Below are 57671 nucleotides of genomic sequence, written 5' to 3' on the forward strand. Positions count from 1 at the left end.
GACGAGGTCACGCGGGTGGCGAACGAGGTGGGTGCCGAGGGCCGGCTGGGCGGTCAGGCGCAGGTGCCGGGCGCGGCGGGGACGTGGAAGGACCTCACCGATTCGGTGAACACGGTCTTCCGGAACCTCACGATCCAGGTGCGGGACATCGCGGCGGTGACCACGGCGGTCGCCGACGGTGATCTCTCGCAGAAGGTCACCGTGGACGTGGCCGGGGAGATGCTGGAGCTGAAGAACACCGTCAACGGGATGGTCGATCAGCTCTCCTCCTTCGGTGACGAGGTCACGCGGGTGGCGAACGAGGTGGGTGCCGAGGGCCGGCTGGGCGGTCAGGCGCAGGTGCCGGGCGCGGCGGGGACGTGGAAGGACCTCACGGACTCCGTCAACACGGCGTTCCGGAACCTCACCGGCCAGGTGAGGAACATCGCGGCGGTGACCACGGCCGTGGCCAACGGCGATCTCTCGCAGAAGGTCACCGTCGATGTCGCGGGCGAGATGCTCGAACTGAAGAACACCGTGAACACGATGGTGGACCAGCTGTCGTCGTTCGCCGACCAGGTGACGCGGATGGCCCGGGACGTGGGCACCGAGGGCCGGCTCGGCGGTCAGGCCCGCGTGGACGGTGTGTCCGGGACGTGGAAGGAACTCACGGACTCCGTCAACTCGATGGCCGGCAACCTCACCTCGCAGGTGCGCAACATCGCGCAGGTGACGACGGCGGTGGCGCGGGGCGACCTGTCCCAGAAGATCGACGTCGACGCGCGCGGCGAGATCCTGGAGCTGAAGAACACCATCAACACGATGGTCGACCAGCTCTCCTCCTTCGCCGACCAGGTGACCCGGGTGGCCCGGGACGTGGGTACGGAGGGCCGGCTCGGCGGTCAGGCGCAGGTGCCCGGGGTCGCCGGTGTGTGGCGGGACCTGACCGAGTCGGTGAACGGCATGGCCGGCAATCTGACCGGCCAGGTCCGCAACATCGCGCAGGTCGCCACTGCGGTGGCCCGCGGCGATCTGTCCCAGAAGATCACCGTGGACGCGCGCGGCGAGATCCTGGAGCTGAAGAACACGCTGAACACGATGGTGGACCAGCTGTCGTCGTTCGCGGAGGAGGTCACCCGGGTCGCCCGCGAGGTGGGTACGGAGGGCCAGCTCGGCGGTCAGGCCGAGGTGCAGGGCGTCTCCGGCACCTGGAAGGACCTCACGCAGTCGGTGAACTTCATGGCGAACAACCTGACGATCCAGGTGCGCCAGATCGCCGAGGTCACGACCGCCGTCGCCAAGGGCGACCTGTCGAAGAAGATCACCGTCGACGCCAAGGGCGAGATCCTCGAACTCGTCACCACCGTCAACACGATGGTGGACCAGCTGTCGTCCTTCGCCGAGCAGGTGACCCGGGTGGCCCGCGAGGTGGGCACCGAGGGGATCCTGGGCGGTCAGGCGCACGTGCCGGGCATCACCGGCATCTGGAAGGACCTCAGCGGCAACGTCAACCTGATGGCCAAGAACCTCACCATGCAGGTGCGGAACATCTCCCAGGTCGCTGCCGCCGTCGCCAACGGCGACCTGACCCGTACGGTGACGATCGAGGCGGCCGGCGAGGTCGCGGAGCTGGCCGACACCTTCAACAGCATGGTGAAGACGCTCAGTTCGTTCGCCGACCAGGTGACCAAGGTGGCCCGTGAGGTGGGCACGGACGGCATCCTGGGCGGCCAGGCGCACGTACCCGGTGTGGCGGGCACGTGGAAGGATCTCACCGAGTCCGTGAACTCGATGGCGTCCAACCTCACCGGCCAGGTCCGCAACATCGCGATGGTGACGACCGCCATCGCCAAGGGCGACCTGACCAAGAAGATCGACATCGATGCCCGCGGCGAGATCCTTGAACTGAAGACGACCATCAACACGATGGTGGACCAGCTGTCGTCCTTCGCCGAGGAGGTCACCCGGGTGGCCCGGGAGGTGGGCACCGAGGGGCAGCTCGGCGGCCTCGCGCGCGTGCGGGACGTCGACGGCACCTGGCGGGACCTCACCGAGTCGGTGAACGAGATGGCCGGGAACCTGACCCGGCAGGTGCGTGCCATCGCGCGCGTGGCCACGGCGGTGACCCGGGGCGACCTGAACCTCAAGATCGACGTCGACGCGTCCGGCGAGATCAAGGAGCTGCAGGACTACATCAACAAGATGATCGCCAACCTGCGCGACACCACGATCGCCAACCAGGAGCAGGACTGGCTCAAGGGCAACCTCGCCCGGATCTCCGCCCTGATGCAGGGCCGCCGGGATCTCGACGACGTGGCCTCGCTGATCATGAGCGAGCTGACGCCTGTGGTGTCCGCGCAGCACGGCGCGTTCTTCCTCGCGCTGCCGTTCCTCGACGGCAAGGACCTGGCCCCGGACAACGACGACCAGTACGAGCTGCGCATGCTGGGCTCGTACGGCTACTCCATGGGGTCCATGCCGGCGTCGTTCCGGCCGGGTGAGGCGCTGGTGGGGACGGCCGCGAAGGAGAAGCGCACGATTCTGGTGGAGAACGCCCCGAGTGGTTATCTGAAGATCTCCTCCGGGCTCGGCGAGGCGCCCCCGGCGCAGGTGATCGTGCTTCCGGTGCTCTTCGAGGGGACCGTGCTCGGCGTGATCGAGCTGGCGTCGTTCACGCCGTTCACGCAGATCCAGAAGGACTTCCTGAACCAGATCGCGGAGATGATCGCGACCAGCGTCAACACCATCTCCGTCAACACCAAGACCGAGGTGCTGCTGAAGCAGTCGCAGGAGCTGACCGAGCAACTGCGGGAGCGGTCCGACGAGTTGGAGAACCGGCAGGAGGCCCTTCAGGCGTCCAACGCAGAGCTGGAGGAGAAGGCCGAACTGCTGGCCCGGCAGAACCGCGACATCGAGGTCAAGAACACCGAGATCGAGGAGGCGCGGCAGGTCCTGGAGGAGCGCGCCGAGCAGCTCGCGGTCTCCATGCGCTACAAGAGCGAGTTCCTGGCGAACATGTCGCACGAGCTGCGCACCCCCCTCAACTCGCTGCTGATCCTCGCCAAGCTGCTCGCGGACAACGCCGAGTCGAACCTGACGCCCAAGCAGGTCGAGTTCGCCGAGACGATCCACGGGGCCGGCTCGGACCTGCTCCAGCTGATCAACGACATCCTGGACCTGTCGAAGGTCGAGGCGGGCAAGATGGACGTCTCGCCGACCCGTATCGCCCTCGTCCAGCTCGTCGACTACGTGGAGGCCACCTTCCGGCCGCTGACGGCGGAGAAGGGCCTCGACTTCTCCGTACGGGTCTCGCCGGAGCTGCCCGCCACGCTGCACACGGACGAACAGCGTCTGCTGCAGGTGCTGCGGAACCTGCTGTCCAACGCGGTGAAGTTCACCGACTCGGGGGCCGTGGAGCTGGTCATCCGGCCGGCCGGCGCGGATGTGCCGGTGGCCATCAAGGAACAGCTGCTGGAGGCGGGCTCGCTGCGGGACGCGGACGCCGACATGATCGCGTTCTCGGTGACGGACACCGGCATCGGCATCGCGGCCAGCAAGATGCGGGTCATCTTCGAGGCGTTCAAGCAGGCGGACGGCACCACGAGCCGCAAGTACGGCGGTACGGGCCTCGGCCTGTCCATCTCGCGGGAGATCGCCCGGCTGCTGGGCGGGGAGATCCATGCGCAGAGCGAGCCGGGACGCGGGTCCACCTTCACCCTGTACCTGCCGCTGCACCCGAGCGAACTGCCCCCGCAGGGCTACGCCCTCAACGCTCCCGCCACGTTGGAGGCGGGGGACCTGCTGGCCTCCGAGAACGAGCTGGCCGAGCGCACCGAGACACCGGCGGAGGTGAAGTCGTACCGCGAGACCCAGAACGGGGCCGCGGCGCTCTTCCGCCGGCGCCGCAGGTCCGTGCCGGCCGCGACCGGCTCCGACCTGCTCCAGCCGGGCAACGGGCAGCCGCAGGAGCACTGGGCGCAGCAGGCCGCGCAGGAGGCGGCGGCGCAAACGCGCCGGACGATCCGCTTCGACGGTGAGAAGGTTCTCATCGTCGACGACGACATCCGCAACGTCTTCGCGCTCACCAGCGTCCTGGAGCAGCACGGCCTGTCGGTGCTGTACGCCGAGAACGGCCGTGAGGGCATCGAGGTCCTGGAACAGCACGACGACGTGACGGTCGTCCTGATGGACATCATGATGCCGGAGATGGACGGATACGCGACGACCACGGCGATCCGCCGGATGCCGCAGTTCGCCGGACTGCCGATCATCGCGTTGACGGCGAAGGCGATGAAGGGCGACCGGGAGAAGGCGATCGACTCGGGGGCCTCGGACTATGTGACGAAGCCCGTCGATCCGGATCATCTGCTGGCGGTCATGGAGCAGTGGATGCGGAGTGAGTGACAGGAGGTGCGGCCCGTGGTCACAATCCGTCGAGAGGCGCGCGGAGTTGCTGACTGAGTGTGGCCGAGGCCGTGTAGGAGCGCGGGATTCGGGGAACCTTCTGGTCCCCGCTTGCGTTTCTGCTACGAGCACAGTGACATCACGGTGACAGGGTGTGGCGACGGGCGGGGTGCGGCTACGATGACCGGCACAAGGACGGGTGGCGCGAGGGAGTCGTCCCCTGGGGTGACACCGACCGGTGTCGCGCCGAGTCCTGCGGACAGGGGAGGCCCCAAGCCGGGGCGAGGAGGGCGGGCCATGGTGCAGAAGGCCAAGATCCTCCTGGTCGATGACCGGCCGGAGAATCTGTTGGCGCTGGAGGCCATCCTCTCCGCGCTCGATCAGACACTGGTGCGGGCATCGTCCGGGGAGGAAGCGCTCAAGGCGCTGTTGACGGATGACTTCGCGGTCATCCTGCTGGACGTCCAGATGCCGGGAATGGACGGCTTCGAGACGGCCGCGCACATCAAGCGGCGTGAACGGACCCGGGACATCCCGATCATCTTCCTCACCGCCATCAACCACGGACCGCACCACACGTTCCGTGGGTATGCGGCGGGTGCGGTCGACTACATCTCGAAGCCGTTCGATCCCTGGGTGCTGCGGGCCAAGGTCTCGGTGTTCGTCGAGCTTTATATGAAGAACTGTCAGCTCAGGGAGCAGGCGGCGCTGCTGCGGCTTCAGTTGGAGGGCGGCGGCAAGGGCGCCGCGGGCGGTTCGAAGGAGCCTTCCGGCGGCATTCTCGCCGAGCTGTCCGCGCGGCTCGCGGCCGTCGAGGAGCAGGCGGAGGCGCTGTCCAAACAGCTCGACGACGACTCGGCGGACGCCGCGGCGGTCGCCACCGCCGCCCATCTCGAACGCAAACTGACGGGCCTGCGCCGGGCGCTGGACGCGTTGGAGCCGGGCACGGGCGGTCCGTCGTCGTTGCCGTCGCCGAACTGAGCAGGTTCCCGGGCGAGTTCCGCGGCGGATTCCCGGGTGCGTTTCCGGGTGCTTGCCTGGGCGCGGGCGGGGTCGGGCAAGTGACCTCGGGCCGCGCCCGTTCGCGTCGGCCGCCGTGGAGTCTGAGGGCCTGTCTGAGGTCCTGTCACACCGCGTCAGCTTCGGGGTCCGGAGTTCGCGACACGAACGGGTGAAGCAGTAGGCACACGTGTCGGCTGTGGTCTCCACCGGTAACCTCACACTCATGGCCTCACGTCAGTCCGCAGCGAAGAAGCCGCCCGCGAAGAAGGCGGCCACTCCGACGAAGGCTCCGGCGAAGAAGGCCCCCGCGAAGAAAGCCGCCGCCAAGAAGGCACCCGCCAAGAGGGCGGCGGCGAGGAAGACGGCCCCTCCGAAGCCGGCGCCCAGTCCCACCGGAGGCGTGTACAGACTCGTACGCGCCGTCTGGCTCGGTGCCGCGCACGCCGTCGGCGCCGTCTTCCGTGGCATAGGGCAGGGCGCGAAGGGTCTCGACCCGGCGCACCGCAAGGACGGCGTCGCGCTCCTGCTGCTCGCTCTCAGCCTGATCGTCGCCGCCGGTACCTGGTCCAACCTGCGCGGCCCGGTCGGCGATCTCGTCGAGATGCTCGTGACCGGCGCCTTCGGCCGCCTCGACCTGCTCGTGCCGATACTGCTCGCGGTCATCGCCGTGCGGTTCATCCGGCATCCCGAGAAGCCCGAGGCCAACGGCCGCATCGTCATCGGCCTGTCCGCGCTCGTCATCGGCATCCTCGGCCAGGTCCACCTCGCGTGCGGCTCGCCCGCGCGCAGCGCAGGGATGCAGGCGATAAGGGACGCCGGGGGGCTCATCGGCTGGGGCACGGCCACCCCGCTGACCTACACCATGGGCGAGGCCCTGGCCGTGGCGATGCTCGTGCTGCTCACCGTCTTCGGACTGCTCGTCGTCACCGCGACACCGGTCAACGCGATCCCGCAGCGGCTGCGGCTGCTCGGGCAGAAGCTGGGCATCATCGCCGACGACGAGGACGACGTCGTCGAGTACGGCGAGGACGACGCCCGCTACGACGAGCAGTGGCGGGACTCGCTGCCCGCGCGCCCCCGCGGGAGGCGGGGCTCCGCCCCCGAGCCGTACGACCCCGACAGTGCCGAGCAGGAGGCCCTCACCCGGCGCCGCCCGAGGCGCTCCGCGGTACGGCAGCCGGACCCGAACCGGCCGATGGACGCCGTGGACGTCGCGGCGGCGGCCGCCGCCGCGCTCGACGGGGCGGTGCTGCACGGAATGCCGCCCTCGCCGGTCGTCGCCGACCTCACCCAGGGCGTGAGCGTGGGCGACCGGGAGGAGACCACTCCCGTCCCGGCCGCGCGCAGCAAGCCGCCCAAGGAGGCACCGCCCGCCGCCAGGCCGCCCAAGGGCGCCCGGCAGGACGCCCTGGTGCCGGATCTGACCAAGAAGGCCCCGGACGAGCCCCGCGAGCTGCCGGCGCGCGCCGAGCAGCTGCAGCTCTCCGGCGACATCACCTACTCCCTGCCCTCGCTCGACCTCCTGGAGCGGGGCGGCCCCGGCAAGACCCGCAGCGCCGCCAACGACGCCATAGTGGCCTCCCTGTCGAACGTGTTCTCGGAGTTCAAGGTCGACGCCGCCGTCACCGGCTTCACCCGAGGACCGACGGTCACCCGGTACGAGGTCGAGCTGGGCCCGGCGGTGAAGGTCGAGCGGATCACCGCGCTGACCAAGAACATCGCCTACGCCGTCGCCAGCCCGGACGTACGGATCATCAGTCCGATCCCCGGCAAGTCGGCCGTCGGCATCGAGATCCCCAACACCGACCGCGAGATGGTCAACCTGGGCGACGTCCTGCGTCTCGCGGACGCGGCCGAGGACGACCACCCGATGCTGGTCGCGCTCGGCAAGGACGTCGAGGGCGGCTATGTGATGGCCAACCTGGCGAAGATGCCGCATGTGCTCGTCGCGGGTGCGACCGGCTCCGGCAAATCTTCGTGCATCAACTGCCTGATCACCTCGGTCATGGTCCGCGCGACCCCCGAGGACGTCCGCATGGTCCTCGTCGACCCCAAGCGCGTGGAGCTGACGGCGTACGAGGGGATCCCGCACCTCATCACGCCGATCATCACCAACCCCAAGCGGGCCGCCGAGGCACTGCAGTGGGTCGTGCGCGAGATGGACCTGCGCTACGACGACCTGGCCGCGTTCGGCTACCGGCACATCGACGACTTCAACGAGGCCATCCGCAACGGCAAGGTCAAGCTGCCCGAGGGCAGCGAGCGCGAGCTGTCGCCGTACCCGTACCTGCTGGTGATCGTGGACGAGCTGGCCGACCTGATGATGGTCGCGCCGCGCGACGTCGAGGACGCGATCGTGCGGATCACCCAGCTGGCGCGCGCGGCCGGCATCCATCTGGTGCTCGCCACACAGCGGCCGTCCGTGGACGTCGTCACCGGTCTGATCAAGGCGAACGTGCCCTCCCGGCTCGCCTTCGCCACCTCCTCGCTCGCCGACTCCCGCGTCATCCTCGACCAGCCCGGTGCCGAGAAGCTGATCGGCAAGGGTGACGGGCTGTTCCTGCCGATGGGGGCGAACAAGCCGACCCGTATGCAGGGCGCGTTCGTGACCGAGGACGAGGTCGCGGCGATCGTGCAGCACTGCAAGGACCAGATGGCGCCGGTCTTCCGGGACGACGTCACCGTGGGCACCAAGCAGAAGAAGGAGATCGACGAGGAGATCGGCGACGACCTCGACCTGCTGTGCCAGGCGGCCGAGCTGGTCGTCTCCACCCAGTTCGGCTCGACCTCGATGCTCCAGCGCAAGCTGCGCGTCGGCTTCGCCAAGGCCGGGCGGCTCATGGACCTCATGGAGTCGCGGGGCATCGTGGGGCCGAGCGAGGGCTCCAAGGCACGTGACGTTCTTGTGAAACCCGACGAGCTGGACGGCGTGCTGGCCGTGATCCGGGGGGAGACTGAGGCGTAAGGGCCGCGGGCGGGATCGCGGAGGGGCGCGAGAAGGGCGCACGGCAGAGAGAACCGGTTGTCCGGCGGGCGGAACGGGGATGCGATTACGGCATCCGGGTATTCGAACGTGACTCACCCGTAAGGAAATGGTGAGCAACCGTTTCCCTTCGGCGTACGTCAAGTTGGACGAGGGGACAGCCCCGTGCCCCACCCTCACCACCAGCAGGATGACCGGCCATTCTGATGGCGTACAAAGTCCCACCGCCCGGTTGCCCCACCCTTTCGTACCCCCCCTAGACTGAACTTCCAGCACAGGTGGCTACACGCTCGAAAGGCGCCCCCGTGTCCATCGGCAACTCCCCTGACGGCAACTTCCCCGAAGACGAGCGTCCGTTCGAAGACGACCGTGACGAACGCTCGGCGGAACGCCCCTCGATCGGTCGTGCCCTCCAGCAGGCACGCATCGCGGCGGGGCTGACCGTCGACGACGTCAGCAACGCCACCCGGGTCCGCATCGCCATCTTGCACGCGATCGAGCAGGACGACTTCGCCCCCTGCGGTGGCGATGTCTACGCGCGCGGTCACATCCGCACCCTCGCGCGCGCGGTGCGCATCGACCCCGCCCCGCTGCTCGAACAGTTCGACGATGCCCACGGCGGACGGCCCGCGCCGACGCCCGCGGCCCCATTGTTCGAGGCGGAACGGATCCGGCCCGAGCGGCGCGGCCCCAACTGGACCGCCGCCATGGTCGCCGCGATCGTCGCGGTGATCGGCTTCGTCGGCTTCACCGCCTTCGACCGCGGGGACGACGACGGCTCCGGCACCCAGGCCGCGGAGGGCTCCACGCCCACGACCAGCAAGCCCGCCCCGTCCAAGCCCAAGACCGACAAGCCCGACGCCGACCCCAAGGCCGACCCGACCGACAGCGCCATCGCGGCAGCGCCCCGCGACAAGGTGACCGTGCGGGTCAGTGCCTCCGACGGGCGCAGCTGGATCTCCGCCAAGGACCACAACGGCCGGCTCCTGTGGGACGGCCTCCTCAAGCAGGGCGAGTCCAAGACCTTCCAGGACGGCTCCAAGATCGACCTCGTCCTCGGCGACGCCGGGGCCGTCCGGCTCTACGTCAACGGCAAGAAGATCGAGGACGATTTCCAGCCCGGCCAGGTCGAACGACTGACGTACACGAAGGGTGACCCCGAGGTCGGCTGAGCCGCCGGTATGTCCGGGCCACGGATGTACAGACGATTCAAAGGAAAACGCGTGCGACGGGGTTGGCCAGGATCGGCCAACCCCGTCGACGTGGGCTGTCACTGGGACGAAGTAGTCTTGAGCCCATGCCTGAACGCCGTACCGTCGCACTCGTCACTCTTGGCTGCGCCCGTAACGAGGTGGACTCGGAGGAGCTCGCAGGCCGCTTGGAGGCGGACGGCTGGGAGCTCGTCGAGGACGCCGAGGAAGCGGACGTCGCGGTCGTCAACACCTGTGGCTTCGTCGAGGCCGCCAAGAAGGACTCCGTCGACGCGCTCCTGGAAGCCAACGACCTCAAGGGTCACGGCAGAACCCAGGCCGTCGTGGCGGTCGGCTGCATGGCCGAGCGGTACGGCAAGGAGCTGGCCGAGGCGCTGCCCGAGGCCGACGGCGTGCTCGGCTTCGACGACTACGCGGACATCTCCGACCGCCTGCAGACCATTCTGAACGGCGGCATCCACGCCTCGCACACCCCGCGCGACCGCCGCAAGCTGCTGCCGATCAGCCCGGCCCAGCGCCAGGAGTCGGCGGCCGAGGTCGCACTTCCGGGGCACGCCCCGGTCGATCTTCCGGAAGGGCTCGCTCCGGCTTCCGGGCCGCGTTCGCCGCTGCGCCGCCGTCTGGACGGTTCACCCGTCGCCTCCGTGAAGCTCGCCTCCGGCTGCGACCGCCGCTGCTCCTTCTGCGCCATCCCCTCCTTCCGCGGCTCCTTCATCTCCCGCCGCCCCTCGGACGTCCTGAACGAGACCCGCTGGCTGGCCGAGCAGGGCGTCAAGGAGGTCATGCTGGTCTCCGAGAACAACACCTCGTACGGCAAGGACCTCGGCGACATCCGGCTGCTGGAGTCCCTGCTGCCCGAGCTGGCCGATGTCGACGGCATCGAGCGAGTGCGGGTGAGCTACCTCCAGCCCGCCGAGATGCGGCCCGGCCTCATCGACGTGCTCACCTCCACGCCCAAGGTCGTGCCCTACTTCGACCTCTCCTTCCAGCACTCCGCCCCGGCCGTGCTCCGCTCCATGCGCCGCTTCGGCGACACCGACCGCTTCCTGGAACTGCTCGACACCATCCGCGCCAAGGCACCCGAAGCCGGCGTGCGGTCCAACTTCATCGTCGGCTTCCCCGGCGAGAGCGAGGACGACCTCGCCGAGCTGGAGCGTTTCCTGAACGGCGCGAGACTGGACGCGATCGGTGTCTTCGGTTACTCCGACGAGGACGGCACCGAAGCGGCGACGTACGAGAACAAGCTGTCCGAGGATGTCGTCGCCGAGCGGCTCGCGCGGGTCTCCCGGCTGGCCGAGGAGCTGGTCTCGCAGCGTGCCGAGGAGCGCGTCGGGCAGACCGTGCGCGTGCTGGTCGAGTCGGTCGACGGCGAGGAGGGCGCGTACGGCCGGGCCGCCCACCAGGCGCCCGAGACCGATGGCCAGGTGCTCTTCACGAGCGGCGAGGAGCTGAGCGTCGGCCTTATGGTCGAGGCGAAGGTGGTCGGCACGGAAGGCGTCGATCTGGTGGCCGAGGTGCTTCCGGGCTCGCACGGCTCCCACGTGTGTACTGAGGAGGCGGCCAGATGACGGGAGTCCCGGCATCCGCGGCGGGCGGCACCTCCGGCGCCAAGGGCGCGACGAGCGCCCCGGGCGTTCCCGGCGCCCCGAGCGCCGCCGCCTCCAGCGCTGCCGGGGAGGCACGGTCCGTGCGTGGCGGGAAGCTGGGAGCCGCCGCCGTCGACCAGGCCAGCCTCTGGAACATCGCGAACATCCTGACCATGGTCCGCCTGGTCCTCGTACCGGGCTTCGTCGTGCTGATGCTCATGGACGGCGGGTACGACCCGGTCTGGCGGGCCTGGGCGTGGGCCGCCTTCGCCGTCGCCATGATCACCGACGTCTTCGACGGCCATCTCGCCCGGACCTACGACCTCGTCACGGACTTCGGCAAGATCGCCGACCCCATCGCCGACAAGGCGATCATGGGTGCCGCGCTGATCTGTCTGTCCTACCTCGGTGATCTGCCGTGGTGGGTGACCGGCGTCATCCTCGGCCGTGAGCTCGGGATCACACTTCTGCGCTTCGTCGTCATCCGGTACGGAGTCATCCCGGCGAGCCGCGGCGGCAAGCTGAAGACCCTGACCCAGGGCATCGCCGTCGGGATGTACGTCCTGGCACTGGAGGGACCGCTGGCCACCCTGCGGTGGTGGGTGATGGGCGCGGCGGTCATTCTGACAGTGGTCACGGGAATCGACTATGTGAGACAGGCCATTGTGCTGCGCCGACAGGGAACCGCCGAGCGCCAGGCCGCGGCGGAGGGAGCGGAACATTGACGTCCACGGCCGCCGAAGTGCTGCGACTACTGACGGTGAGGGGTGAGACGCTCGCCGTCGCCGAGTCGCTGACCGGTGGTCTGGTCGCGGCCGCGCTCACCGCGGCCCCCGGCTCCTCGCAGGCGTTCCGTGGCTCCGTCACCGCGTACGCCACGCAGCTCAAGCACCAGTTGCTCGATGTCGACGCCACCCTCCTGGAGCAGCGGGGGGCGGTGGATCCGCAGGTCGCGGCCCAGATGGCCGAGGGTGTCCGCAAGGCGCTCGGCGCCGACTGGGGAATTTCGACCACCGGGGTCGCGGGTCCCGAACCGCAGGACGGCCAAGCCGTCGGCACGGTCTACGTGGCCGTCACCGGGCCGTCCGCCTCCGATTCCGGCGTATCACGTGGCGGGAAAGTGTCGTCGTTGCGGTTGAACGGCGGCCGGGCGGAAATCCGTATGGAGAGTGTACGGAGCGTACTCGCACTGCTTCTTGAGGAGCTTGCGGGCGAACAGACCGGAAATGAGCGGGCACAGGATACGGAACAGAACGGGGGGACCTGATGTTTGCAGCCCTGAGTGAACACAACAGCGCTCCCCGCACGGCCGCAGCGCAAGGCGGTACGGTGGGGCGTGAAGGATGCGGCTACGCGGTCCGAGGAGGGAGCCACCGATGATTCTGCTCCGTCGCCTGCTGGGTGACGTGCTGCGTCGGCAGCGCCAGCGCCAGGGCCGTACTCTGCGCGAAGTCTCCTCGTCCGCCCGAGTCTCACTCGGCTATCTCTCCGAGGTGGAGCGGGGGCAGAAGGAGGCGTCCTCCGAGCTGCTCTCCGCCATTTGCGACGCGTTGGACGTACGGATGTCCGAGCTCATGCGGGAAGTGAGTGACGAGCTCGCCCTTGCCGAGCTGGCCCAGTCCGCAGCGGCCACCGAGCCGGTGCCAGCACCAGTGCGTCGACCGATGCTCAACTCCGTCTCGGTGGCCGGTGTGCCGCCGGAGCGGGTCACGATCAAGGCACCCGCCGAAGCGGTGGACGTCGTCGCGGCCTGACCTGCCGCGACGGTGTGCGTGAGGTTGGGCGCGTGCCGGTGCAATAGGAGAAGCGAAACGGGAGCCCCGGTCGGGGCCTCCAGGGAGACCTGGGGGCGCCGGCCGGGGCTTTCGCGTCGCGCCTGTCGCGGGTCGGGGGCGGAGTCGGGGCCCGGGCCGGGGAGCCGGGCCCCGCCCGTTTGCCGGGGTGGTGGTGTGCGGTCATGGTGGAGGGGCGGAACGGGGACCTGCGCGCGACGCGTTCATATGTGCGGGCGCACGGGGTCGTACGGTCGTCTCAAGAATCCGGAGCTGCGCTGATGTACGTGGTGAAGAGTCCGCTGTCCGAGGCCGATCTCAGGACCGTCTCCGAGGCGCTGCAGGGCGCCCTCGTCGATCTCGTCGACCTCTCCCTCGTGGCCAAGCAGATCCACTGGAACGTGGTCGGGCCGCGCTTCCGCTCGGTCCATCTCCAGCTCGACGAGGTCGTCGACACCGCACGGCTGCACTCCGACACGGTCGCCGAACGCGCCTCCACCCTGGGTGTCTCGCCGGACGGGCGGGCCCGGACGGTGGCCGGGAGCAGCGGGATCGGCACGGTCCCGGACGGCTGGGTCAAGGACGCGGACGCGGTAGGGACCCTGGTGGACGCGCTCGGCGCGGTGATCACCCGCATGCGGACGCGAGTGGAGAGCACCGCGGACGCGGATCCGGTGAGCCAGGACATCTTCATCCAGATCACGGCGGATCTGGAGAAGCACCACTGGATGTTCCAGGCGGAGAACGGTTAGCGCGACGTCGTCCGGCGCACGCGAGCCGGCGCCGCACTTCCGCGCGCCACCGGCTCGGTGGGCCGTGCGCCCCGGCGCCGGTGGGTGCGGCGGGGGCGTGCGGGCGGCGGTGCGTGTCCCCGGGGCGCATCATGTGTCCTGGGTGCGCGGTCCGCGTGAGAGGGGCGTGCGTCCCTGTGCCGGTGGTGCGCCCTCTCCGGCCGCGACGAGGCCGTCTAGCGTCGTGTCGGGGGCCCGGAGGCCTTGGAGGTGGCGGCCATGCGGATAGCTCGCTGGGGGGCGGCTCTGGGGCTCGGTGCGCTGTGGTGGTGGGGTGTGCTGCGGCTCGCGCTGGTGCCGGACGCCGGCGCGGTGGAGGGGGCCGTCGCGGCCGGGGGGTGGGGGCTGAGCCTCCTGCCTGTGCACTGCGTACCGAAAGGACGGGCACCGGGACGGCCGGGGGGCGCGTCAGGGGGCGCGAGGGGTGGCCCGGTTCTGGAGGGCGCGGTGGGGGCCGCGGTCACCAGGGCATGGCCACCCCGCCGTTCGGGCGGAGGATCTGACCCGTCGTGAACGCCGAGGCGTCGGAGGCGAGATGCAGTACGGCGTGCGCGATGTCGTCGGGCTCGCCGACCCGGCTCAGCGGTGACAGCCGGGCCATGAAGGACTCCGTGCGCGCCTGCGCCTCGTCGTCGTGGCGGTCGGTCATGGGTGTACGGATCCAGCCCGGGGCCACCGCGTTGACGCGGATGCCGTGGGTGCCGACCTCGGTCGCCAGGGTCTTCGTCAGCTGGACCACCGCCGCCTTGGTCACGCCGTAGCAGAGCAGTCCCGGACCGCCGGTGTCGACCGCGCCCGAGGCCATGGTGACGATGCTGCCGCGCGTCCCGTCGGCGATCATCCGGGCGGCCGCCGCCTGACAGGCGTGCAGGACACCCTTGAAGTTGACGCTCCACACCCGCTCCAGGTCCTCGTCCCGGGTCTCCAGAACCGGGCTGCTGTGCATGATCCCGGCGATCGCCGCCATCACGTGGAGCCGCTCGCAGGCGGCCACGGCTCGCGTGAGCCGGGCGCGGTCGGTGACGTCGAGATGGTGGGTGTGGGCGGTGGCGTTCCTGGCCTTGATGAGGGTCGCCGTCTCGTGCAGGCCGGCCGCGTCGCGGTCCGCGCAGTGCACCGTCGCACCCGCCTCGGCGAGCAGGACCGCCGACGCGCGGCCGATACCGCTGCCCGCGCCGGTGACGAACGCGGTGCGGCCGCTGAGGTCGTACGCCGGGAGGGACATGACTCGACGGTACGAGTGTTTCTGACGGTCCGTCAATTAGATGAGCGGCGCTGAACTCGCCCGCTCGGGCGGGGTGTTCGCCTGGAGCCCGGGAGGGGTGCCGGGCCCGGCTGGCAGGTGGGGCACCAGTAGGTGGGGCGTTCGCGGGAGCCGTCGCCCTGGTCGGCCGCGCGGACGGGGGTGTGGCAGCGCAGACAGGGCCGAGGGGCCCGGCCGTACACGAACAGGTCGTGCCGGCGGTGGCCGGTCGTGTTGCGGATCGGGCGGTCGCGGTTGGCTTCGAGCATCTGCTTGGCGAGGTCGGGCAGCCGGGCGGCGAACTCCTCCGGGAGGGCGCCGACGGGGAGCCATGGGGTGACCCGGAGCAGGAAGCACAGCTCGCTCTTGTACACGTTGCCGATACCGGCGAGATTGCGCTGGTCCAGGAGCGCCTCGCCGAGTGCCCGGCCGGGGTCGCTCAGGAGGTTGGCGAGGGCGAGACCGGGATCCCAGTCCGGGCCGAGCAGGTCGGGGCCGAGGTGGCCGACGGCACGGTGCTCGTCGGCGGTGCGGATCAGCTCCAGTACGGGCAGGCGGTAGCCGACGGCCGTGCGGTCGGTGGTGCCGAGGATGGCGCGGATCTGGTGCGCCGGGCCCCCGCGCCAGCGCTCGCCGTCGGCGTACACCTTCCATGCGCCGTCCATCCGCAGGTGCGAGTGCAGTGTCAGGCCGCCTTCGACGCGGGTGAGGAGGTGCTTGCCGCGGGGAGTGACGTCCAGGACGGTACGGCCGGTGAGGTCGGCCGTCGCGTACTTCGGCACGCGGAGGTCGGAGCGGGACAGCACCTGGCCGGCGAGGGCGGTGTGGAGTCGCCTCGCCGCCTGCCAGACGGTGTCACCTTCGGGCATGGGTCAAGGGTGGCACGGATTCGGGGGGCGGGTGCCGGACGGCTGGGGGCGGGAGGGGGCTGGTCCTGGTCCACGGACGTGGGTGTGCCGACGGCCGGTCGTGGCCACGCGGTGGCGGGGAGCGGCGTGCGACGCGGGCGTGAATGTCCGGCCGACGTGGCCGGGGCGGGTGCTGGGCCTGGGTGCGGGGTTCGGTGGTCATGCTCGGATGCGCAGGCCGCGCGGGGTCGCGATGAAGCCCGCCGCTTCCAGGAGGGGGCCGTGGGGGGAGGTGAGGGCGGAGGTGCCGTTCACGCGCTCCACCGTGACCGTGCCGAGGGAGCCCGCGCGGGCGGCTCCCGCCAGGGCCTCGGCGGCCGGGCGGAGGCGCGGGTCGTCCAGGGGCCTGACGTCCGGGTCGGCGGGCCAGGCCAGGAGTGTCTTGCCGCCGCGCTCCATGTAGAGGGTCAGCTCGCCGTCGACCAGGACGACCAGGGAGCCCGCCTTGCGGCCCGGCTTGTGTCCGGCCTCGGTGGGCGGATCGGGCCAGGGGAGGGCGGCGCCGTAGGCGTTCGCGGGGTCGGCCGCGGCCAGGACGACGGCGCGGGGAGCGGGTGCGGTGCGGGTGCGGTGCGGGTCCCGGCCGGTGCGGGCGTGGGGGCCGGCGTCGAAGCCTGCCGGGGCGGGGAAGCCGTCAGCGGCGTACGGCTCGTCCGGACCGGGGGTGCGCAGACCGGGTACGTCGGGGAAGTCGTCCCAGGGGGTGTGGGCCAGTGTGCCGGGGGCTTCGGCCGGACCGTTCGCAGGGGGGTTTCCCAGGGGCTCGCCGCGGTCGCGGGCGTTGGACACCGCGCGGAGGCGGTCCACGGCGCCGTCCATCGCGAACTGGGCGGCGCCCAGGCCCTCGACGACGTAGCCGCGGCGGGCCTGGCCGCTCTCCTCGAAGACGGACAGGACGCGGTAGACGGCGGAGAAGCCGCCCTCGACGCCCTCTGCGGCCACGGCACCCCGGGTCACGACACCGTGGCGGTCGAGCAGCGTGCGGGCCAGTGCGTGGGCACGGACGGTGGGGTCGAGCTCGGGGACGGGGAGGAGCGACCATCGGCCGGCCACCGTGGGCGGGCCCGTACGGGACTGGGGGCGGGCGGCGGCGGTCAGGGATCCGTACCGGCCGCGCGGGACGGTGCGTTTGGCCCGGTGGGCGGTGGAGCCCGCGGTACGGCCCGAGCCCAATAGGGAGCGCATGGGGGTGAGGGTGTCGTTGGTGAGCCGACCGGACCAGGCGAGATCCCATACGGCATCGGCCAGTTGGGGATCGGTGACGTCGGGGTGCGTGGTCGCGCGGATCTGGTCGGCGATCTGGCGGAAGAAGAGGCCGTAACCGCCCGAGAGGCTGGTCAGGATCGACTCGTGGAGCGCGGTCGGCTCCAAGGGGTGCGGCGGTGGGAGGAGCAGCGGGGCCGCGTCCGCCAGATACAGCGAGACCCAGCCGTCCTTGCCGGGGAGGGCTCCGGCGCCCGCCCAGACGACCTCGCCGGCCGCGGTGAGCTCGTCGAGCATCGCGGGGGCGTAGCCCGCGACCCGGGAGGGCAGGACCAGCTTCTCCAGCGCGGAGGCGGGCACGGAGGCCCCCTGCAACTGCTCGATCGCGCGCACCAGTCCGTCGAGGCCGCGCAGCCCGTGGCCGCCGCCCACGTGCTGCCACTGCGGCAGGAACTGGGCGAGCGCGGCGGGCGGCACCGGCTCCAGCTCGTGCCGCAGGGCCGCCAGCGAGCGGCGACGCAGGCGGCGCAGCACGGCCGCGTCGCACCACTCCTGACCGATGCCCGCCGGGTGGAACTCGCCCTGGACGACACGGCCGTTCGCCGCCAGGCGATGGAGCGCCCCGTCCGTGACGGCCACGCCCAGGCCGAAGCGCGCGGCTGCCGCGGCCGAGGTGAAGGGGCCGTGGGTGCGCGCGAACCGGGCGAGCAGGTCGCCGAGGGGATCCTTGACGGGCTCGGTGAAGGCTTCCGGGACACCGACCGGCAGAGCCGTGCCGAGCGCGTCGCGCAGGCGGCCCGCGTCCTCGATCGCCGCCCAGTGGTCGGTGCCGGCGATCCGGACGCGGATGGCGCGGCGGGCCCCGGCCAGCTCCCGCGCCCACTGCGGCTCGGCGCCCCGCTCGGCCAACTCGGCTTCCTTGAGCGGGCCGAGGAGCCGGAGCAGGTCCGCGACACCCTCGGCGTCCTTGACCCGCCGGTCCTCGGTGCGCCACTGCAGCTCCTGCTCCAGCTCCGTCAGGACCTCGGCGTCGAGCAGTTCGCGCAGCTCCGCCTGCCCCAGCAGCTCGGCCAGCAGCCGGGAATCCAGCGACAGGGCGGCGGCGCGGCGCTCGGCGAGCGGGGAGTCGCCCTCGTACAGGAACTGGGCGACGTATCCGAAGAGGAGGGAGCGGGCGAAGGGGGAGGGCTCCGGGGTGGTGACCTCGACGAGGCGGACCTTGCGGGACTCGATGTCGCCCATCAGCTCGGTGAGGCCCGGGACGTCGAAGACGTCCTGGAGGCATTCGCGGACCGCCTCCAGGACGATCGGGAACGAGCCGAACTCGCTGGCCACCTGCAGCAGTTGGGCGGCGCGCTGACGCTGTTGCCACAGGGGCGTGCGCCTGCCCGGGTTGCGGCGGGGCAGCAGCAGCGCGCGGGCGGCGCACTCGCGGAAGCGGGACGCGAACAGTGCCGAGCCGCCCACCTGGTCGGTGACGATCTGGTCGACCTCGCCCTTGTCGAAGGCGACGTCCGCCGCGCCGATCGGGGCCTGCTCCGCGTCGTATTCGGTGCCCGCCTTCATGGGCTCCATGTCGAGCAGGTCCAGGCCCATCAGATCGGCGTCGGGCAGGCGGAGCACGATGCCGTCGTCCGCGTGCATGACCTGGGCGTCCATGCCGTACCGCTCGGAGAGCTTCGCGCCCAGGGCGAGGGCCCAGGGGGCGTGGACCTGGGCGCCGAAGGGTGAGTGGACGACGACCCGCCAGTCGCCCAGCTCGTCGCGGAAGCGCTCGACGACGATCGTGCGGTCGTCGGGGACGTGGCCGCAGGCCTCGCGCTGTTCGGCCAGGTACGACAGGACGTTGTCGGCGGCCCAGGCGTCGAGTCCGGCGGCCAGCAGACGCAGCCGGGCGTCCTCCTGGGAAAGGGAGCCGACCTCGCGCAGGAACGCGCCCACCGCGCGGCCCAGTTCGAGCGGGCGGCCGAGCTGGTCGCCCTTCCAGAAGGGCAGGCGGCCCGGGACGCCCGGCGCGGGGGAGACCAGCACCCGGTCACGGGTGATGTCCTCGATGCGCCAGGAGCTGGTGCCGAGGGTGAAGACGTCCCCGACCCGGGACTCGTACACCATCTCCTCGTCGAGCTCTCCGACCCGGCCGCCGCCCTTCTTGGGGTCGGAGCCGGCGAGGAAGACCCCGAAGAGACCGCGGTCCGGGATCGTGCCCCCGGACGTCACCGCGAGCCGCTGGGCGCCGGGCCGTCCCGTGATCGTGCCCGCGACCCGGTCCCAGACCACGCGCGGGCGCAGCTCCGCGAACGCGTCGGACGGATAGCGGCCCGCGAGCATGTCGAGGACGGCCGTGAAAGCGGACTCGGGAAGAGCGGCGAAGGGCGCCGCGCGGCGGACGGTGGCCAGGAGGTCGTCGAACTGCCAGGTGTCCATCGAGGTCATGGCGACGACCTGCTGTGCCAGGACGTCCAGGGGATTGCCGGGGATCCTCATGGACTCGATGGCGCCGCTGCGCATCCGCTCGGTGACGACGGCCGACTGGACGAGATCGCCGCGGTACTTGGGGAAGACCACACCCGTCGAGACCGCGCCCACCTGGTGTCCCGCGCGGCCCACGCGCTGCAGCCCGGAGGCGACCGAGGGCGGTGACTCCACCTGGACGACGAGGTCCACCGCGCCCATGTCGATGCCCAGTTCGAGGCTGGAGGTGGCGACCACGGCCGGCAGCCGGCCCGCCTTCAGATCCTCCTCCACCAGGGCGCGCTGCTCCTTGGAGACCGAGCCGTGGTGGGCCCTGGCCAGGACCGGGGGCGCCCCCTGGGCCGCGCCGGAGCCGCCCATCAGCTCCGCCGGCCCGTGGTGTTCGTCCAGTGGCTCACCGGTGGCCCGCTCGTACGCGATCTCGTTGAGCCGGTTGCACAGCCGCTCGGCGAGGCGGCGGGAGTTGGCGAACACGATCGTCGAGCGGTGGGCCTGCACGAGGTCGGCGATCCGCTCCTCGACGTGCGGCCAGATCGACGGGCGCTCCGCGCCTTCGTTGCCGTCGGCGACCGGGGAGCCGCCCAGCTCTCCCAGGTCCTCCACGGGCACGACCACCGAGAGGTCGAACTCCTTGCCGGAGGGGGGCTGGACGATCTCCACCCTGCGGCGCGGGGAGAGATAGCGCGCGACCTCGTCGACGGGACGCACCGTGGCGGACAGGCCGATACGACGGGCAGGCCTGGGCAGCAATTCGTCGAGCCGCTCCAGGGTGAGCGCGAGGTGGGCGCCGCGCTTGGTGCCCGCGACCGCGTGCACCTCGTCGAGGATCACTGTCTCCACGCCCGTGAGCGCGTCGCGCGTGGCCGACGTCAGCATCAGGAAGAGGGACTCGGGCGTGGTGATCAGGATGTCCGGCGGTCGGGTGGCCAGGGCCCGGCGCTCGGCGGGCGGGGTGTCCCCGGAGCGGATGCCCACCTTCAGCTCGGGCTCGGGCAGTCCCAGCCGCACCGATTCCTGGCGGATGCCGGTCAGCGGACTGCGCAGGTTCCGCTCCACGTCCACCGCGAGCGCCTTCAGCGGTGACACGTACAGGACCCGGCAGCGCTTCTTCGGGTCGGCCGGGGGCGGGCTCGACGTCAGTTGGTCCAGCGCGGCGAGGAACGCGGCCAGCGTCTTGCCGGAGCCGGTCGGGGCGACCACCAGCACGTCCGAGCCCTCGCCGATCGCCCGCCACGCCCCGGCCTGGGCCGCGGTGGGCGCGGAGAAGGCCCCCGTGAACCAGCCGCGGGTCGCGGGGGAGAAGCCGTCGAGGGCTCGATCTGCGGAGCTGACCATGCCACCATCCTGCACCCGACCACTGACAATGGCCCGGACCTGCGGAAACGGGGGCGGCGGGGCGGATCCGTCGCCTCGGGCGGGGGCGGAGGAAGGGGACTGTCCGGTCGTGCGGTCGTGCGGTCGTCGGCGCGTCCGCCGGCGTGGTCCGGCGCTGCCGTCATGCCTCCGCACCGGTGTCCGCGTGCCTGCACCCCGTACTTCGCAGCCGGAACGGGCCACCCCGCACAATGGGGACATGGCGGGTTCGGCGGAGCGGGCGAGACACTGGCGGTACGCGGAGCTGCCCGGTGTCGATCTGCTGCGGGCGAGCTACGTCGAGAAGAAGTTCGTGCGGCACACCCACGAGCACTTCGTGATCGCGGCGATCGCCGACGGAGTCGAGGTGTTCCATCACGGGGGCGCCGATCAGTACGCGGGCCCGGGAACCCTGGCCCTGGTCAATCCCGATACCCCGCACACCGGCCGCGCGGGCGTACCCGAGGGCTGGCGGTACGGCGCTGTCTACCCGTCGCCGGACGTGGTGGCCGAGATCGCCGCCGAGACCACCACGATCCGTGGCACCCCCGGCTTCGTGGCCCCCGTGCTCGAGGACCCGTACGCCGCGGGCCTCGTCCACCAGGTGCTCCGGGCCGTCGACGAGGGCAACGCCCTGGCGGCGGACACCCTGTTGCGCGTGGCCGTGACCCGGCTGCTGCGCCTGAACGGCGGGCCTCTGCCCCAGCGCACCGTCCGCACGGCGGGAGCCCCCGTCGCGGCACGCGCGCGTGCCGTGCTCGAAGCGCGGATGGCCGACCCGCCGACCCTGGAGCGGCTCGCCGCCGACCTCGGCACCAGCCCCTTCGCCCTCCTGCGGGCCTTCCGCACCGCCTACGGCATGCCTCCGCACACCTGGCTGACCGACGCGCGCGTGCGCCGGGCGCGCGGCCTGCTCGACACGGGTACGTCTCCCGCCGAGGCCGCCGTCGCCGTCGGCTTCACGGACCAGCCGCACCTCAACCGCCACTTCAGTCGCATCGTGGGCGTGCCGCCGGGCGCGTACCAGCGCGGACGCGCGAGCGGCGGGAGCGACGACGCACCACGAGGCCGAGCACGCCGCGCGTGAGCGCGGGGACGGCGTGGGCGTGCGGGACGCCGCGGGCGTGCGCAAGAACGTACAAGACCCGTGGACGTGCCCCCTCGTACCGTCCGGGGTGTGGTGACTGAACAGACTAATCTCGTGGAGACGCAAGCAAATGCCGGCGCGAAACCCGACGGAGCCGTGGTCCGGGACGCCCTCGGCGTCGGGGTCGCCGTCGGTCTGTCCGGGTTCGCCTTCGGGGTGACCTCGGCCGGCAGCGGGCTCAGCCTGCCGCAGACCTGCGCGCTGAGCCTCCTGGTGTTCACCGGGGCCTCCCAGTTCGCTCTGGTGGGCGCGCTCGCGGCCGGCGGCAATCCGTTCACCGCGGCGGCCGGAGCCTTCTTCCTGGGCGTGCGCAACGCGTTCTACGGGCTGCGCCTCTCCCAGGTGCTGGCCCTCCCGCGCGCGGTGCGACCGTTCGCCGCCCAGTGGGTCATCGACGAGACCACCGCCGTCACCCTCGCCCAGCCCACCCGCCGAGCCGCCCGCATCGGCTTCACGGTCACCGGGTTCTGCCTCTACGTCCTGTGGAACCTCACCACGCTGCTCGGCGCGCTCGGCGCCGAGGCCATCGGCGACACCGACGCGTGGGGGCTCGACGCGGCCGGGCCCGCCGTCTTCCTGGCCCTCCTCGCGCCCATGCTGCGGACCACCGCGGAACGGGCCGTCGCCGGCATCGCCGTCGTCCTGGGGCTCGGCCTGCTGCCCGTCCTGCCCGCCGGGGTCCCGGTCCTCGTCGCCGCGGTGGCCGCCCCGGCCGTCCTCTGGGCGGAGGGGCGCCGCCGGGCCGGTGACCCGCCGGGCGACCGCCGCACGGATGTCGTCGGCCGGTCGGACGACCGCCGGGGCGACGACCTGGAAGGCGGAGACCTGGAAGGTGGCGACCGATGAACGTCTGGATCGCGATCGTCGGCACCGCCGTCGGCTGTTACGCCGTCAAGCTCATCGGTCTGCTCGTCCCCGAGGGTGTGCTCGAACGTCCGCTCGTCCAGCGGCTCGCCGCCCTGCTGCCCGTGGCGCTCCTCGCCGCCCTCACGGCCCAGCAGACCTTCGCCGACGGGCAGGCTCTGGTGCTGGACGCGAGGGCCGCCGGGCTCACCGCGGCCGCCGTGGCACTGCTCCTGCGGGCCCCGTTCCTGATCGTCGTGGCCGCGGCGGTGATCGTGACAGCCGGGGTGCGGGCCCTGGCGGGCTGACGCGGCTCGTCGTGGGCCCACGCGCGCGTGCCGGTGGACCGCCGGCACGCGCGTGGACCGCTCGTACACGCGCGTCGCGGCGACCGGTCTCAGCCGATCGGCCGGCCGTACGCCCGCAACGTACGCAGCGCCTCGATCGTCACGATCGGACGGCTCTCCATCGCGGTGCTCGGAGCCCACTGGCGCCAGCGGATCGGCCAGCCGCCGTCCTCCGTCTGTTCGCTCGCCAGGAAGTCGAGTGAGCGGGACATCTCCTCGTCGGTGAACCACGCGCGTGCGATCGATTCCGGGGTGGGCGCGAAATCGTGCGGGTAGTGGTGCTCTCCCGGCGCGTAACCGGCGGACACCGGGTAGACGTCCGGCCGTCCCGGATCGAGAGTGGCGAGCCGGTGTTCGCGCACCAGGCGGCCGAGCCGGTCGGCGGCGGCCCGGGCACGCGCGCGGTCGGGCACGGACTCCAGGAACGCCACGGCGGCGTGCACCTCGTAGGGGTGTGACTTCTGCAGGGACTCGACCGCCTGCCAGCAGAAGTCGGTGGCCCGGAACAGCCACGCGTGCCACACCTGGTTGCGGTGCAGCAGACCCACCACGGGCCCGGTGGCCAGCAGATCACTGGGCGGGTCGTCGACGATCGGCACGAACGGGGCCACCGGGTAGCCGCGCTGACCGGGGTGCACGGCGGGAAGGGCACCGTCCTGCGTGGACACCGACGTCAGATAGCGGCACACGCGATCCACGCGCTGCCCGCCGCAGCGGCCGATCGAGTCCAGCACACGCAGCGCGTGCGCGGTGTGCAGTGGCTGGCTCACGGGCCCGCGCAGATCGGGTTCGAGCGCGTGGCCGTACCCGTCGTCGGCGTTGCGGTAGGCGGACAGCGCGGTCTCCACCGCGTCGGCTCCCCCGTCCAGGAAGTGGTACGCGAAGCGCCGCTGCTCCAGTACGCGCGCGGTCAGCCAGACGAACTGTTCGGCGCGAGCCAGTGGGGTCTGCGCCGGGGACGACAGGGGGAGGGGGGATGCTCCGGTTTCGGACATGGCTCCGACCGTAGGGCGGAAAGCGGTATCGGCAAGCCTTCCCGGCCAGGCCCACCCCCTGGGGCGGGATACTGGACTCATGCGGTTGACGGTCTTCTGGCAGCGGATGGCGGATCACTTCGGTGAGGGGTACGCCGACACCTTCGCGCGCGATCATGTGATGTCCGGCCTGGGCGGGCGCACGGTGAGTGAGGCGCTGGACGCCGGCTGGGAGGCCAAGGACGTGTGGCGAGTGGTGTGCTCGACCATGGGCGTTCCTGCCGAAAACCGCTGAAAAGCAACGCACTTCACCGAACGGACGCCGTCCGTCGGCCCGGAAGGCCCGGGGGCGGCGACTGATTGTCGGTGTCGTGGGCGAGACTTGGTCCGTGGCACCCACTGACGAGACCGCGCAGTACCGGCACCAGACATCCCCGTCCGGCACGACACCGCCCCCCGGCCCGCCCGTCGACCCGGGACCCGGTGCCGCGTCGAACGGACGCATGCCCCGCTGGCTGCCGCGCGCGATGGTGCTGGCGCTCTCCCTCATCGCGGTCTTCCAGTTCGGCAGCTGGGCGTTCCACCAGCTCATCGGGTTGCTGGTCAACATCCTCATCGCGTTCTTCCTGGCGCTCGCGATCGAGCCCGCGGTGAGCTGGATGGCCTCGAAGGGGCTGCGTCGGGGCTTCGCCACGTTCCTGGTCTTCCTGATCACACTGATCGGGGTCGCCGGATTCGTCACCCTGCTCGGTTCGATGCTCGCCGGTCAGATCATCAAGATGGTCGAGGACTTCCCGGCGTACCTCGACTCCGTCATCAGGTGGATCAACACGAGCTTCCACACCGAACTCAGGCGCGTCGACATCCAGGAGGGACTGCTCCGCTCCGACTGGCTGCAGAAGTACGTGCAGAACAGCGCCACGGGCGTCCTCGACGTCTCCACACAGGTGCTGGGCGGCCTCTTCCAACTGCTGACGATCGCGCTGTTCTCGTTCTACTTCGCAGCCGACGGCCCCCGGCTGCGCCGCACGCTGTGCTCCGTCCTGCCGCCCTCCAAGCAGGCCGAGGTGCTGCGCGCGTGGGAGATCGCGGTCGACAAGACCGGCGGCTATCTGTACTCCCGCGGCCTGATGGCACTGATCTCCGGAGCGGCGCACTACGTCCTGCTGGAGTACCTCGACGTGCCCTACGCGCCCGCGCTCGCGGTCTGGGTCGGCCTGGTCTCGCAGTTCATCCCCACGATCGGCACCTACCTGGCGGGTGCCCTGCCGATGCTGATCGCCTTCACGGTCAACCCGTGGTACGCGCTGTGGGTCCTCGTCTTCGTGGTCATCTACCAGCAGTTCGAGAACTACGTGCTGCAGCCCAAACTGACCGCCAAGACCGTGGACATCCATCCAGCCGTCGCGTTCGGCTCGGTCGTCGCGGGCACCGCGCTCCTCGGCGCCGTGGGCGCGCTCATCGCCATCCCCGCCATCGCCACCCTGCAGGCCTTCCTGGGGGCGTATGTGAAGCGGTACGACGTCACGGACGACCCCCGCGTGCACGGGCACCGCAGACGCGGCACGGGAAACCTCGTCGCCCGGCTGCGCGGACGCCCGCTCCGGACGGAGGAGGAGGGAGCCGACGCCGACGTCCTCTCACGTGTGCGCAGGCGGCTGGAGGAGAGGCTCGACCACAGGCGCGACACGAGACCGTCGGCTGACGACTCCGCGAACGCGCGCGGGGACGGCGAAGACTCCGCGAACGCCCGCGCGGACGGCGACACCGCGCGCCGGGAGCCGGGCGCAGGCGGAGACTCCGGACCGGAGGGCGGCGCCCGGCCCGATGCCGGCGCGGGGCCCGATGCCGGCGCGAAGCCCGAGGACAATCCCGGACGCGAGGGTGGCACCACCCCGTAGGGGCTGTTGCCGCTGCCGCCACCCCCTGCAGCCACCCGGCGCCGAGCCCTCTTCTCGGCCGCAGCCCTCGTGCTTCTCGTCCGCCGCCCCCGTGCCACCCGCTCTCCCGGAAGTGCTCCGGGTGTCGCGTGGTGCGCTTGACACTAAATTCGAACATCCATTCTTATGGAGGCTCCGGCGGAGGATCTCGGCCGGAGTTCGGCAGGGTTTTCGTGGAGAAGTGCCCGAGTTATCCACAGGCCGGGCGGGCGTCGGGGCCCATTGTCAGTGGCAGGCGTTAGCGTCTTTCACGTGAAGCGAACGACTCAAGCAAACCGGGTGGAACCCATGGCAGGAACCGACCGCGAGAAGGCGCTCGACGCCGCGCTCGCACAAATTGAACGGCAGTTCGGCAAGGGCGCGGTGATGCGCCTCGGCGAGCGGCCGAACGAGCCCATCGAGGTCATCCCCACCGGGTCGACCGCACTCGACGTCGCCCTCGGTGTCGGCGGCCTGCCGCGCGGCCGGGTGATCGAGGTGTACGGCCCGGAGTCCTCCGGCAAGACGACCCTGACCCTGCACGCGGTGGCGAACGCGCAGCGGGCCGGCGGCCAGGTGGCCTTCGTGGACGCCGAGCACGCCCTCGACCCCGAGTACGCGAAGAAGCTCGGCGTCGACATCGACAACCTCATCCTGTCGCAGCCGGACAACGGCGAGCAGGCCCTGGAGATCGTGGACATGCTGGTCCGCTCCGGCGCCCTCGACCTCATCGTCATCGACTCCGTCGCCGCGCTCGTCCCGCGCGCGGAGATCGAGGGCGAGATGGGCGACAGTCACGTGGGTCTGCAGGCCCGTCTGATGAGCCAGGCACTGCGGAAGATCACCAGCGCGCTCAACCAGTCCAAGACCACCGCCATCTTCATCAACCAGCTCCGCGAGAAGATCGGCGTGATGTTCGGCTCCCCGGAGACCACGACCGGTGGCCGCGCGCTCAAGTTCTACGCCTCGGTGCGCCTCGACATCCGCCGCATCGAGACACTGAAGGACGGCACCGACGCCGTCGGCAACCGCACCCGCGTCAAGGTCGTCAAGAACAAGGTCGCGCCGCCCTTCAAGCAGGCCGAGTTCGACATCCTGTACGGACAGGGCATCAGCCGCGAGGGCGGCCTGATCGACATGGGCGTGGAGAACGGCTTCGTCCGCAAGGCGGGTGCCTGGTACACCTACGAGGGCGACCAGCTCGGCCAGGGCAAGGAGAACGCCCGCAACTTCCTGAAGGACAACCCCGACCTCGCCAACGAGATCGAGAAGAAGATCAAGGAGAAGCTGGGCGTCGGCGTCCGGCCCGAGGAGCCCACCGGACAGCCGGGCGCGGACGCGGCGGTCTCCGCCACGCCCGCGGACGACACCGCGAAGGCGGTTCCGGCGTCGGCTGCCAAGACCGCCAAGACCAAGGCCGCGGCGGCGAAGAGCTAGTCCGTGACACGCAGAACGGACTGGGGCGAGTACGCATACCCCCATGCCCCCGAGGGCCGAGGGCGCGGGGGTACCGGCGAGGGCACCGGGGCAGCCACCGCGGACGGGTACGGACGTGGACCGTACGGCGACCCACCGTCGTACGGCACGGACGGACCCCGGGACGGGGAGCCCCACGACGAGCGGCCTTACGGCGACCGTCCTTTCGACGGCGAAGGCCGAGGCGGCGGTGACGCCGGGCCGTGGGCGGACGACTCGCGCTCCGGCGCGGTTTCGGCGGCCGGCACCCGTCGGCGCGGCGGCGGAGACTCACGTGGCACGCGGGGCAGACGCGGCGGCCGGAGCGAGCGGCGGCGTGGCTCCGGGGAATCGGGCGAGGGCCCGGGCGACGGGGGGTCACAGGACGGGGGTTCGTCTTTCTCGTCGAGGGCCGAGAAAGGGGAGTCCTCAGGGGACCCGGCTGAGCGGGCGCGCGCCATCTGTCTGCGCCTGCTCACCGGGACCCCGCGCACCCGCAAGCAACTCGCGGACGCCCTGCGCAAACGAGAGATCCCCGAGGACGTGGCGGACGCGGTGCTGTCGCGGTTCGAGGAGGTCGGCCTGATCAACGACGGCGCCTTCGCGGAGGCATGGGTGGAGTCCCGGCACCACGGCCGGGGCCTGGCCAGGCGAGCACTCGCCCGGGAGCTGCGCACCAAGGGTGTCGACTCGACCCTGATCGACGAGGCCGTCTCCCAGCTCGACCCCGAGCAGGAGGAGACCACCGCGCGCGAGCTCGTCGCCCGCAAACTGCGCTCCACGCGCGGCCTCGACCGTGACAGACGCCTCCGCCGTCTCGCAGGCATGCTCGCCCGTAAGGGCTACTCCGAGGGCTTGGCCCTCCGTGTGGTCCGGCAGGCGCTGGAGGAAGAGGGGGAGGACACGGAGGGGCTGGAGGGCGAGGGGTTCTGAGCTGCGGCTGCGGCTGCGGCCAGGGGACGAGGGACGGCGAGGCGGAGTACCGGAGCGGGCGACGAGAGGCGATTCCCCCGTCGGCCCAGAGTGTTCGGGCCGTCCGGGCCCTTGCGGGGCCCTGCCGGGCCCCGGCCCGGGATCACTGCCAGTCGGCCGGACGCTCCACGTGCTCCAGACGCAGCATCTGACCCGTGCGGCTGTAGCGGCGGATGCGCGGGAGGGGCGGGTAGTAGGCGTGGACCGAGACCGCGTGCTCCTCGGTGGACTCGTTGAGCACCTCATGGACATGGTGGCGTCCGAAGGAGCGGCCCTTGCCGGCGGGCAGCTGCCGTTCACGGTCGACGCCCTCGGTGAGTTCGAGGGTCTTCCAGCCGTCGGTGGGCAGCCGGGCGGCGAGCGAGTACTCCTTGAGTTCGCCCACGGCGGTGACGAAGGCACCGACCGAGTCGGCGTGGTCGTGCCAACCGGTGCCCGTGCCGGGCGGCCAGCCGATGAGCCAGGCCTCGCTGCCGCCGGGGCCTTCGAGCCGTACCCAGGTACGGCCCTCGGGATCGAGCGGGAGCGAGGCGATCAGCTCCGCGTCGGCGGCCGTACGGCGTGCGAAGTCGAGCAGTTCGGCCTGCGTGGGGGTGGAGAGGGGCGGGGTGGGGGTGGGGGGAACAACGGGGGACACAGACACGGGTACCGTCCTGAAGTGCGTTCGCTCAAAGCGCGCGGTGGTGGCACACGGGCGGCGCGCGCGGAAGGCGAAGGGATGCCGAGGGATGCGAATTCAGCAGGACGGACGACACACGCAGCCCGCGTAGCGGACGAGGTCCATATGGACCCTCCGCCACAGGCGCGTCGAGGTGTCGGTCACGGTCCGGAGTAGACCATGACGGCGCGCAGCGGTCAACCGACCGTCACTATGTGGACACACAGTGACGGTGGGCCTCGTACGGCTCCGGGTGTGTCACCGCGTACTCGACGCCGCCCCGGTGGCCTCGGACCGCTGCTCCGCCCCGCCCAGCGTCGCCGCTGCCGCCGTGTACAGGTCGGCCGGGCGTACACCGCTCAGGGCCGTGACGAGATGTCCGTCGGGCCGGACGAGGAGGACGGTGTGGGCGCCGGCACCCGGGTAGGACTCGGCGACCAGCAGTTCGGCCGGGCGCGGCAGGGCGGAGACGGCGGCGGCCAGACGCGGCATGATTCCGGCGCTCATCCAGTGCTTGCGCGCCCACACACCGGTTCCCGGCGCGATCAGCACCACCAGCAGTGCCCCGCGCCCGAGCCGGTCCCGCAGCGGTACGAAGGAGCCGTCCTCCGCGGTCACCTCCACGTCCATGACCTGCGTGCCCGGCAGAGTGTCGATCGGGGTCTCCGCGTCGGTGTGCGGAGGCATGAGCGGGGAGTCGGAGTACGCCCCCGGCGCACCCAGCGCTCCGCGCCCCAGGTGACCGTCGGAGAGCAGCGCGTCATGACCCCGGGACGAGCCGGGGACGTACGAGCGCAGCCCTTTGGCGCCACGCAGCAGGGGCAGTACCTGGTCGGCGGCGCGCAGCCGGGTGGCGACGACCGCGCGCCGCTCCGCCTGGTAGCTGTCCAGCAGTGCCTCGTGCGGGCCGTGGTGCCAGGCCAGAGCGAGTTTCCAGGCGAGGTTGTCGGCGTCCCGCAGGCCCTCGTCGAGGCCCTGGGTGCCCAGTGCCCCGAGCAGGTGCGCGGCGTCCCCGGCCAGGAAGACCCGGCCGACCCGCCACCGCCGGGCGAGCCGGTGGTGCACGGTGTGGACGCCGGTGTCCAGCAGGTCGTACGGCGGTGTGGAGCCGCCCGTCCAGCCGGCCAGGGTCTCCCGGACGCGGGCCACGAGGAGTTCGGGCGTCACGAGGTCCTTGCCCGGTGGCAGGAGCCAGTCCAGACGCCAGACCCCTCCGTCGAGCGGCCGTGCGGTGATCTCCCCGCCGGACGGGCCCGATGTGCGCCACGGCGGCATGCGGTGCAGCAACGCCTCGCCGGGCCAGGGGAGTTCGGCGCGCAGTGCGGCGACCGCGTGCCGTTCCACCGCGGTGCGGCCGGGGAAACGGATGTCCTGGAGCTTGCGGACCGTCGAGCGCGGACCGTCGCAGCCCACCAGGTAACTGCCGCGCCACCAGGTGCTCCTGGGCCCGCGTGTGTGGGCCGTGACGCCGGACTTCTCCTGCTCGATCGCGTCGAGCCGGCTCTCGACGGCGACCTTGACGAGTGGTTCGCCGATGATGGCCTCGCGCAGGGCGGCGGTCAGGACGTGCTGGGCGATGTGGAGCGGGGGGAGGCCCGCGGAGCCCTCGACGACCTCCTCCGGGCCGCCGCGAACCCCCTTCGAGCCCTCCCGGGGCGGGACGTCCGTCTCGTCGAAGCCGCCGTCCCCGAATCGGACCTGACGCATCACCTGCTTGCGCCGCATCGACCGCCATCCGGCCCAGCGGCAGCCGGCCCGGGAGAGCGGGACGCCGGACAATCGTTCCAGCAGCGCGGCCGTGTCCTCGTTCAGCACCACCGTCCGGGCGAGCCGCTGCTCGTCCTTCCCCGGTCCCTCGTCGAGGACCACGGACGGTACCTGCTGCCGCGCCAGCGCTAGGGCGAGCGTGAGCCCCACGGGCCCCGCTCCGACGATGATCACCGGGTCCACGGCGCGGCGCCCCCTGCCCGACGTGACGTCCCGGCGGACGTGGGTGAACAGAAAGTTGGAGCAGGGTGCACGATCACAGAACGTATGCAACCCATTGCCGGTGCTTGCGTCAAGTGACGGAGGGCAGTGGCGATCATGCCACTGCCCTCCGGGGAGCGAATCGGGGGACATCCTGGGCGGATGTCACCTGATCATCCGTCAGGTTCCCCCACCCGCGCCGGTCGCCGCGGTGCCCTGGACCGTCTCGGGAGCGAGAACGGCGCCGGTCGACTTCTTGCCCCGCCGCAGCCGCTGCTCCAGCCAGCTCGCGAAGCTGGTGATGATGAAGTTCAGGACGATGTAGATGATCGCGACGACGACGAAACTGGGCACGACGTTGGCGTACACCGCCGCCAGCGTCGCGCGTCCGCTGAGCAGTTCGGTGAACCCGATCATCACGCCGCCGAGGGCGGTGTCCTTCACGATGACCACGAGCTGGCTGACGATGGCAGGCAGCATCACCGTGACGGCCTGCGGCAGCAGGATGGAGGACATCGTCTGGCCCTTGCGCAGACCGATCGCCTGGGCGGCCTCCGTCTGGCCCTTGGGGAGGGCGAGGATGCCGGCGCGCACGACCTCGGCGAGGACCGAGGCGTTGTACAGCACCAGACCGGTGACGACCGCGTAGAGCTGCCGTTGCTCGGTGGTGACTTCAAACGAGCGAGCGATGACCTCGTTGGCGAACAGCATCAGCAGCAGGACCGGGATGGCCCGGAAGAACTCGACCACCGCACCGGCCGGGATGCGGACCCACAGGTGGTCGGAGAGGCGCGCGATGCCGAAGAGGGCACCGAGGGGCAGGGCGATCACGATGGAGAGCGCCATGGCCTTGAGCGTGTTGGCGAGACCGGGCAGCAGGTACGTCGTCCAGGCCTCGGAGGTGAAGAACGGCTTCCAGAGCCTCCACTCCAGCTGGTTCCTGCTGTCCAGCGCTCCCCAGAGCCACCACCCGAGGAGGGCCAGCAGAACGACGAAGACCACCGTGAAGATCACGTTGCGCCGTTTGGCCCGGGGGCCGGGGGCGTCGTAGAGAACGGAACTCATCGCTTCACCGCCAGTCGCTTGCTCAGCCAGCCGAGGATCAGGCCGGTGGGCAGGGTCAGAACAACGAATCCGAAGGCGAAGATCGCGCCGATGAGCAGGGTCTGGGCCTCCTTCTCGATCATGCCCTTCATGAGGTAGGCGGCTTCCCACACACCGATCGCTGCGGCCACGGTCGTATTCTTGGTCAGCGCGATCAGCACGTTGGCCAGCGGTCCGATGACGGCCCGGAACGCCTGCGGCAGCACGATGAGGCCGAGGACCTGGGTGAAGCTCAGTCCGATGGCGCGAGCCGCCTCCGCCTGGCCGACGGGCACGGTGTTGATGCCCGAGCGCAGCGCCTCACAGACGAACGCCGCGGTGTAGGCCACGAAACCGAGAATGGCGAGCCGAAAGGCCGTGGCCTTGACGTCGTTGCCCGCTCCCATCGTCACCCGGAAGATGTCGGCGAGGCCGAGCGAGGTGAAGACGATGATGACGGTCAGCGGGATGTTCCGCACGACGTTCACATAGACGGCGCCGAAGCCACGCATCAGGGGTACGGGGCTCACGCGCATGGCCGCGAGCAGTGTCCCCCAGATCAGGGAGCCGACGGCTGAGAAGACGGTGAGCTTGACCGTCATCCAGAACGCACCCAAGAAGGTTGGGTCGTTGTAGTTTGAAAGGAAGTCGAACACAGTCTCCCGCGCTTCCGGGTGTGTGGCGTACGAGGCAGGCGACGCACCGCGCCGCCGCCTCTACCGCACTGTGCGGCGGGCGGCGGCGCGACTACGAGAACCGCGCTGGGTGCGGATGTCCGCTTACTTGATGTCGCCGATCTTCGGGGCGGGCTCGTTCTTGTAGTCGGCCGGGCCGAAGTTCTCCTTGACCGCGGTCTCCCAGGCGCCGTCGCTGACCATCTTCTCCAGGGCGGAGTTGATCTTGTCGACGGTCGCCTTGTCGCCCTTCTTGACGCCGATGCCGTAGTTCTCGTTGCTGAGCTTCAGGCCCGCGAGCTTGAACTGGCCCTTGTAGTTGTCCTGCGCGGCGAAGCCCGCGAGGATCGAGTCGTCGGTGGTGACCGCGTCCACGGCGCCGCTCTGCAGACCGGCGATGCACTCCGAGTAGCCGCCGTACTCCTTCAGCTGGGCCTTCGGAGCGATGTCCTTCTTGACGTTCTCGGCCGAGGTGGAGCCGGTCACCGAGCAGAGGGTCTTGCCGTTGAGGTCCGTGCCCTTGCTGATGTCGGAGTCGGCCTTCACCAGCAGGTCCTGGTGGGCCAGCAGGTAGGGGCCGGCGAAGTCGACCAGCTTCTTGCGCTCGTCGTTGATCGAGTAGGTGGCCGCGATGAACTTGACGTCGCCGCGGGCCAGCGCGTTCTCACGGTCGGCGCTCTTGGTCTCGACGAACTCGATCTGCTTGGGCTCGTAGCCGAGCTCCTTGGCCACGTACGTCGCCACGTCCACGTCGAAGCCGGAGAAGGAACCGTCGGGGTTCTTCAGGCCGAGACCTGGCTGGTCGTACTTGATACCGATCTTGATCTTGTCGCCGCCACCGGAACCGGAGCCCGAGCCGCTCTCGTTGCTGCTGTCGTCGCCACCGCAGGCGGTGGCGGTCAGGGCGAGGACGAGGGCGGTGGCCGCTGCGGCGGAGACCTTGCGGAGCTTCATGGTGAACATCCTTTGACTGGTGAACAGATGCGGACCGTCATGGTGCGGGTGCCGGTGGCCGTGCGCGGCGTCGGCAGGGCCGTCAGTGGTGCAGGATCTTCGACAGGAAGTCCTTGGCCCGGTCGCTGCGGGGGTTGCTGAAGAACTGGTCCGGCACAGCCTCTTCGACGATGCGGCCGTCGGCCATGAACACCACCCGATTGGCGGCCGAACGGGCGAAGCCCATCTCGTGGGTGACCACGACCATGGTCATGCCGTCCCGGGCCAGCTGCTGCATGACCTCCAGGACCTCGTTGATCATCTCGGGGTCGAGCGCCGAGGTCGGCTCGTCGAAGAGCATGACCTTGGGGTCCATGGCCAGCGCCCGCGCGATGGCGACACGCTGCTGCTGGCCGCCCGAGAGCTGTGCGGGGTACTTGTCCGCCTGGGTGCCGACGCCGACCCGGTCCAGCAGGTTCCGGGCCTTCTCCTCGGCCTGCTTCTTGTCGGCCTTGCGGACCTTGACCTGCCCCAGCATCACGTTCTCGAGCACGGTCTTGTGCGCGAAGAGATTGAACGACTGGAACACCATGCCGACGTCCGCGCGCAGTCGGGCGAGCGCCTTGCCCTCGGCGGGCAGCGGCTTGCCGTCGATCCGGATGTCGCCGGAGTCGATCGACTCCAGCCGGTTGATGGTGCGGCACAAGGTGGACTTGCCGGACCCGGAGGGTCCGATCACCACGACGACCTCGCCCCTGGTGATCGTCAGATCGATGTCCTGGAGTACGTGCAACGCGCCGAAGTGCTTGTTGACGCTCTTCAGGACGACCAGGTCGTCGGCCGCGGGCACCGCGTCCTTGACCACCGAAACTTCGGTCATCGCTTTAAGGCTCCGTCCTCCTCGGTTTCGGAGGACAGTAGTGACCCGCGACGACCAGCGTCATTACATCTGAGCGAGAATTGAGCATAACGATCTGGTAGCCGGACGATCACTGCACGTGACGGGCTCGCGCGGGGTGTTCCGGCTGAGCGACGGAACCTGTTCGGAACTCGTACGGCCTTGACGGCGTCCTCACTCATCAGTGTGACTGCCAATGGAGCGATGCGCCCGTGCCCGGGATGCGGATCCGCGTAATGTGTGCCAGCCGAGGCGTACACATGACCGAACTCGGCAGACTGACCCGAGTCGGGGAACCGACGGAACCCGACAGACCGACGGAACCCGCCCGACGGAACCCGCCCGACGGAACCCGCCCGACGGAACCCGGCCGACGGAACCCGTCAGACCGACCGAACCCGCAAGACAGATCGAAACGGAAGGGGCCGAATGAGGCTGCTCCTCGTCGAGGACGACAACCACGTCGCCGCCGCCCTGTCCGCGGTCCTGGCCCGGCACGGCTTCGACGTCACGCATGCCCGCAGCGGCGAGGAGGCCCTCCAGGCGCTCGTCCCGGAGGGGAACGGCTTCGGGGTCGTCCTGCTCGACCTCGGCCTGCCCGACCAGGACGGTTACGAGGTCTGCGGCAAGATCCGCAAGCGCACCAGCACTCCCGTGATCATGGTGACGGCCCGCTCCGACGTCCGGTCCCGGATCCACGGCCTGAACCTCGGCGCCGACGACTACGTGGTCAAGCCGTACGACACCGGCGAGCTCCTCGCCCGTATCCACGCCGTCGCCCGCCGCCGGGCCCCCGACGAGGCCGCGGCGCCCGGCGACAGCGGGCTGCGCCTCGGGTCCGTGCTCATCGAGCTGCCCACCCGCCAGGTCAGCGTGGACGGCACGCCCGTCCAGCTGACCCGCAAGGAGTTCGACCTGCTGGCGCTGCTGGCCCAGCGGCCCGGGGTCGTGTTCCGCCGCGAGCAGATCATCAGCGAGGTGTGGCGGACCAGCTGGGAGGGGACCGGCCGCACCCTGGAGGTGCACGTCGCCTCCCTGCGGTCCAAGCTGCGGATGCCCGCCCTGATCGAGACGGTGCGCGGGGTCGGGTACCGGCTGGTCGCCCCGACGCCGTAGCGTGCCCGCGTGCGCACTCGTCTTCTTCCGCTGCTGATCGTCCTGATGGCCGCCGTGCTGCTGGCCCTCGGCATCCCGCTGGCGGTGAGCCTCGCGGCGGCGCGGCAGCAGGAGGTGGTCGTCGACCGCATCGACGACACGGCGCGCTTCGCGGCGCTGGCCCAGTTCGTCACCGAGACGCCGAGCGGTTCCCGGACCAGCGGCGCGACCGACGGCCGCCGGGAGACGCTGCAGCACGAACTCGATCAGTACTACCGCGTGTACGGCATCAAGGCCGGTGTCTTCTACCGGGCCGGGGACGGCCGGGCCATGGCCAACGCCCCCTACAACTGGGAAGTGCCCGACGAGGGCGAGGGGCTCGCCGCGTTCGAAGAGGCGCTGCTGGGCCGTCGCCCGCACAACCCGGACCAGGTGTGGCCCTGGCAGCGCGGCCGGCTCGTCGTCGCCTCGCCGGTCATCCACGACGGCGACGTGATCGCCGTCGTCGTCACCGACTCGCCCACCGGGCAGATGCGGTCCAAGATCCTGCGCGGCTGGCTGGTCATCGGCGCCGGCGAGTTCGCCGCGATGCTCCTCGCCGTCGGCGCCGCGCTGCAACTGACCGGCTGGGTCCTCAAACCGGTACGCGTCCTCGACACCACCACCCACTCCATCGCCTCGGGGCGGCTGAAGTCCCGGGTCGCCGTGGCCAGTGGACCGCCCGAACTCCGCCGTCTGGCACGGTCGTTCAACGAGATGGCCGACAACGTCGAGGACGTGCTGGAACAGCAACGCGCCTTCGTCGCCGACGCCTCGCACCAACTGCGCAATCCACTGGCGGCGTTGTTGCTGCGCATCGACCTCCTCGCCCTCGAACTGCCCGACGGCAACGAGGAGATCGCGTCCGTGCGCACCGAGGGCAAGCGCCTCGCCCAGGTCCTCGACGATCTGCTCGACCTGGCCCTCGCCGAGCACGTCGAGGCCGATCTGCGGCTCACCGACATCGGCGAGCTGGCCGCCGAGCGGGTCGCCTCCTGGTCACCGGTCGCCGACGACAAGGGGGTGACGCTGGTCGGGGACTGTCCCGCCACCACTGCCTGGGCCGACCCCGTCGCGCTGTCCAGCGCCCTGGACGCGGTGATCGACAACGCGCTGAAGTTCACCCCTGCCGGGGAGAGCGTCGAGGTCCGGGTCGCCTCGAACGGACAGGTCTCCACGGTCGTCGTCACCGACGCCGGACCCGGCCTCAGCGACGAGGAGCTGGAACGGGTCGGCGACCGCTTCTGGCGCAGCACCGCGCACCAGAACATCAAGGGTTCGGGTCTCGGCCTGTCCATCTCGCGGGCGCTGATCGTCGCGGGCGGCGGCGCCATCGCGTACGCCCACCACGAGCCCCACGGGCTGAAGGTGACGGTGACGGTGCCCAGGACGCGCCCGACGGACTGAGAGGGGCCGGTCAGGCGCCGCTCGGCCGGCACGTATGCAGGCAGGCCCGTCCCGGCCCTACGGCTTGACCGACCGGTAGTACTCCTTGGCGCCCTTCTGGAGGTACAGCGGGTCCGTGTAGATGGCGGTGCGCAGGTCCACCAGCTGTGCCGCGTGCACGTCCTTGCCGATCCGGTCCCGGTTCTTGATGACCATGCGGGTCAGCCACTCCGTCAGCCGGGGATCCATGTCCTCGCGGGTGATGAGCAGGTTCGCCACCGTGACGGTGGGCACGGTCGAGTTCCGCAGGATGGTCGGGTAGGCGTCGGCGGGCATCACGGCGGCCCGGTAGTGGAGGAAGGAGTCGTCCTCACCGTGCAGCTTCGCCACCAGCTCGCTCCCGATCGGGACGAACCGGAATTCGTACCCCGTGGCCGCCAGGTCGGACAGGCCCTTCGTGGGCAGTCCGCCCGACCAGAAGAAGGCGTCGATCGCGCCGCGGCGGAGCGCGTCGGGGCTGGTGCGGATGGTGTCGGGCCGTGACCGGATGTCCTTGTCGATGTCCAGCCCCTCCGCGGCCAGCACCCGCCCCGCTATCAGCCGTACGCCGGAGCCCTCGGGCCCGACGGCCACGCGTTTGCCCTTCAGGTCCGCGATGGTCTGGATCGGTGAGGTGACCGGCACGACCACCTGCACATAGTCGTCGTACAGCCGTGCCAGGCCCCGCAGCTTCCCGGCGCCGGGCCTGTTCTCGTCCAGGTACGTCTGCACGGCGTCGGCCGCGGCGATGGCGAAGTCGGACTCCCCGGTGGCCACACGCCTGACATTCGTCTGGGAGCCGTTGCTGGACTTCAGGTCGATCGTCAGGCCTGGCATGTCCTGGGCGATCGCGGTCTTCATCTCCTGGCCGTACTGCTGGTAGACACCGCGGTCGGCTCCCGTGCTGAGCGTGATCGTCCCGCTCGGCGGCTCCTCGCGCGGCCACAGCCACCACGCGAGCAGCCCGAGGACCACCAGCGAAGCCACCGAGCCCAGCAGCGCCTGCCGCGTGCCGATGCGGGGGAGTACCTGGACCATGCGCGAAATCCTGCCAGGTCACCGGACGGGCGGCCAGGATCGGACCCATCCGGTGCGAGGCTGTGACCTCGGATCCGCGTTCTCCTCCCGCGCGCCGCACGGGTGCCGGTGATGCCCGGCCCTGCCGTGGCAGGACGGCCGGTGATGGCCCGGCCCTCCTGTGGCAGGACAGAGCTGTCGGTCCGCACCGGCCGGTCGATAGGGTCGCCGGATGAGTTCCTCTCCCGCACACCTGGTCCGCGAGTTCCACCGGGCCTTCGGCCTCGACACCCGGACCGCGCCCACCGAGGTGTCGCCCGAGCTGGCCGCCCACCGTGGCGAGCTGCTGGCCGAGGAGGCCGCGGAGGTGGCCGAGGTGGCGGTCGACGGCCCGCTCGACCGGCTGGCACACGAACTGGCCGACGTCGTGTACGTGGCGTACGGCACGGCCCTCGTCCACGGCATCGACCTCGACTCCGTCATCGCCGAGATCCACCGCTCCAACATGACCAAGCTGGGCCCGGACGGACGGGTCGCCCGCCGGGAGGACGGCAAGGTGCTCAAGGGGGACCACTATCGGGCCCCCGACGTGTCCGCGGTGCTGCGCCGGCAGGGGTGGACCGGCGGGACGTCCTGACCGACGAACGCTCCCCGGCCGCTGCCTTAGGCTTACGGAGTGACCAACAGCAGCGACCGGAGTCAGGCAGTGGGCGTCAAGACATACGAAGTGCGTACTTATGGATGTCAGATGAACGTCCATGACTCCGAACGCCTGTCCGGTCTGCTGGAGGACGCCGGGTACGTCCGCGCACCCGAGGACGCCGGCGAGGGCAACGCCGACGTCGTCGTCTTCAACACCTGCGCCGTACGGGAGAACGCCGACAACCGTCTCTACGGCAACCTCGGCCGCCTCGCCCCGATGAAGACCGCCCGCCCGGGCATGCAGATCGCCGTCGGCGGCTGTCTGGCACAGAAGGACCGGGACACCATCGTCAAGAAGGCGCCCTGGGTGGACGTCGTCTTCGGCACGCACAACATCGGCAAGCTGCCCGTCCTGCTGGAGCGCGCCCGCGTCCAGGACGAGGCCCAGGTCGAGATCGCCGAATCCCTCGAAGCCTTCCCCTCCACACTGCCGACCCGCCGCGAGAGCGCCTACGCCGCCTGGGTCTCCATCTCCGTCGGCTGCAACAACACCTGCACGTTCTGCATCGTCCCGGCCCTGCGCGGCAAGGAGAAGGACCGCCGTACCGGCGACATCCTCGCCGAGATCGAGGCCCTGGTCGGCGAGGGCGTCTCCGAGATCACCCTGCTCGGCCAGAACGTCAACGCGTACGGCTCCGACATCGGTGACCGCGAGGCGTTCAGCAAGCTGCTGCGGGCCTGTGGCAAGATCGAGGGCCTGGAACGCGTCCGGTTCACCTCTCCCCACCCCCGTGACTTCACCGACGACGTGATCGCCGCGATGGCCGAGACCCCGAACGTGATGCCGCAGCTGCACATGCCGCTCCAGTCCGGTTCGGACACGGTCCTCAAGGCCATGCGCCGCTCGTACCGCCAGGAGCGCTACCTCGGGATCATCGAGAAGGTCCGCGCCTCCATCCCGCACGCGGCCATCACCACCGACATCATCGTGGGCTTCCCCGGGGAGACCGAGGAGGACTTCGAGCAGACCATGCACGTGGTCCGCGAGGCCCGGTTCACCCAGGCGTTCACCTTCCAGTACTCCAAGCGGCCCGGCACGCCCGCCGCCACCATGGAGAACCAGATCCCCAAGCAGGTCGTGCAGGCCCGCTACGAGCGGCTCGTCGCCCTCCAGGAGGAGATCTCCTGGGACGAGAACAAGAAGCAGGTCGGCCGCACCCTGGAGCTGATGGTCGCCGAGGGCGAGGGCCGCAAGGACGGCGCCACCCACCGCCTCTCCGGCCGCGCCGCCGACAACCGGCTGGTCCACTTCACCAAGCCGGACCAGGAGGTCCGCCCCGGTGACGTCGTGACCGTCGAGATCACGTACGCCGCCCCGCACCACCTCCTCGCCGAGGGCGCCGTCCTCGAAGTGCGCCGCACCCGGGCGGGGGACGCCTGGGAGAAGCGGAACGCCGCGCCCGCGCAGACGCCGGCGGGTGTGATGCTGGGCCTGCCGAAGATCGGGGTTCCGGAGCCGCTGCCGGCGGCGGCCACGGGCGGCTGCGGCAGCCACTGACCGGCAGGTCATGAGTCAGTCAGCCGCCGCGTGGGGCGAGTCGTCGGCGACGGCCGCTGACCGGCAGGTGGTGAGCGGGTGCCGCCGGGGGGTCGCCACCGCCCGGGTCGGCGTCCGGCCCGGCCGCACCCACGTCCGGAGGCGGCGTACCTCGGTCCGCAGGCGGCGCCCGCCCCTGTCCGAAGGGGTGCGCGTCCCGCGTTCGTGGGCTCCCCGCACGGGCTGCCCGCCCCCGTGCCCGTCGCGGAAGTTACCCTGCGGATCATGCTTGTAGCCGCCGCCGTGTGCCCCTGCCCCCCGCTGCTCGTCCCGGACGTCGCCGCGGGAGCCGCGTCCGAGCTGGACCCGGCGCGGGAAGCCTGCGCGGACGCGCTCGGGGTGCTTGCCGCGGCCCGGCCCGACCGGCTGATCGTCGTGGGCCCCGGCGGGCGGGACGCCTCGTATCCGGAAGGCGCCCGCGGCTCCTTCCGGGGCTTCGGCGTGGACCTCGACGTCCGGCTGGGACGCGGGGCGGGGGACTCTCCCGCCACGCTGCCCGCCTCCCTCGCCGTGGCCGCCTGGCTGCTCGACCGCACCGGCTGGGCCGACGCGCCCGTGGAAGGGCTCGGCGTGGCGGAAACGCTCCCCGCCGAGAGCTGTGTCCGCGCCGGACGGGACATCGCGGGGCGGGCCGGCCGTGTGGCCCTGCTGGTGATGGGGGACGGCAGCGCCTGCCGGACGCTGAAGGCCCCGGGGTACCTGGACGCCCGCGCGGCCGGCTTCGACGCGGGGATCGCCCGGGCACTCGGCGCCGCCGACCCCGCGGCCCTGCGGGCGCTGGACGCCGGCCTCGCGCGCGAGCTGCGGGCCTCCGGCCGGGCCCCCTGGCAGGTCCTCGCCGGCGCCGCGGAGAACGCGGGCCTGGGCGGCAGCCTGCTGTACGACGACGCGCCGTACGGCGTGGGCTATCTGGTGGCCGCCTGGTCGTAGGCCGGACACGGCGGACGGCCGGGAGCGAGGTGCTCCGCGGCCGTCCGGCGATAGGAACTGTTCAGGAAGCCGGCGGCGGTGTGATGCCGCCACCCGGAGGCGTGGGCGTGGGACCGCTGTCCGCGGGCGGAGGGGCGTGCCCGCCGCCCGCCGGCGGCGAGGTGCGCCCGCCGTCGTCCGTGTGCGCGAGTCGGCCCATGGCGTGCTTCGCCTTGCCCGTGCCCGACTGGATCCGGTCGCTGTACTTGCCTTTGGTCTTCCTGTCGACCGTGTGCGCGGCCTTGTCGAGACCGTGGTGGATCTTGACCTCGTGCTTCTGCGCCAGGTGCGAGACCCTGTCCTTGGCCGGGGAGAGTTTGGACTTCAAGTTATGCAGCAGACCCATGGTTCACCTTCCCGCGCGGGGCAGTCATGTGCGGGCGCCCTCGCCGGCCTCGTTGTCGGCCGCCTGGTCGGCGGTCTGCTGCTTGGGGATCTCCACGTCGTCCGCCGCCTCCACGGTCTCCGCCGCGGCCTCGGCCGGTTCGTTCCCGGTCGCGGCCTCGTCCTCGGGCCGGGCGACCTCGGTGGATCCCTTCGCCTCCTCCGACTCCTCCGGCTCGGTCTCGGCGCCCGGAGCGGCTGCCGTCACGACGGCCTCCTCCGCGTTCTTCGCCTTGCGCCGAAACATTGAAAAAACGCCCATATCAACCTCAATGCTAATCATGCGGGCTAATTCCCGCGCTCTCCCGGAGCGTCCCATTGCGTCATCCGGGCCGCCGGAACTCGCATCCGGCGCTTCGAACTCGCAACACGCAACGACGCCGGCTCCCTCGCGTCACGTAGCTCGTTCGAGAAGAGGCACCGACATTTGCGAGACTGGGGCGGTGAGTAGCGCAGTTCCCCCTTCGCGGGTCATCGCCGTCGTCGGACCGACCGCGGCCGGAAAGTCCGATCTCGGCGTCTTCCTCGCCCAGCGTCTCGGCGGCGAGGTCGTCAACGCCGATTCCATGCAGCTCTACCGGGGGATGGACATCGGCACCGCCAAGCTGACCCTCCGGGAACGCGACGGAGTCCCGCACCACCTCCTGGACATCTGGGACGTCACGGCCGCCGCCAGCGTCGCCGAGTACCAGCGGCTCGCCCGCGCGCGCATCGACGCCCTGCTCGCCGAGGGCCGCTGGCCGGTCCTCGTGGGCGGTTCCGGGCTGTACGTCAGGGGGGCCGTCGACAACCTGGAGTTCCCCGGCACCGACCCCGAGGTCCGGGCCCGTCTGGAGGAGGAGCTGACCCTGCGCGGGTCCGGCGCGCTGCATGCCCGGCTCGCCGCCGCCGACCCCGGGGCCGCCCGGGCGATCCTGCCGAGCAACGGCCGCCGGATCGTGCGCGCCCTCGAAGTGATCGAGATCACCGGAAAGCCGTTCACGGCCAATCTGCCGGGCCACGACTCCGTCTACGACACCGTCCAGATCGGTGTCGACGTGGCGCGTCCCGAACTCGACGAGCGCATCACCCGCCGGGTCGACCGCATGTGGGACGCCGGGCTGGTCGAAGAAGTGCGCGCACTGGAGGCGCAGGGGTTGCGCGAGGGGCGTACGGCGTCGCGTGCGCTCGGCTACCAGCAGGTCCTCGCGGCGCTGGCAGGGCAGTGCACCATGGACGAGGCGCGAGCCGAGACCGTGCGTGCCACCAAGCGCTTCGCGCGCCGCCAGGATTCATGGTTCAGACGCGACCCACGGGTGCATTGGCTCAAAGGGGGGCTCGCCGACCTGGCGGAACTCCCGCAGCTCGCACTGACGTTGATCGAACGACCGGTCACAGCCTGATCACGTCATGGCATCGGGTCGCCCCGGCGGTCATCCCGGCCTCCGGGGGCGTGCCATCATCGAGCTTCGATCGACCAAGTGGAGTCCGAGTTGGGAGGGCGCGTGGCGATGGAGGCCGGCCCTCGTGACACCGCACAAGGCGCGGAGCACGGCGCCGCGGAGGACGCGGAGCAGCTGGTTACCGAGGGGTACGCACTGGATCCCGACGACGACCCGTTGAGCCCCGACGGTCCCGACGACCAGACTCCCGGTGGTGTGAGCGACGACGGACCGGAACCGGACGAGATGACCGGGCCGGAGGTCGAGGTCGAGCTGCGCCCCCAGCGCAGGCTACGGCTCTGGCAGCTCGCGCCCATCGTGGGCCTCGCCGCGGTCGGCTCCCTGATGTTCGCCTTCCCGCTCGCCTTCGAGTTCGGTGACGGCGGCGCCGTGGTCGCCATGCTCGGCCTGCTGATCTGTGCCACCGCGGCCGGCTGGGGCATGATGGCCGCCCGCCGCGTGGGTTACACGTGGCCCGGCCTGCCCGCCCGGGGCTCCGGCCGCCGCCCGGACTGGCGGATGGCCCTGCTCTACCTCCTGATCGTCGCCGCGGTGGTGGCACTGGCCGTGTGGCGGGTGGCGCGGCTCCGCTAGAGCCCAGGGCTCGGTGGAGACCGCCCTGCCCTGCCCGGGCCGGCCCTGTGTCGCCGGGCCGCCTCTCCCCACTCCTCGCCGACGCCCCCCTCCTCGTCGGCTCCCGCGACTTCCGCCGGTCCCGGCACCGGAGCGCTCCCGTACGATCGAGGAATGAGCACGCGGATCGCCTTCCTCAAGGGACACGGGACCGAGAACGACTTCGTGATCGTCCCGGATCCCGAGAACGCCATCGACCTCTCCCCGGCCGCCGTCGCGGCTCTGTGCGACCGCCGCGCGGGCATCGGAGGCGACGGCGTGCTCCATGTCGTGCGGTCCGCCGCGCACCCCGAGGCGAGGGACCTGGCGGCCGACGCGGAATGGTTCATGGACTACCGCAACGGCGACGGCTCCGTCGCCGAGATGTGCGGCAACGGCGTCCGCGTCTTCGCCCGGTACCTCCTGCACGCCGGTCACGTCACCGAGGGCGACCTCGCCGTCGCCACGCGCGGGGGCGTGAAGAGGGTCCACATCGACAAGGACGGTGACGTCACGGTCGGTATGGGCGGCGCGCGCCTCCCCGAGGGCGACGTCACGGTGAGCGTCGGCGAGCACAGTTGGCCCGCGCGCAACGTGAACATGGGCAACCCGCACGCGGTCGCCTTCGTGGACGACCTCGCGCAGGCGGGCGACCTGCTCTCCCCGCCGCCCTTCAGCCCCGCCTCGGCCTACCCGGACGGCGTCAACGTCGAGTTCGTCGTCGACCGCGGTCCCCGGCACGTGGCGATGCGCGTCCACGAGCGCGGCTCCGGCGAGACCCGCTCGTGCGGCACCGGCGCGTGCGCCGTCGCCGTGGCCGCCGCCCGCAGGGACGGCGTCGATCCGGCCGTCACCGGCACCCCGGCGACCTACACCGTGGACGTGCCCGGCGGCACGCTGGTGATCACCGAACGGGCCGACGGTGAGATCGAGATGACCGGTCCCGCGGTGATCGTCGCCGAAGGCGAGATCGACGCCAAGTGGCTGGAAACGGCGGCCCGTTGACATGTGATAGGGCTTGACTTGACGGTGCCCGAGCCGTGGACGCCGCCCATATCCAAGCCCGTCACGCGGTCAGGGGTGCGAATCCATGGCGCACCCCTCACCGGGTGGCCCGAAACCGCAAACCCCGGAACCATCCCTCGAATGGGTGATCCGTTTCACGCTCGGCGAGAGGCGGTCGGACGGGCGTGATGGGCTCGGTAGCATCAAGCACCGGCACGGACGGGGGAACGACACGATCCCCTGAGCCGCCGCACGCCATGGGGCACCCGTCCGCCGGTCCACGCAGCCGGAGGTGCCCATGAGCGCGGAGGCCACGAACCCCGCCGTATCGCCCGCCCCTGCGCCGCCGCCAGCGCACCGCAGGAAGGGCCGACCTCGTATCGACCTGCGCCGTCTGGGCCGCGCCGCACTCCTGGGTCCGACGACACGCGACCGGTTGCCCGACGCGATCAGCCACGTCGCCGAGGCCCACCGCGCCCACCACCCCGACGCCGACCTGGAACCACTGCGTCGGGCGTACGTCCTCGCCGAGTCCTCGCACCGCGGTCAGATGCGCAAGAGCGGTGAGCCGTACATCACGCACCCGCTCGCCGTGACCCTGATCCTCGCCGAACTGGGCGCGGAGACCACGACCTTGACGGCCTCGCTGCTCCACGACACCGTCGAGGACACGGATGTGACCCTGGATCAGGTGCGCGAGGAGTTCGGCGAGGAGGTGCGGTACATCGTCGACGGCGTCACCAAGCTGGAGAAGGTCGACTACGGGGCCGCCGCCGAGCCCGAGACCTTCCGCAAGATGCTCGTCGCCACCGGCAACGACGTCCGCGTGATGTCGATCAAACTCGCCGACCGGCTGCACAACATGCGCACCCTCGGGGTGATGCGTCCCGAGAAGCAGGAACGCATCGCCAAGGTCACCAAGGACGTCCTGATCCCGCTCGCCGAACGGCTCGGCGTCCAGGCCCTCAAGACGGAACTGGAGGACCTCGTCTTCGCGATCCTCCACCCCGAGGAGTACGCCCGCACCCGTGAGCTCATCGCGGAGAACGCGGCACGCCCCAGCGACCCGCTCGCGGAGATCGCCGACGAGGTGCGCGGTGTCCTGCGCGAGGCGGGCATCCAGGCCGAAGTCCTCATAAGGCCGCGCCACTTCGTCTCCCTGCACCGGGTCTCGCGAAAACGCGGACAGCTGCGCGGCTCCGACTTCGGCAGGCTCCTGGTCCTCGTGGGCGAGGACGCCGACTGCTACGCGGTCCTCGGCGAACTGCACACCTGTCTGACGCCCGTGGTCTCGGAGTTCAAGGACTTCATCGCCGTACCGAAGTTCAACCTGTACCAGTCGCTGCACACCGCCGTCGCCCGCGGTGACGGCCAGGTCGCCGAAGTCCTGGTCCGCACCCACCAGATGCACAAGGTCGCCGAGGCCGGCGTCATCGCGCTGGGCAATCCCTACGCCGCCCCGGCGGAGGAGCAGCCCGACGGCGAGGGCGAGCGCGTCGACCCCACCCGCCCCGGCTGGCTCTCCCGGCTCCTCGACTGGCAGGAGGCGGCACCGGACGCGGACATGTTCTGGTCCACCCTGCGCGAGGACCTCGCCCAGGACCGCGAGATCACCGTCTTCCGCCCCGACGGGGGCACGTTGGGGCTCCCCGAGGGCGCCAGTTGCGTCGACGCGGCGTACGCGCAGTACGGCGAGGACGCGCACGCCTGCATCGGCGCCCGTGTCAACGGCCGTCTGGTCCGGCTGAGCACCGTCCTGAAGGACGGCGACACCGTCCAGCTCCTCATGGGCCAGGACCCGGCCTCCGAGCCCTCCAGGGAGTGGCTGGAGCACGCCCACACACCCGGCGCGCGCATCGCCATCCAGCGCTGGCTCGCCACCCATCCCTCTCCCGCCGCCGACGAGCGGCACGAGGAGAGCGACGGCGCGCCCAAGGACGGGACACCGGCCCTGCGCCCGGCCATGGACGAGCCCGCCGCCACCTCCGACTCCGTCGGCGCCGCGGTCGTCGTCGACAGGCCCGGGGCGACGGTACGTCTCGCGGGCTGCTGTACGCCCGTACCGCCCGACGAGGTCACCGGCTTCGCCGTCCGCGGGGGAGTGGTGACCGTGCACCGTGTCGCCTGTGCCGCCGTCACGCGCATGAAGAACCTCGGGCGGCCCGAGATCGAGGTGTGCTGGGGGGACACCACCGAGTTCCGGGTCACCCTCGTCGCCGAGTCCTTCCAGCGGCCCCACCTGCTCGCCGACCTCACCGAGGCCATCGCCCTGGAGGGCGTCGCCATCGTCTCCGCCACCGTGGAGCCGCCGACACAGCAGCGCGTCCGTCACACCTACACGCTGCAACTCCCGGACGCCGCCCACCTCCCCGACCTGATGCGGGCCATGCGGAACGTGCCCGGCGTGTACGACGTGGGCCGGGCCCAGCACCAGGCCGCGGCCGCCGAGTGACCTCGGCCGGCCGTCCGCCGACGTCAGTGGGCGGCCGCCGCGTGACCCCCGAGGGTGAAGGCGGCCCGGCGGACCGTCGGCCGCTCGTTCGGGTGGGACCGCTGCGCGTCGGCCACGCGCGGCGCGGGCGCGCTGGTAGCGGTGGTCCATGCCGCTCACCCCACGCTCCAGGAGCCGCCGCGTCCAGGCCGCGCTGCTCGCCTCCGCCGTCTCCGTCTGCCTGATCGCCGCGAGCGCCCCCTCACCCGCCGTGCCCCTAGGCGTCGGCGACCGACTCTTCCCCCACCTCGGCAACCCCGGATACGACGTGCGGTCGTACGACCTCGCCTTCAGCTACCCCGGCGGCAACCGCCAGCCGCTCACGGCCGTCACCACGATCGACGCCCGGACGACTGCCCGACTGGAACGGGTCAATCTCGACTTCTCGCACGGGAAGGTCGGTTCCGTCGAGGTCGACGGGGAACCCGCCGCCTTCACGAGCGCGGGCGAGGACCTGGTGATCACGCCCCCGGAGCCGCTGCCCGAGGGCAGCCGGACCCGTATCACCGTGCGGCACACCAGTGACCCCGTGTACCCGCAGGGTGTGGAGGGCGGCTGGCTGCAGACCGCCGACGGGCTCGCGATGGCCAACCAGGCCGACGCGGCACATGTGGTCTTCCCCTGCAACGACCACCCCTCCGACAAGGCCATGTTCACCGTCCGGGTCACCGTGCCCGACGGCTACACGGCCGTCTCCAACGGCCTCGCCACGGGCACCGACCGTGCCGCCGGAACCACCACCTGGACGTACCGGACCCAGCACCCCATGGCCACCGAACTGGCCCAGGTCTCCATCGGCCGCTCCGCGGTCCTGCGCCGGACCGGCCCGCACGGTCTGCCGGTGCGTGACGTCGTTCCCGCGAAGGACCGCGAGAAGCTCGAACCGTGGCTCAGGAAGACCCCGGCGCAGATCGAGTGGATGGAGGACAAGGTCGGCCCGTACCCCTTCGAGACGTACGGCGTGCTGATCGCCGAGGCGCAGACCGGGTTCGAGCTGGAGACGCAGACCCTCTCCCTCTTCGAGCGAGAACTGTTCGTCCGGCCCGAGTACCCCCGGTGGTACGTCGAGTCGATCATGGTGCACGAGCTGGCCCACCAGTGGTTCGGCAACAGCGTCAGCCCCCGCACCTGGTCCGACCTGTGGCTCAACGAGGGGCACGCCACCTGGTACGAGGCCCTGTACGCCGAGGAGGTCGCGGGCAGGACGCTGGAGGCGCGGATGAAGGCCGCGTACGGCGCATCCGACCGCTGGCGCGCCGCCGGGGGCCCTCCCGCCGCACCCAAGGAGCCCAAGGACGGCCAGAAGATCGGCATCTTCCGGGCCAATGTCTACGACGGCGCCGCGCTGTTCCTCTACGCCCTGCGCCAGGAGATCGGAGCCCCCGCCTTCGACCGGCTGCAGCGGGCCTGGGTCACCGTCCACCGCGACGGTGTCGCCTCGACCGCCGACTTCCGGGACCTCGCGTCCGTGATCGCCGGACGCGACCTGGGCGGGTTCTTCCACGCCTGGCTGTACGAGGTGAGGACGCCGCCGATGCCGGGGCACCCCGACTGGAAGCCGGTCCCGGCGGAAGCGCCGGCGAGGCGGTAGCCGGCGGCGGACCGGGTCGCCGACGGCGGAGCAGGGTCTGCCGTCGGCGGGGGTGTGTGGTGGGTGCCGGCCGGTGAAGCGGTGGCCGGGGTCCATCGGGGTGTGGCCCCGGTGCGGACGGGAAATAACCCGGGTGACGAGACGGGGCGTGCCGTGCGACCATCTTCGGGTCGGCGACGGGAATCTCCCGGAAGCCCCGGGCGTTGTCGCCATTGACGGATCGTGGTTCGTGTCGTGATCCGTCGCCTTCGGTATCCCTATCGACGTAAGGACCCAATGACCTCCTCTTCTTCCCCTTCCCAGGCCGCACAGAGCGCCTTCGCGCAGAACAACCCCGAGAATCTTCGGGCCGATGCCCTGATGGAAGAGGACGTCGCCTGGAGCTTCGAGATCGACGGAGAGCGGGACGGCGACCAGTTCGACCGCTCCGACCGCGCGGCTCTGCGCCGCGTCGCGGGCCTCTCCACCGAACTCGAGGACGTCACCGAGGTCGAGTACCGCCAGCTCCGCCTGGAGCGCGTCGTACTCGTCGGTGTCTGGACCACGGGAACCGTGCGCGACGCGGAGAACTCGCTGGCAGAGCTGGCCGCCCTCGCGGAGACCGCGGGCGCGCTCGTGCTCGACGCGGTGTTCCAGCGTCGCGACAAGCCGGACGCGGCCACCTACATCGGCTCCGGCAAGGCCAACGAGCTGCGGGACGTCGTCCTCGAATCGGGCGCGGACACCGTCATCTGCGACGGTGAGCTGAGCCCCGGCCAGCTCATCCATCTCGAAGACGTCGTCAAGGTCAAGGTCATCGACCGTACGGCCCTGATCCTCGACATCTTCGCCCAGCACGCCAAGTCCCGGGAGGGCAAGGCGCAGGTCGCGCTCGCGCAGATGCAGTACATGCTGCCGAGGCTCCGTGGCTGGGGTCAGTCGCTGTCCCGTCAGATGGGCGGCGGCAAGGGCGGCGGCCTCGCCACCCGTGGTCCCGGTGAGACCAAGATCGAGACGGACCGGCGGCGGATCCGCGAGAAGATGGCGAAGATGCGCCGGGAGATCGCGGAGATGAAGACCGGCCGCGAGATCAAGCGTCAGGAGCGCCGCCGGAACAAGGTGCCCTCGGTCGCCATCGCCGGCTACACCAACGCCGGCAAGTCCTCCCTGCTCAACCGCCTCACGGGCGCGGGCGTACTGGTGGAGAACGCGCTGTTCGCGACCCTCGACCCGACCGTGCGCCGGGCCGAGACGCCGAGCGGGCGGCTGTACACGCTGGCGGACACCGTCGGCTTCGTACGGCACCTGCCGCACCACCTCGTCGAGGCGTTCCGCTCCACGATGGAGGAGGTCGGCGACGCCGACCTGATCCTGCACGTGGTCGACGGCTCGCACCCCGCGCCGGAGGAGCAGCTGGCCGCCGTGCGCGAGGTCATCCGTGACGTGGGCGCGACCAAGGTGCCCGAGATCGTGGTGATCAACAAGGCGGACGCGGCCGACCCGCTGACGCTGCAGCGGCTGCTGCGGGTCGAGAAGCGCTCCATCGCTGTCTCCGCCCGTTCCGGCCAGGGCATCGAGGAACTGCTCGCCCTGATCGACAACGAGCTGCCGCGCCCCTCGGTCGAGATCGAGGCACTCGTTCCGTACACCCACGGCAAGCTCGTCGCCCGCACCCACACCGAGGGCGAGGTGATCTCCGAGGAGCACACCCCGGAGGGCACCCTGCTCAAGGCCCGGGTGCACGAGGAGCTGGCGGCCGACCTGGCGCCGTACGTCCCGGCGGCGACGGTCTGACGGCCTGAGACCTGCGGCCTGAGGTCTGAGGCCTGCGGAAGCGCGGGAGCCCCCGGGCGAACCGCACTCGTGACCGCACCAGTGGCCCGCCCCCTCCGCCGAGGGAGCGGGCCTCTGCCATGTGCGCGCGTCGTGGTCGTACGACAGCCCCGCACGGGTCACGTCACCTGTGCGGGAGCTCCGGGGGTACGGCGGAGGGCGCGTGATCCACCGGTCCCACGCGCCCTCCGCCTTCGTCAACACCTGTCCGGCGTCACCGCGCGAACTTGTCACTCACCGCCTGGTACACGCCCTCGGCCTCCTTGCCCAACCGCGGCCCCGCCAGCCAGCCGGCGCTCGCCGGACCGATGGAGGTGTTGGACACCAGCGCGGGCCGACCGTCCGAACCGGTCGCCACCCAGCCACCCCCGGACGAGCCGCCGGTCATGGAGCAGCCGATGCGGTACATCGTCGGGTCGGCCGCGACGAGCGAGAACCGTCCGGGCTTGTCCTGGCACTGGTACATCGTCTCGCCGTCGTAAGGAGCCCCGGCCGGGTAACCCGTCGCCGTGATGCTCTTCATCTGCGGCACGGCGGGCGCGTCGAAGTCCACCGGCAGGGCCGAACCGACCATCTCCTCCAGCGACTTGCCCCCGCTGCCCTCCTCCGGCGTCACATGGATCACCGCGAAGTCGTACGGGGCTCCGTCACCGCCCGTCTGGCCGCCCTGCTCGATCCACTGGTCCGAGGTCTGTGCCCAGTCGCCCCACCAGACGCCGTACGGAGCGACCTCCTCCTCGGTGGCGGTCTGCCGTTCCGACGCCGACCTGCCACTGTCGTTGTACGAGGGCACGAAGGCGATGTTGCGGTACCAGCCGCCCGCCTTGCCGGCGTGCACGCAGTGGCCGGCGGTCCACACCATGTTGGACTTCCCCGGGTTGGCCGGGTCCTGCACCACGGTCGCCGAGCAGACCATGGTGCCCTCGGGCGCGTCGAAGAACACCTTGCCCGCCTCGGGCACGTTCGCGTGGTACTTCGCCGACACCGCCGTGGCGTCGACGGACTGCGGTGTCGGGTCGGTCACGCCCTGGTCACCGGTGAGGTCGCTCTCGTCGACCTCCTTCTCCGGCTCCTCGGCGTCCCGCATCCGGTCCGGGTCCCACAGGTCCTTGATGATCGGGTTGACGTAGTCCTCGGCCTCGCGCAGCCAGTCGTCCTTGTCCCAGTTCTTCCAGGCACCGCCCCGCCACTTGTCGAGGTCGATCCCGTGTTCCTTGAGCTTGTCCTTGATGTCGTCCGGAATGCGGATCTTGCCGTCGCCCGAGCTGCCGCCGTCCTGAGCGGACGCCGACGGGTCGGCGCTCGCCGTGGTGTCACCCGAGCCGCAGGCGGTGGCGGTCAACGACAGAACCGCGGCAAGGCCGACCGCGGCCACCACGGGGGAGGTTCTGCGGCGCGTGCTCCTCCCACGACGGGCGGCGAAGAGCGGTCGTATGGGTCGCATGGTCTGAACTCCCCTGGGGCGTTTGAGAACTCTGTGCTGCCGAGGCGGATCACGCACGGTCCTCCGCGCGCCCACCGCCTCCTTGTACGTAACCGACGCGGCATCGCGCGGCTCCGTACCTCGGTTTCTTCGTACGCGGTCGTCTTCTTCGTACGTGGCCGTCCGGCACGGTCGCCGTACTCAGGAGACGTACTCGGCAGTCATCTGCGCGGCTCGCCACGGATCCGCCGAGCCGCGTCCTTCGGAACGGCACCACACACTATGCGGTCGTTGTGGGGGACATCCGATGGAACGGCAACGGTTCCGTCACGGCAAGGATCTTCGTCCCACCCGCTTCCCCGTGCGAGTCCCGTCGTTGGAAGGTGCGGGGGACCCGCCGGTGCTCGGTGACCCCTGCCAACTCGCCTTCGAGCAGCGGGAGGAAGTGCAGTCGTGGCGGTGACCGAGTCTGCTGTGGCGCCGATGGGGCGCGCGCCCTCGCGAACACGTTCGGGACACGAGGGCGAACGGGCGCGCGCACCACGGGAAGACGACGGGACGCGCTCGGCGCACGAGGGGTTCCTGCGGCGGCAGTCTGCCCGCGAGTCGGCGGCACGCACCTACGCGCACGCCCTGCCCATCGTGCCCGTCCGCGCACGCGGGCTGACCATCGAAGGCGCCGACGGCCGCCGCTACCTCGACTGTCTGTCCGGCGCCGGCACCCTCGCTCTCGGCCACAACCATCCGGTCGTCCTCGAAGCCATCCGGAAGGTGCTCGACTCGGGTGCTCCCCTGCAGGTCCTCGACCTGGCCACTCCGGTGAAGGACGCCTTCACCACCGAACTGTTCCGCACCCTTCCCCCAGGGCTCGCGGACCGCGCACGCGTCCGGTTCTGCGGACCCGCCGGTACGGACGCGGTAGAGGCGGCCTTCGCATTGGTCCGGGCAGCGACCGGACGCACCGGAATGCTCACCTTCACCGGCGCCTGCCACGGCACGACCGCCGGGGCACTGGAAGCGTCGGAAGGCGCCCACGACGTACGGGTGACACGTCTGCCCTACCCCCAGGACTACCGTTGTCCCTTCGGCACGGGCGGGGAACGCGGCGCCGAACTCGCCGCTCGCTGGACCGAGTCGGTCCTCGACGACGTCAAGCACGGCGTACCCCGACCGGCGGGCATGCTCCTCGAACCGGTCCAGGGCGAGGGAGGTGTCGTCCCCGCCCCGGACGGCTGGCTCCGCCGCATGCGCGAGATCACCGCGGCTCGCTCGATCCCGCTGATCGCCGACGAGGTTCAGACGGGTGTGGGCCGCACCGGCCGGTTCTGGGCCGTCGAGCACAGCGGCGTCGTTCCCGATGCGATGGTTCTGTCCAAAGCCATCGGCGGCAGCCTCCCGCTGGCCGTCGTGGTCTACCGCGACGACCTCGACGTCTGGCAACCGGGCGCCCCCGCGGGCACCTTCCGTGGCAATCAGCTGGCCATGGCCGCCGGCACCGCCACCCTCGCCCACGTCCGTGAGAACGGCCTCGCCGCACGTGCCGAGTCCCTGGGCATCCGCATGCTCACCCAACTCCGTGGTCTTGCCCAGCACTTCGCCTGCGTCGGCGATGTACGGGGCCGAGGGCTGATGATCGGCATCGAGATGGTCGTTCCGGGGGCGTCCTCTCCTCCCGATGGCACAGGTCCGCCCCCGCCCGCCCCCAGCCTGGCCACCGCCGTCCAGCGTGAATGCCTCCGTCGGGGCCTGATCGTCGATCTGAGTGGCCGCCGGGCCGGCGTCGTCCGCCTCCTCCCACCCCTCACGATCACCGACGAACAGGCGGAGGCCGTACTCGACCGCCTGACGGACGCGATCGCCTCGGTAGCGGCCACCGCCGATGAGCGAGGTTCGGTGAGGCCGATGTCCGAGCGAGCCGGAGGCCCGGGAGACCCGCCCGGCGGCTGAGCAGCGAGCCGACCTGCCATACCGCCCGGTGCGGCCTCCACCGCGCCCCCGGACCAGCCATGCACCCCAGGCACCGCCCCACCCGGCCATCGGTCCGTGACTCCGCCGGGCAGGCCCCTGAACCACCGACGCTCCGCCCCCTTCCGTAGTTCCCCTCCCCACAGCCCCACCGCACAAGCCCCCGGCCACGCCGGACCGCGCGCACCCCGCGACTGCCCTCCCGCACGAGCAACCCCAGGAACCGCCTTGAAGCCGCAGCCCGCCCCCGAGGCCCGCTCCCATGATCACGACACGAAGGCATGCGCCCCCCTGACCCCGACCCAGCTCGATGCCGAGCCGTCGCCCGCCCACGCGGACATGAGGGTCGGCCAGGTCGGACCGCTGTTCGACCTGGCCGAGCCGAGATCCGGCGTGACCGCCCCGGCCCCCGGGCACGCGCCCCTGGCCTCCGGCTCGACCGCCCTGGTCTCCGACCAGGCCGCCCCGGGTTCCGGCCCGGCCACCCCGACGCCCGGCCGACCCGAGCGAGGGGCCGTCTCGGTCGTACAGAGGCCCACACGGCCAGCATCGGAGTGCGAGGGCACCGAGCCGTCGACCGGCCAGGCCGCACCGACCTCCGGCCCGCCCGAGCCGCGCCCTGGCCTTGGCCTTGGCCCCGGCCCGGGTCTCGGCCTCCGGCGAAACGAACCGCTTGCCTCTCCCACCGCGCCGGTCCCCAGCCAAGCCGCACCCACTCGGACACCGGCCGAGCCAGGGCAAGAGCGCTACCAGCCTGCCCTCGGCCGAGCCGACAAAGACCGGATCGCCGAGCCGCCGCACAGCCCTTCCGCCGACCCCCTGCACCACCCCGACCCGCACACCGCGGCCCAGGCGGCGGCGATCGAGAATCTGCTGCGCTGCTGGGTTCGCGAACACAACCTCACCTGCCCCCACGACGGCACCCTCCACATCCCCCTCCCCACCACCGGTACGACGCTCCTCGCCCCGGTGCACTACTGGTCCCTCACCGGCTGGCACCGCTTCGGCCCGCCGTACCTTGCCGGCACTCCCGAGAACACACCGCCTCTCGACGCGGCCGCGGTGGCGGCACTGCTGGTGGGTGGGACGACCACGCGAGGTTCAGGCGGGACGGACACCCACGAGCCCTGGCCCACCGCGGCGCACGCCCCCACGCCCCCCACCGCGAGCGCACCGGACCACCCCGATCCGCTCCCCCCGGCCGACCATCCGGATACGCCCCGCCAACTCGACTCCGTCGATGGGCCCGGCCGACCGGGACCGCTCGACCCGCTCGATCACCTCGACCCGCTCGATCACCTCGACCCGCTCGATCACCTCGACCGGCTCGATCACCTCGACCCGCGCGATCTGATCGGACGGGTCGCCGACTCCGCCCGCCGCGTCGCCATGTTCATCGCCGAACGTCGAGCCGCGCCCGCCGACGGTCCGGACCGATTCCGCTCTGCCGAGCAGGCTCTCGTCCTCGGTCACCCCCTGCACCCCACCCCCAAAAGCCGGGACGGCCTCTCGGAGACCGAAGTGCGGCTCTACTCACCGGAGTCGCGTGGCTCCTTTCCCCTGAACTGGTTGGCGATCGCCCCCTCCGTCCTGTCCGCCGACTCGGCATGGACCGAGCGCGGTCGTGTCGTCCCCGCCGAACAGCTGACCGCCCGGTTGGCCGGTCCGGAGCTGCCGCTGCCGGCGGGCCATGGCGCCCTGCCCGTGCACCCTTGGCAACTCCGTGAGGTCCGACGCCGCCCGGCCGTCGCCGCGCTGTTCGACGCCGGCCTGATCAGGGACCTGGGTCCGCACGGTGACCCGTGGCACCCCACCTCCTCCGTGCGTACCGTTCACCGGACCGACACCCCCGCGATGCTGAAGCTCTCGCTGGGTTTGCGCATCACCAACTCCCGTCGCGAGAACCTCCGCAAGGAACTCCACCGCGGTGTCGAGGTCCACCGCCTGCTCCGCTCCGGCCTGACCGCGCAGTGGCAGGCGGCCCACCCTCGGTTCGACATCGTCCGCGACCCGGCGTGGCTGGGGGTCACCACACCCGAGGGCGGCCCTCTGCCGGGCCTGGACGTGATCGTCCGCCACAACCCCTTCGGCGCTGCGCACGACGTGTCCTGCGTCGCGGGACTCGTCTCACCGAGACCGTACGCCCCGGCCGAACGGCGAACGGATCACCGCGCAGACCACGGCGGTACGCGGCAGGAGCACAGGGACGAACATCGGACGCGGCACTGCGACAGCGTCCTCCTGCACGGAGTCGACCCCCGTGCTGATGTGCACCTCCTCATGCGGTCACGACTCGCCGATGTCATCACCCGTCTCACCGGGCGCACCGGCCGTCCCCGAGGCGCCGTCGCCGTCGAGTGGTTCCTGCGCTATCTGGAGCAGGTCGTGCGGCCCGTGCTGTGGCTGGACAGCGAGGCCGGGATCGCCCTCGAAGCGCACCAGCAGAACACGCTCGTCCTTCTGGACCCCGACGGCTGGCCCATCGGGGGCCGGTACCGGGACAACCAGGGCTACTACTTCCGTGAGTCCCGCCGCGCGGATCTCGCAGCCCGCTTGCCCGGCATCGGCGAGCACAGTGACACGTTCGTCTCCGACGAGGTCGCCGACGAACGGTTCGCCTACTACCTCGGTATCAACAACGTGCTCGGCCTGATCGGTGCGTTCGGCTCGCAGCGCCTCGGGGACGAGAGACTTCTGCTGGCAGCCTTCCGCCGCTTCCTCACGCACATGGCCTCCGGCCCCGCCCGGCTGAACACCACCCTGCCGGCCCGGCTGCTCGACTCACCCGTCCTGCGCTGCAAGGCAAACCTCCTGACCCGTCTCCACGACCTGGACGAACTCGTCGGTCCTGTCGACACCCAGTCCGTCTACGTCACGATCACCAACCCCCTCCATCGCTGACCTGCCCGGCCGCTGTGCGGCCCGCTCGTCCGCGTCGATTCGCCTCCCTTCAGCCCCGAGGAACATGACCCATCCGATCTCCTGAGAGGAACGTCGCCGTGGCTCCCACCGACGCGAGCACCGAAGCGAGCACCGAAGCGAGCACCCACACCGGCCCCGCCTCGACCCCGACGTGCAACGAGGACACGCTGGAACTGCGCCTGACCGAAGACTTCCTCGCACTGCTGTCCGAGGACGGCGACCCGCGCGTCGGTGAGACCGAGCCAGGCCAGGAGAGCCCCCCGGCCGAAGGCGAACTGCTCGACCATCTCGCCGACTGGGGGCCGGTCGGCACCCCGGCAGGCGCCCTGCGCCTCGTCCCCGTTCGCCTCGAACGGGAGCTACCGCTGATCTCCCGGTGGATGAACGACTCGACCGTGGCCTCCTACTGGAAGCTCGCCGGATCCGAGGACGTGACCGCGGACCACCTCCGGACCCAGCTCGGCGGTGACGGCCGCAGCGTGC

The 57671-nt window shown here is 71.2% G+C and carries 45 protein-coding genes (1 of these 45 running past the window's edge); 30 read left to right on the forward strand and 15 right to left on the reverse strand.

The window, feature by feature from the left end; genetic code table 11:
* The 9 genes from ACZ6BB_RS00030 to ACZ6BB_RS00070 form a co-directional block, all read left to right on the forward strand.
* A partial coding sequence (locus ACZ6BB_RS00030; protein WP_471613050.1) for a HAMP domain-containing protein occupies positions 1-4383 on the forward strand: 4383 nt, incomplete at its 5' end.
* A 297-nt stretch (positions 4384-4680) separates the two neighbouring features.
* Positions 4681-5364 carry a response regulator gene (locus tag ACZ6BB_RS00035; protein WP_471613051.1) on the forward strand — a complete coding sequence of 228 codons (684 nt, stop codon included), beginning with the start codon at positions 4681-4683 and terminating at the stop codon, positions 5362-5364.
* A 244-nt stretch (positions 5365-5608) separates the two neighbouring features.
* Entirely contained in the window at positions 5609-8350 is a 2742-nt protein-coding gene (locus tag ACZ6BB_RS00040) for an FtsK/SpoIIIE family DNA translocase (RefSeq protein ID WP_471613052.1), read from the forward strand.
* Positions 8351-8673: 323 nt separating this feature from the next.
* A complete protein-coding gene (locus tag ACZ6BB_RS00045) occupies positions 8674-9540 on the forward strand; it encodes a helix-turn-helix domain-containing protein (RefSeq protein ID WP_471613053.1) in 867 nt (288 codons plus the stop codon).
* Between the two features lie 125 nt (positions 9541-9665).
* Positions 9666-11147, forward strand: coding sequence for a 30S ribosomal protein S12 methylthiotransferase RimO (rimO, locus tag ACZ6BB_RS00050; RefSeq protein WP_471613054.1), 1482 nt, complete (start codon positions 9666-9668; stop codon positions 11145-11147).
* Positions 11144-11890, forward strand: a complete 747-nt coding sequence (gene pgsA, locus ACZ6BB_RS00055) for a CDP-diacylglycerol--glycerol-3-phosphate 3-phosphatidyltransferase (RefSeq protein ID WP_471613055.1) — start codon at positions 11144-11146, stop codon at positions 11888-11890. The genes rimO and pgsA overlap by 4 nt, the downstream gene beginning before the upstream one ends.
* On the forward strand, positions 11887-12432 hold the full coding sequence (locus tag ACZ6BB_RS00060; protein ID WP_013000304.1) for a CinA family protein: 546 nt from the start codon (positions 11887-11889) through the stop codon (positions 12430-12432). The genes pgsA and ACZ6BB_RS00060 overlap by 4 nt, the downstream gene beginning before the upstream one ends.
* A gap of 109 nt (positions 12433-12541) precedes the next feature.
* Positions 12542-12919 carry a helix-turn-helix domain-containing protein gene (locus tag ACZ6BB_RS00065; RefSeq protein WP_005481441.1) on the forward strand — a complete coding sequence of 126 codons (378 nt, stop codon included), beginning with the start codon at positions 12542-12544 and terminating at the stop codon, positions 12917-12919.
* 299 nt (positions 12920-13218) lie between these two features.
* Positions 13219-13689, forward strand: coding sequence for a Dps family protein (locus ACZ6BB_RS00070; protein ID WP_471613056.1), 471 nt, complete (start codon positions 13219-13221; stop codon positions 13687-13689).
* Between the two features lie 499 nt (positions 13690-14188).
* Here ACZ6BB_RS00070 and ACZ6BB_RS00075 read toward each other — a convergent pair whose 3' ends face one another.
* From ACZ6BB_RS00075 to ACZ6BB_RS00085, 3 genes are all read right to left on the reverse strand, one after another.
* Entirely contained in the window at positions 14189-14953 is a 765-nt protein-coding gene (locus tag ACZ6BB_RS00075; protein WP_471613057.1) for an SDR family NAD(P)-dependent oxidoreductase, read from the reverse strand.
* A 32-nt stretch (positions 14954-14985) separates the two neighbouring features.
* Positions 14986-15840, reverse strand: coding sequence for an Fpg/Nei family DNA glycosylase (locus ACZ6BB_RS00080; protein WP_471613058.1), 855 nt, complete (start codon positions 15838-15840; stop codon positions 14986-14988).
* Positions 15841-16038: 198 nt separating this feature from the next.
* Positions 16039-20889: an ATP-dependent helicase gene (locus tag ACZ6BB_RS00085; RefSeq protein WP_471613059.1), complete on the reverse strand. Its 4851-nt coding sequence runs from the start codon at positions 20887-20889 to the stop codon at positions 16039-16041.
* Between the two features lie 238 nt (positions 20890-21127).
* On the opposite strand from ACZ6BB_RS00085, the gene ACZ6BB_RS00090 reads away from it, so the two are divergent.
* The 3 genes from ACZ6BB_RS00090 (at position 21128) to ACZ6BB_RS00100 (ending at position 23205) form a co-directional block, all read left to right on the forward strand.
* Positions 21128-21994, forward strand: coding sequence for an AraC family transcriptional regulator (locus ACZ6BB_RS00090; RefSeq protein WP_471613060.1), 867 nt, complete (start codon positions 21128-21130; stop codon positions 21992-21994).
* A gap of 93 nt (positions 21995-22087) precedes the next feature.
* Positions 22088-22900, forward strand: coding sequence for an AzlC family ABC transporter permease (locus ACZ6BB_RS00095; RefSeq protein ID WP_471613061.1), 813 nt, complete (start codon positions 22088-22090; stop codon positions 22898-22900).
* On the forward strand, positions 22897-23205 hold the full coding sequence (locus ACZ6BB_RS00100; protein WP_471613062.1) for an AzlD domain-containing protein: 309 nt from the start codon (positions 22897-22899) through the stop codon (positions 23203-23205). The genes ACZ6BB_RS00095 and ACZ6BB_RS00100 overlap by 4 nt, the downstream gene beginning before the upstream one ends.
* Before the next feature lie 89 nt (positions 23206-23294).
* Here ACZ6BB_RS00100 and ACZ6BB_RS00105 read toward each other — a convergent pair whose 3' ends face one another.
* Complete coding sequence (locus tag ACZ6BB_RS00105; RefSeq protein WP_471613063.1) at positions 23295-24239, reverse strand: hypothetical protein; 945 nt, start codon at positions 24237-24239, stop codon at positions 23295-23297.
* A 79-nt stretch (positions 24240-24318) separates the two neighbouring features.
* Between ACZ6BB_RS00105 and ACZ6BB_RS00110 the strand changes: the two genes are divergently transcribed.
* From ACZ6BB_RS00110 to recX, 4 genes are all read left to right on the forward strand, one after another.
* Complete coding sequence (locus ACZ6BB_RS00110) at positions 24319-24513, forward strand: DUF3046 domain-containing protein (RefSeq protein WP_471613064.1); 195 nt, start codon at positions 24319-24321, stop codon at positions 24511-24513.
* A gap of 94 nt (positions 24514-24607) precedes the next feature.
* Positions 24608-26119 (forward strand): AI-2E family transporter, encoded by a 1512-nt coding sequence (locus ACZ6BB_RS00115; protein ID WP_471613065.1) that lies wholly within the window; start codon positions 24608-24610, stop codon positions 26117-26119.
* Between the two features lie 327 nt (positions 26120-26446).
* On the forward strand, positions 26447-27574 hold the full coding sequence (gene recA, locus ACZ6BB_RS00120; RefSeq protein ID WP_275455782.1) for a recombinase RecA: 1128 nt from the start codon (positions 26447-26449) through the stop codon (positions 27572-27574).
* 3 nt (positions 27575-27577) lie between these two features.
* A complete protein-coding gene (gene recX, locus ACZ6BB_RS00125; RefSeq protein ID WP_471613066.1) occupies positions 27578-28525 on the forward strand; it encodes a recombination regulator RecX in 948 nt (315 codons plus the stop codon).
* 142 nt (positions 28526-28667) lie between these two features.
* On the opposite strand, the gene ACZ6BB_RS00130 is transcribed toward recX, so the two are convergent.
* The 7 genes from ACZ6BB_RS00130 to ACZ6BB_RS00160 all read right to left on the reverse strand — a co-directional run bounded on the left by ACZ6BB_RS00130 (position 28668) and on the right by ACZ6BB_RS00160 (position 34760).
* Positions 28668-29207: a cupin domain-containing protein gene (locus ACZ6BB_RS00130; protein WP_471613067.1), complete on the reverse strand. Its 540-nt coding sequence runs from the start codon at positions 29205-29207 to the stop codon at positions 28668-28670.
* 93 nt (positions 29208-29300) lie between these two features.
* Positions 29301-29447: a putative leader peptide gene (locus ACZ6BB_RS00135; RefSeq protein ID WP_471613068.1), complete on the reverse strand. Its 147-nt coding sequence runs from the start codon at positions 29445-29447 to the stop codon at positions 29301-29303.
* Positions 29448-29480: 33 nt separating this feature from the next.
* Positions 29481-31172 (reverse strand): FAD-dependent monooxygenase, encoded by a 1692-nt coding sequence (locus tag ACZ6BB_RS00140; protein WP_471613069.1) that lies wholly within the window; start codon positions 31170-31172, stop codon positions 29481-29483.
* Between the two features lie 198 nt (positions 31173-31370).
* Positions 31371-32255 carry an amino acid ABC transporter permease gene (locus tag ACZ6BB_RS00145; RefSeq protein WP_471613070.1) on the reverse strand — a complete coding sequence of 295 codons (885 nt, stop codon included), beginning with the start codon at positions 32253-32255 and terminating at the stop codon, positions 31371-31373.
* Complete coding sequence (locus ACZ6BB_RS00150) at positions 32252-32929, reverse strand: amino acid ABC transporter permease (protein WP_471613071.1); 678 nt, start codon at positions 32927-32929, stop codon at positions 32252-32254. Before ACZ6BB_RS00150 ends, ACZ6BB_RS00145 begins: the two co-directional genes overlap by 4 nt.
* Positions 32930-33052: 123 nt before the next feature.
* Positions 33053-33901 (reverse strand): glutamate ABC transporter substrate-binding protein, encoded by an 849-nt coding sequence (locus tag ACZ6BB_RS00155; protein WP_179859998.1) that lies wholly within the window; start codon positions 33899-33901, stop codon positions 33053-33055.
* An 82-nt stretch (positions 33902-33983) separates the two neighbouring features.
* Positions 33984-34760, reverse strand: a complete 777-nt coding sequence (locus ACZ6BB_RS00160) for an amino acid ABC transporter ATP-binding protein (protein ID WP_059081467.1) — start codon at positions 34758-34760, stop codon at positions 33984-33986.
* Between the two features lie 447 nt (positions 34761-35207).
* Between ACZ6BB_RS00160 and ACZ6BB_RS00165 the strand changes: the two genes are divergently transcribed.
* Together ACZ6BB_RS00165 and ACZ6BB_RS00170 are read left to right on the forward strand one after the other, a co-directional pair.
* On the forward strand, positions 35208-35894 hold the full coding sequence (locus tag ACZ6BB_RS00165) for a response regulator transcription factor (RefSeq protein WP_319368747.1): 687 nt from the start codon (positions 35208-35210) through the stop codon (positions 35892-35894).
* Between the two features lie 9 nt (positions 35895-35903).
* Entirely contained in the window at positions 35904-37319 is a 1416-nt protein-coding gene (locus tag ACZ6BB_RS00170) for a sensor histidine kinase (RefSeq protein ID WP_471613072.1), read from the forward strand.
* A 57-nt stretch (positions 37320-37376) separates the two neighbouring features.
* Here ACZ6BB_RS00170 and ACZ6BB_RS00175 read toward each other — a convergent pair whose 3' ends face one another.
* A complete protein-coding gene (locus ACZ6BB_RS00175) occupies positions 37377-38375 on the reverse strand; it encodes a TAXI family TRAP transporter solute-binding subunit (RefSeq protein WP_471613073.1) in 999 nt (332 codons plus the stop codon).
* Positions 38376-38586: 211 nt separating this feature from the next.
* Between ACZ6BB_RS00175 and ACZ6BB_RS00180 the strand changes: the two genes are divergently transcribed.
* From ACZ6BB_RS00180 to ACZ6BB_RS00190, 3 genes are all read left to right on the forward strand, one after another.
* On the forward strand, positions 38587-38991 hold the full coding sequence (locus tag ACZ6BB_RS00180; protein WP_275455772.1) for a pyrophosphohydrolase domain-containing protein: 405 nt from the start codon (positions 38587-38589) through the stop codon (positions 38989-38991).
* Between the two features lie 39 nt (positions 38992-39030).
* The gene (gene miaB, locus ACZ6BB_RS00185; protein ID WP_471613074.1) at positions 39031-40554 is read left to right on the forward strand and encodes a tRNA (N6-isopentenyl adenosine(37)-C2)-methylthiotransferase MiaB; all 1524 of its coding nucleotides are present in this window, start codon (positions 39031-39033) and stop codon (positions 40552-40554) included.
* Between the two features lie 264 nt (positions 40555-40818).
* Positions 40819-41523: a class III extradiol dioxygenase subunit B-like domain-containing protein gene (locus tag ACZ6BB_RS00190; protein WP_471613075.1), complete on the forward strand. Its 705-nt coding sequence runs from the start codon at positions 40819-40821 to the stop codon at positions 41521-41523.
* Between the two features lie 61 nt (positions 41524-41584).
* Here ACZ6BB_RS00190 and ACZ6BB_RS00195 read toward each other — a convergent pair whose 3' ends face one another.
* Together ACZ6BB_RS00195 and ACZ6BB_RS00200 are read right to left on the reverse strand one after the other, a co-directional pair.
* Complete coding sequence (locus ACZ6BB_RS00195) at positions 41585-41908, reverse strand: antitoxin (RefSeq protein WP_471613076.1); 324 nt, start codon at positions 41906-41908, stop codon at positions 41585-41587.
* A gap of 24 nt (positions 41909-41932) precedes the next feature.
* Complete coding sequence (locus ACZ6BB_RS00200) at positions 41933-42154, reverse strand: hypothetical protein (protein ID WP_471613077.1); 222 nt, start codon at positions 42152-42154, stop codon at positions 41933-41935.
* Between the two features lie 235 nt (positions 42155-42389).
* Here ACZ6BB_RS00200 and miaA point away from each other — a divergent pair, with 235 nt between their 5' ends.
* The 6 genes from miaA to hflX all read left to right on the forward strand — a co-directional run bounded on the left by miaA (position 42390) and on the right by hflX (position 50839).
* Positions 42390-43328, forward strand: coding sequence for a tRNA (adenosine(37)-N6)-dimethylallyltransferase MiaA (gene miaA, locus ACZ6BB_RS00205; protein WP_471613078.1), 939 nt, complete (start codon positions 42390-42392; stop codon positions 43326-43328).
* Positions 43329-43430: 102 nt separating this feature from the next.
* Positions 43431-43961: a hypothetical protein gene (locus ACZ6BB_RS00210; protein WP_471614082.1), complete on the forward strand. Its 531-nt coding sequence runs from the start codon at positions 43431-43433 to the stop codon at positions 43959-43961.
* A gap of 153 nt (positions 43962-44114) precedes the next feature.
* The gene (gene dapF, locus ACZ6BB_RS00215) at positions 44115-44984 is read left to right on the forward strand and encodes a diaminopimelate epimerase (protein WP_471613079.1); all 870 of its coding nucleotides are present in this window, start codon (positions 44115-44117) and stop codon (positions 44982-44984) included.
* 298 nt (positions 44985-45282) lie between these two features.
* Positions 45283-47436: a RelA/SpoT family protein gene (locus ACZ6BB_RS00220; RefSeq protein ID WP_471613080.1), complete on the forward strand. Its 2154-nt coding sequence runs from the start codon at positions 45283-45285 to the stop codon at positions 47434-47436.
* 148 nt (positions 47437-47584) lie between these two features.
* The gene (locus ACZ6BB_RS00225; protein ID WP_471613081.1) at positions 47585-49066 is read left to right on the forward strand and encodes a M1 family metallopeptidase; all 1482 of its coding nucleotides are present in this window, start codon (positions 47585-47587) and stop codon (positions 49064-49066) included.
* Between the two features lie 276 nt (positions 49067-49342).
* Positions 49343-50839, forward strand: a complete 1497-nt coding sequence (gene hflX, locus ACZ6BB_RS00230) for a GTPase HflX (RefSeq protein WP_471613082.1) — start codon at positions 49343-49345, stop codon at positions 50837-50839.
* A 253-nt stretch (positions 50840-51092) separates the two neighbouring features.
* On the opposite strand, the gene ACZ6BB_RS00235 is transcribed toward hflX, so the two are convergent.
* Positions 51093-52322 carry a trypsin-like serine peptidase gene (locus tag ACZ6BB_RS00235; protein ID WP_471613083.1) on the reverse strand — a complete coding sequence of 410 codons (1230 nt, stop codon included), beginning with the start codon at positions 52320-52322 and terminating at the stop codon, positions 51093-51095.
* A gap of 462 nt (positions 52323-52784) precedes the next feature.
* Here ACZ6BB_RS00235 and ACZ6BB_RS00240 point away from each other — a divergent pair, with 462 nt between their 5' ends.
* From ACZ6BB_RS00240 to ACZ6BB_RS00250, 3 genes are all read left to right on the forward strand, one after another.
* Entirely contained in the window at positions 52785-54248 is a 1464-nt protein-coding gene (locus ACZ6BB_RS00240; protein WP_471614083.1) for a diaminobutyrate--2-oxoglutarate transaminase family protein, read from the forward strand.
* Between the two features lie 246 nt (positions 54249-54494).
* A complete protein-coding gene (locus ACZ6BB_RS00245) occupies positions 54495-57167 on the forward strand; it encodes an IucA/IucC family protein (RefSeq protein WP_471613084.1) in 2673 nt (890 codons plus the stop codon).
* A gap of 98 nt (positions 57168-57265) precedes the next feature.
* Positions 57266-57671 carry the 5' portion of a GNAT family N-acetyltransferase gene (locus ACZ6BB_RS00250; RefSeq protein ID WP_471613085.1) on the forward strand. The gene runs 359 nt beyond the window's last position, so the window shows 406 of its 765 coding nt (coding positions 1-406); the start codon lies at positions 57266-57268; its stop codon lies off the right edge, out of view.

It is taken from the genome of Streptomyces sp. NPDC041108 (assembly GCF_055592645.1).

Bases quoted from the DNA above. Each gene is read 5' to 3' on its own strand.
- ACZ6BB_RS00035 (WP_471613051.1), top strand. From the start codon at position 4,681: ATGGTGCAGAAGGCCAAGATCCTCCTGGTCGATGACCGGCCGGAGAAT.
- ACZ6BB_RS00040 (WP_471613052.1), top strand. From the start codon at position 5,609: ATGGCCTCACGTCAGTCCGCAGCGAAGAAGCCGCCCGCGAAGAAGGCG.
- rimO (WP_471613054.1), top strand. From the start codon at position 9,666: ATGCCTGAACGCCGTACCGTCGCACTCGTCACTCTTGGCTGCGCCCGT.
- pgsA (WP_471613055.1), top strand. From the start codon at position 11,144: ATGACGGGAGTCCCGGCATCCGCGGCGGGCGGCACCTCCGGCGCCAAG.
- ACZ6BB_RS00065 (WP_005481441.1), top strand. From the start codon at position 12,542: ATGATTCTGCTCCGTCGCCTGCTGGGTGACGTGCTGCGTCGGCAGCGC.
- ACZ6BB_RS00070 (WP_471613056.1), top strand. From the start codon at position 13,219: ATGTACGTGGTGAAGAGTCCGCTGTCCGAGGCCGATCTCAGGACCGTC.
- ACZ6BB_RS00075 (WP_471613057.1), bottom strand. From the start codon at position 14,953: ATGTCCCTCCCGGCGTACGACCTCAGCGGCCGCACCGCGTTCGTCACC.
- ACZ6BB_RS00080 (WP_471613058.1), bottom strand. From the start codon at position 15,840: ATGCCCGAAGGTGACACCGTCTGGCAGGCGGCGAGGCGACTCCACACC.
- ACZ6BB_RS00085 (WP_471613059.1), bottom strand. From the start codon at position 20,889: ATGGTCAGCTCCGCAGATCGAGCCCTCGACGGCTTCTCCCCCGCGACC.
- ACZ6BB_RS00090 (WP_471613060.1), top strand. From the start codon at position 21,128: ATGGCGGGTTCGGCGGAGCGGGCGAGACACTGGCGGTACGCGGAGCTG.
- ACZ6BB_RS00100 (WP_471613062.1), top strand. From the start codon at position 22,897: ATGAACGTCTGGATCGCGATCGTCGGCACCGCCGTCGGCTGTTACGCC.
- ACZ6BB_RS00105 (WP_471613063.1), bottom strand. From the start codon at position 24,239: ATGTCCGAAACCGGAGCATCCCCCCTCCCCCTGTCGTCCCCGGCGCAG.
- ACZ6BB_RS00110 (WP_471613064.1), top strand. From the start codon at position 24,319: ATGCGGTTGACGGTCTTCTGGCAGCGGATGGCGGATCACTTCGGTGAG.
- recA (WP_275455782.1), top strand. From the start codon at position 26,447: ATGGCAGGAACCGACCGCGAGAAGGCGCTCGACGCCGCGCTCGCACAA.
- ACZ6BB_RS00145 (WP_471613070.1), bottom strand. From the start codon at position 32,255: ATGAGTTCCGTTCTCTACGACGCCCCCGGCCCCCGGGCCAAACGGCGC.
- ACZ6BB_RS00155 (WP_179859998.1), bottom strand. From the start codon at position 33,901: ATGAAGCTCCGCAAGGTCTCCGCCGCAGCGGCCACCGCCCTCGTCCTC.
- ACZ6BB_RS00160 (WP_059081467.1), bottom strand. From the start codon at position 34,760: ATGACCGAAGTTTCGGTGGTCAAGGACGCGGTGCCCGCGGCCGACGAC.
- ACZ6BB_RS00165 (WP_319368747.1), top strand. From the start codon at position 35,208: ATGAGGCTGCTCCTCGTCGAGGACGACAACCACGTCGCCGCCGCCCTG.
- ACZ6BB_RS00175 (WP_471613073.1), bottom strand. From the start codon at position 38,375: ATGGTCCAGGTACTCCCCCGCATCGGCACGCGGCAGGCGCTGCTGGGC.
- ACZ6BB_RS00180 (WP_275455772.1), top strand. From the start codon at position 38,587: ATGAGTTCCTCTCCCGCACACCTGGTCCGCGAGTTCCACCGGGCCTTC.
- ACZ6BB_RS00190 (WP_471613075.1), top strand. From the start codon at position 40,819: ATGCTTGTAGCCGCCGCCGTGTGCCCCTGCCCCCCGCTGCTCGTCCCG.
- ACZ6BB_RS00195 (WP_471613076.1), bottom strand. From the start codon at position 41,908: ATGGGTCTGCTGCATAACTTGAAGTCCAAACTCTCCCCGGCCAAGGAC.
- dapF (WP_471613079.1), top strand. From the start codon at position 44,115: ATGAGCACGCGGATCGCCTTCCTCAAGGGACACGGGACCGAGAACGAC.
- ACZ6BB_RS00220 (WP_471613080.1), top strand. From the start codon at position 45,283: ATGAGCGCGGAGGCCACGAACCCCGCCGTATCGCCCGCCCCTGCGCCG.
- ACZ6BB_RS00225 (WP_471613081.1), top strand. From the start codon at position 47,585: ATGCCGCTCACCCCACGCTCCAGGAGCCGCCGCGTCCAGGCCGCGCTG.
- hflX (WP_471613082.1), top strand. From the start codon at position 49,343: ATGACCTCCTCTTCTTCCCCTTCCCAGGCCGCACAGAGCGCCTTCGCG.
- ACZ6BB_RS00235 (WP_471613083.1), bottom strand. From the start codon at position 52,322: ATGCGACCCATACGACCGCTCTTCGCCGCCCGTCGTGGGAGGAGCACG.
- ACZ6BB_RS00240 (WP_471614083.1), top strand. From the start codon at position 52,785: ATGGGGCGCGCGCCCTCGCGAACACGTTCGGGACACGAGGGCGAACGG.